This is a genomic window from Desulfonatronum zhilinae, assembly GCF_900182865.1.
Lineage (GTDB): Bacteria > Desulfobacterota > Desulfovibrionia > Desulfovibrionales > Desulfonatronaceae > Desulfonatronum > Desulfonatronum lacustre.
The window spans coordinates 57,672-114,385 of sequence record NZ_FXUJ01000012.1 but is presented as its reverse complement, the minus strand read 5'-3'; the positions used below and the strand labels follow the sequence as shown (position 1 = coordinate 114,385).

The 56,714-nt window shown below is 59.1% G+C and carries 54 protein-coding genes and 1 pseudogene (2 of these 55 cut by a window edge); 35 read left to right on the top strand and 20 right to left on the bottom strand.

Annotated features, from left to right (window positions below; all coding sequences use genetic code 11):
- On the bottom strand, positions 1-1,190 hold the 5' portion of the coding sequence (locus AC559A_RS11115) for a hypothetical protein (protein ID WP_498817977.1). It extends 328 nt beyond the left edge of the window; 1,190 of the gene's 1,518 nt are visible here — the first part of the coding sequence; its start codon is at positions 1,188-1,190; the stop codon falls past the left edge of the window.
- Positions 1,191-1,870: 680 nt separating this feature from the next.
- Between AC559A_RS11115 and AC559A_RS11110 the strand changes: the two genes are divergently transcribed.
- Positions 1,871-2,899: a glycosyltransferase family 4 protein gene (locus AC559A_RS11110; RefSeq protein WP_498817976.1), complete on the top strand. Its 1,029-nt coding sequence runs from the start codon at positions 1,871-1,873 to the stop codon at positions 2,897-2,899.
- A 197-nt stretch (positions 2,900-3,096) separates the two neighbouring features.
- Here AC559A_RS11110 and AC559A_RS11105 read toward each other — a convergent pair whose 3' ends face one another.
- Entirely contained in the window at positions 3,097-3,249 is a 153-nt protein-coding gene (locus AC559A_RS11105; RefSeq protein WP_498817975.1) for a hypothetical protein, read from the bottom strand.
- A gap of 447 nt (positions 3,250-3,696) precedes the next feature.
- On the opposite strand from AC559A_RS11105, the gene AC559A_RS11100 reads away from it, so the two are divergent.
- From AC559A_RS11100 to AC559A_RS11075, 6 genes are all read left to right on the top strand, one after another.
- Positions 3,697-4,371, top strand: coding sequence for a hypothetical protein (locus AC559A_RS11100; protein ID WP_498817974.1), 675 nt, complete (start codon positions 3,697-3,699; stop codon positions 4,369-4,371).
- Positions 4,372-4,391: 20 nt separating this feature from the next.
- Positions 4,392-6,056, top strand: coding sequence for a Na/Pi cotransporter family protein (locus AC559A_RS11095; RefSeq protein ID WP_498817973.1), 1,665 nt, complete (start codon positions 4,392-4,394; stop codon positions 6,054-6,056).
- 28 nt (positions 6,057-6,084) lie between these two features.
- A complete protein-coding gene (locus tag AC559A_RS11090; protein WP_498817972.1) occupies positions 6,085-6,402 on the top strand; it encodes a hypothetical protein in 318 nt (105 codons plus the stop codon).
- On the top strand, positions 6,399-7,859 hold the full coding sequence (locus tag AC559A_RS11085) for an RNA-binding domain-containing protein (RefSeq protein ID WP_498817971.1): 1,461 nt from the start codon (positions 6,399-6,401) through the stop codon (positions 7,857-7,859). Before AC559A_RS11090 ends, AC559A_RS11085 begins: the two co-directional genes overlap by 4 nt.
- A 69-nt stretch (positions 7,860-7,928) precedes the next feature.
- Complete coding sequence (locus AC559A_RS11080; RefSeq protein WP_498817970.1) at positions 7,929-8,135, top strand: hypothetical protein; 207 nt, start codon at positions 7,929-7,931, stop codon at positions 8,133-8,135.
- A 271-nt stretch (positions 8,136-8,406) separates the two neighbouring features.
- Entirely contained in the window at positions 8,407-11,115 is a 2,709-nt protein-coding gene (locus AC559A_RS11075; RefSeq protein ID WP_498817969.1) for a molybdopterin-dependent oxidoreductase, read from the top strand.
- Between the two features lie 55 nt (positions 11,116-11,170).
- Here the strand turns inward: AC559A_RS11075 and AC559A_RS11070 are convergent, their stop codons facing one another.
- From AC559A_RS11070 to AC559A_RS11055, 4 genes are all read right to left on the bottom strand, one after another.
- Complete coding sequence (locus AC559A_RS11070) at positions 11,171-11,986, bottom strand: carbohydrate ABC transporter permease (protein WP_028571057.1); 816 nt, start codon at positions 11,984-11,986, stop codon at positions 11,171-11,173.
- Complete coding sequence (locus AC559A_RS11065) at positions 11,983-12,858, bottom strand: carbohydrate ABC transporter permease (RefSeq protein ID WP_498817968.1); 876 nt, start codon at positions 12,856-12,858, stop codon at positions 11,983-11,985. Before AC559A_RS11065 ends, AC559A_RS11070 begins: the two co-directional genes overlap by 4 nt.
- A 96-nt stretch (positions 12,859-12,954) precedes the next feature.
- A complete protein-coding gene (locus AC559A_RS11060) occupies positions 12,955-14,235 on the bottom strand; it encodes an ABC transporter substrate-binding protein (RefSeq protein WP_498817967.1) in 1,281 nt (426 codons plus the stop codon).
- Positions 14,236-14,333: 98 nt separating this feature from the next.
- On the bottom strand, positions 14,334-15,410 hold the full coding sequence (locus AC559A_RS11055; RefSeq protein ID WP_498817966.1) for an ABC transporter ATP-binding protein: 1,077 nt from the start codon (positions 15,408-15,410) through the stop codon (positions 14,334-14,336).
- 309 nt (positions 15,411-15,719) lie between these two features.
- Between AC559A_RS11055 and AC559A_RS11050 the strand changes: the two genes are divergently transcribed.
- Positions 15,720-16,091, top strand: coding sequence for a TraR/DksA family transcriptional regulator (locus AC559A_RS11050; protein ID WP_028571053.1), 372 nt, complete (start codon positions 15,720-15,722; stop codon positions 16,089-16,091).
- Positions 16,092-16,208: 117 nt separating this feature from the next.
- On the opposite strand, the gene AC559A_RS11045 is transcribed toward AC559A_RS11050, so the two are convergent.
- Positions 16,209-18,071 (bottom strand): EAL domain-containing protein, encoded by a 1,863-nt coding sequence (locus AC559A_RS11045; RefSeq protein ID WP_498817965.1) that lies wholly within the window; start codon positions 18,069-18,071, stop codon positions 16,209-16,211.
- Between the two features lie 381 nt (positions 18,072-18,452).
- Between AC559A_RS11045 and AC559A_RS11040 the strand changes: the two genes are divergently transcribed.
- The 11 genes and pseudogenes from AC559A_RS11040 to AC559A_RS10990 all read left to right on the top strand — a co-directional run.
- Complete coding sequence (locus tag AC559A_RS11040; protein WP_498817964.1) at positions 18,453-19,280, top strand: acyl-CoA dehydratase activase; 828 nt, start codon at positions 18,453-18,455, stop codon at positions 19,278-19,280.
- Positions 19,277-20,272 carry a sugar ABC transporter substrate-binding protein gene (locus tag AC559A_RS11035; RefSeq protein WP_498817963.1) on the top strand — a complete coding sequence of 332 codons (996 nt, stop codon included), beginning with the start codon at positions 19,277-19,279 and terminating at the stop codon, positions 20,270-20,272. Before AC559A_RS11040 ends, AC559A_RS11035 begins: the two co-directional genes overlap by 4 nt.
- A gap of 142 nt (positions 20,273-20,414) precedes the next feature.
- Complete coding sequence (locus tag AC559A_RS11030; protein ID WP_498817962.1) at positions 20,415-21,194, top strand: ATP-binding cassette domain-containing protein; 780 nt, start codon at positions 20,415-20,417, stop codon at positions 21,192-21,194.
- Positions 21,191-22,147 carry an ABC transporter permease gene (locus tag AC559A_RS11025; protein WP_498817961.1) on the top strand — a complete coding sequence of 319 codons (957 nt, stop codon included), beginning with the start codon at positions 21,191-21,193 and terminating at the stop codon, positions 22,145-22,147. Before AC559A_RS11030 ends, AC559A_RS11025 begins: the two co-directional genes overlap by 4 nt.
- A 23-nt stretch (positions 22,148-22,170) precedes the next feature.
- On the top strand, positions 22,171-23,331 hold the full coding sequence (locus AC559A_RS11020) for a double-cubane-cluster-containing anaerobic reductase (protein ID WP_498817960.1): 1,161 nt from the start codon (positions 22,171-22,173) through the stop codon (positions 23,329-23,331).
- Positions 23,332-23,748: 417 nt separating this feature from the next.
- Positions 23,749-24,945: an ABC transporter substrate-binding protein gene (locus AC559A_RS11015; protein WP_498817959.1), complete on the top strand. Its 1,197-nt coding sequence runs from the start codon at positions 23,749-23,751 to the stop codon at positions 24,943-24,945.
- Positions 24,946-24,950: 5 nt separating this feature from the next.
- Entirely contained in the window at positions 24,951-25,781 is an 831-nt protein-coding gene (locus AC559A_RS11010; RefSeq protein WP_498817958.1) for an ABC transporter permease, read from the top strand.
- Between the two features lie 84 nt (positions 25,782-25,865).
- On the top strand, positions 25,866-26,531 hold the full coding sequence (locus tag AC559A_RS11005) for an ABC transporter ATP-binding protein (protein WP_498817957.1): 666 nt from the start codon (positions 25,866-25,868) through the stop codon (positions 26,529-26,531).
- Positions 26,531-28,147 carry a uroporphyrinogen decarboxylase family protein gene (locus tag AC559A_RS11000; RefSeq protein ID WP_498817956.1) on the top strand — a complete coding sequence of 539 codons (1,617 nt, stop codon included), beginning with the start codon at positions 26,531-26,533 and terminating at the stop codon, positions 28,145-28,147. Before AC559A_RS11005 ends, AC559A_RS11000 begins: the two co-directional genes overlap by 1 nt.
- Positions 28,148-28,157: 10 nt before the next feature.
- On the top strand, positions 28,158-28,733 hold the full coding sequence (locus tag AC559A_RS10995) for a hypothetical protein (protein WP_498817955.1): 576 nt from the start codon (positions 28,158-28,160) through the stop codon (positions 28,731-28,733).
- Positions 28,734-28,949: 216 nt separating this feature from the next.
- A pseudogene (locus AC559A_RS10990) lies at positions 28,950-29,159 on the top strand (vitamin-B12 independent methionine synthase); the annotation flags it as partial.
- A gap of 150 nt (positions 29,160-29,309) precedes the next feature.
- Here the strand turns inward: AC559A_RS10990 and AC559A_RS10985 are convergent.
- The 7 genes from AC559A_RS10985 to AC559A_RS10955 form a co-directional block, all read right to left on the bottom strand.
- The gene (locus AC559A_RS10985) at positions 29,310-29,711 is read right to left on the bottom strand and encodes a hypothetical protein (RefSeq protein ID WP_498817954.1); all 402 of its coding nucleotides are present in this window, start codon (positions 29,709-29,711) and stop codon (positions 29,310-29,312) included.
- Positions 29,712-29,816: 105 nt separating this feature from the next.
- Complete coding sequence (locus AC559A_RS10980; protein WP_498817953.1) at positions 29,817-31,358, bottom strand: class I SAM-dependent DNA methyltransferase; 1,542 nt, start codon at positions 31,356-31,358, stop codon at positions 29,817-29,819.
- Positions 31,359-31,782: 424 nt separating this feature from the next.
- Positions 31,783-33,111, bottom strand: a complete 1,329-nt coding sequence (locus tag AC559A_RS10975) for a restriction endonuclease subunit S (RefSeq protein ID WP_498817952.1) — start codon at positions 33,109-33,111, stop codon at positions 31,783-31,785.
- Positions 33,108-35,900: a type I restriction endonuclease subunit R gene (locus tag AC559A_RS10970; protein ID WP_498817951.1), complete on the bottom strand. Its 2,793-nt coding sequence runs from the start codon at positions 35,898-35,900 to the stop codon at positions 33,108-33,110. The genes AC559A_RS10975 and AC559A_RS10970 overlap by 4 nt, the downstream gene beginning before the upstream one ends.
- A gap of 34 nt (positions 35,901-35,934) precedes the next feature.
- A complete protein-coding gene (locus AC559A_RS10965; RefSeq protein ID WP_498817950.1) occupies positions 35,935-36,213 on the bottom strand; it encodes a hypothetical protein in 279 nt (92 codons plus the stop codon).
- A 122-nt stretch (positions 36,214-36,335) separates the two neighbouring features.
- Positions 36,336-36,590, bottom strand: a complete 255-nt coding sequence (locus tag AC559A_RS10960) for a type II toxin-antitoxin system RelE family toxin (protein WP_498817949.1) — start codon at positions 36,588-36,590, stop codon at positions 36,336-36,338.
- The gene (locus AC559A_RS10955; RefSeq protein WP_498817948.1) at positions 36,587-36,847 is read right to left on the bottom strand and encodes a type II toxin-antitoxin system Phd/YefM family antitoxin; all 261 of its coding nucleotides are present in this window, start codon (positions 36,845-36,847) and stop codon (positions 36,587-36,589) included. Before AC559A_RS10955 ends, AC559A_RS10960 begins: the two co-directional genes overlap by 4 nt.
- A 136-nt stretch (positions 36,848-36,983) precedes the next feature.
- On the opposite strand from AC559A_RS10955, the gene AC559A_RS10950 reads away from it, so the two are divergent.
- Entirely contained in the window at positions 36,984-38,096 is a 1,113-nt protein-coding gene (locus AC559A_RS10950; RefSeq protein ID WP_498817947.1) for a (Fe-S)-binding protein, read from the top strand.
- 241 nt (positions 38,097-38,337) lie between these two features.
- Here the strand turns inward: AC559A_RS10950 and AC559A_RS10945 are convergent, their stop codons facing one another.
- A complete protein-coding gene (locus tag AC559A_RS10945; protein WP_498817946.1) occupies positions 38,338-38,646 on the bottom strand; it encodes an IscA/HesB family protein in 309 nt (102 codons plus the stop codon).
- 367 nt (positions 38,647-39,013) lie between these two features.
- Between AC559A_RS10945 and AC559A_RS10940 the strand changes: the two genes are divergently transcribed.
- The 5 genes from AC559A_RS10940 to AC559A_RS10920 all read left to right on the top strand — a co-directional run bounded on the left by AC559A_RS10940 (position 39,014) and on the right by AC559A_RS10920 (position 41,618).
- Positions 39,014-39,586, top strand: coding sequence for a hypothetical protein (locus AC559A_RS10940; protein WP_498817945.1), 573 nt, complete (start codon positions 39,014-39,016; stop codon positions 39,584-39,586).
- Between the two features lie 176 nt (positions 39,587-39,762).
- Positions 39,763-40,203 (top strand): 2-hydroxyacyl-CoA dehydratase, encoded by a 441-nt coding sequence (locus tag AC559A_RS10935; protein WP_498817944.1) that lies wholly within the window; start codon positions 39,763-39,765, stop codon positions 40,201-40,203.
- A gap of 21 nt (positions 40,204-40,224) precedes the next feature.
- A complete protein-coding gene (locus AC559A_RS10930) occupies positions 40,225-40,695 on the top strand; it encodes an HAD family hydrolase (RefSeq protein ID WP_498817943.1) in 471 nt (156 codons plus the stop codon).
- Positions 40,696-40,932: 237 nt separating this feature from the next.
- The gene (locus tag AC559A_RS10925; RefSeq protein WP_498817942.1) at positions 40,933-41,325 is read left to right on the top strand and encodes a HEPN domain-containing protein; all 393 of its coding nucleotides are present in this window, start codon (positions 40,933-40,935) and stop codon (positions 41,323-41,325) included.
- On the top strand, positions 41,298-41,618 hold the full coding sequence (locus tag AC559A_RS10920; RefSeq protein WP_498817941.1) for a nucleotidyltransferase domain-containing protein: 321 nt from the start codon (positions 41,298-41,300) through the stop codon (positions 41,616-41,618). The genes AC559A_RS10925 and AC559A_RS10920 overlap by 28 nt, the downstream gene beginning before the upstream one ends.
- A 160-nt stretch (positions 41,619-41,778) precedes the next feature.
- Here the strand turns inward: AC559A_RS10920 and AC559A_RS10915 are convergent, their stop codons facing one another.
- From AC559A_RS10915 to AC559A_RS10905, 3 genes are read right to left on the bottom strand one after another with little or no spacing between them, the layout of a single operon-like run.
- Positions 41,779-42,885, bottom strand: coding sequence for an XdhC family aldehyde oxidoreductase maturation factor (locus AC559A_RS10915; RefSeq protein WP_498817940.1), 1,107 nt, complete (start codon positions 42,883-42,885; stop codon positions 41,779-41,781).
- 20 nt (positions 42,886-42,905) lie between these two features.
- Positions 42,906-43,280 (bottom strand): fluoride efflux transporter CrcB, encoded by a 375-nt coding sequence (gene crcB / locus AC559A_RS10910; RefSeq protein ID WP_498817939.1) that lies wholly within the window; start codon positions 43,278-43,280, stop codon positions 42,906-42,908.
- A 40-nt stretch (positions 43,281-43,320) separates the two neighbouring features.
- Positions 43,321-44,049, bottom strand: coding sequence for a Smr/MutS family protein (locus AC559A_RS10905; RefSeq protein ID WP_028571039.1), 729 nt, complete (start codon positions 44,047-44,049; stop codon positions 43,321-43,323).
- Positions 44,050-44,359: 310 nt separating this feature from the next.
- Here AC559A_RS10905 and rsmD point away from each other — a divergent pair, with 310 nt between their 5' ends.
- The 10 genes from rsmD to AC559A_RS10855 all read left to right on the top strand — a co-directional run bounded on the left by rsmD (position 44,360) and on the right by AC559A_RS10855 (position 55,728).
- Positions 44,360-44,953, top strand: coding sequence for a 16S rRNA (guanine(966)-N(2))-methyltransferase RsmD (gene rsmD / locus AC559A_RS10900; protein WP_035261163.1), 594 nt, complete (start codon positions 44,360-44,362; stop codon positions 44,951-44,953).
- A gap of 28 nt (positions 44,954-44,981) precedes the next feature.
- Complete coding sequence (gene coaD / locus AC559A_RS10895) at positions 44,982-45,491, top strand: pantetheine-phosphate adenylyltransferase (RefSeq protein ID WP_498817938.1); 510 nt, start codon at positions 44,982-44,984, stop codon at positions 45,489-45,491.
- 13 nt (positions 45,492-45,504) lie between these two features.
- On the top strand, positions 45,505-46,530 hold the full coding sequence (miaA, locus tag AC559A_RS10890) for a tRNA (adenosine(37)-N6)-dimethylallyltransferase MiaA (protein WP_498817937.1): 1,026 nt from the start codon (positions 45,505-45,507) through the stop codon (positions 46,528-46,530).
- Positions 46,531-46,547: 17 nt separating this feature from the next.
- Positions 46,548-47,447 carry a hypothetical protein gene (locus tag AC559A_RS10885; protein ID WP_156932822.1) on the top strand — a complete coding sequence of 300 codons (900 nt, stop codon included), beginning with the start codon at positions 46,548-46,550 and terminating at the stop codon, positions 47,445-47,447.
- A gap of 240 nt (positions 47,448-47,687) precedes the next feature.
- On the top strand, positions 47,688-47,801 hold the full coding sequence (locus tag AC559A_RS10880) for an RCKP-type rubredoxin-like domain-containing protein (RefSeq protein WP_028571035.1): 114 nt from the start codon (positions 47,688-47,690) through the stop codon (positions 47,799-47,801).
- Positions 47,802-47,805: 4 nt separating this feature from the next.
- Complete coding sequence (locus AC559A_RS10875) at positions 47,806-49,533, top strand: ASKHA domain-containing protein (protein ID WP_028571034.1); 1,728 nt, start codon at positions 47,806-47,808, stop codon at positions 49,531-49,533.
- Positions 49,526-50,956 (top strand): small ribosomal subunit Rsm22 family protein, encoded by a 1,431-nt coding sequence (locus AC559A_RS10870; RefSeq protein WP_028571033.1) that lies wholly within the window; start codon positions 49,526-49,528, stop codon positions 50,954-50,956. The genes AC559A_RS10875 and AC559A_RS10870 overlap by 8 nt, the downstream gene beginning before the upstream one ends.
- 30 nt (positions 50,957-50,986) lie before the next feature.
- The gene (locus AC559A_RS10865; protein WP_498817936.1) at positions 50,987-51,442 is read left to right on the top strand and encodes a response regulator; all 456 of its coding nucleotides are present in this window, start codon (positions 50,987-50,989) and stop codon (positions 51,440-51,442) included.
- Between the two features lie 20 nt (positions 51,443-51,462).
- On the top strand, positions 51,463-54,357 hold the full coding sequence (gene recQ / locus AC559A_RS10860) for a DNA helicase RecQ (RefSeq protein ID WP_498817935.1): 2,895 nt from the start codon (positions 51,463-51,465) through the stop codon (positions 54,355-54,357).
- Positions 54,358-54,780: 423 nt separating this feature from the next.
- A complete protein-coding gene (locus AC559A_RS10855; RefSeq protein WP_028571031.1) occupies positions 54,781-55,728 on the top strand; it encodes a sulfite exporter TauE/SafE family protein in 948 nt (315 codons plus the stop codon).
- A 525-nt stretch (positions 55,729-56,253) separates the two neighbouring features.
- Here AC559A_RS10855 and AC559A_RS10850 read toward each other — a convergent pair.
- Together AC559A_RS10850 and AC559A_RS10845 are read right to left on the bottom strand one after the other, a co-directional pair.
- Positions 56,254-56,679, bottom strand: a complete 426-nt coding sequence (locus tag AC559A_RS10850) for a fluoride efflux transporter FluC (RefSeq protein WP_435050747.1) — start codon at positions 56,677-56,679, stop codon at positions 56,254-56,256.
- Positions 56,663-56,714: the 3' end of an FIST signal transduction protein gene (locus tag AC559A_RS10845; protein ID WP_498817934.1), read on the bottom strand. 1,079 nt of this gene lie beyond the right edge of the window; 52 of the gene's 1,131 nt are visible here — the last part of the coding sequence; the start codon falls outside the window, past its right edge; its stop codon occupies positions 56,663-56,665. Before AC559A_RS10845 ends, AC559A_RS10850 begins: the two co-directional genes overlap by 17 nt.

The window sequence follows — 56,714 nt, the reverse complement described above, 5'->3', positions numbered from 1 at the left end:
ATCCACGTCCACCCTTCCTTGAAGTCGGATTCCGAATAAATCTGTGCGGGGCCTTCAGGCAGACCGCGCCCCGAATCATCGGAAAAGCGATATTTTTTCCCCAGATGCTGGAATATTTGCCTGACCATGGGCCGGTGCCTGTCCGGAACGTGGAGGAGGGCCTGGTCGTCTCCGCACAGATAGTTGACGAACACGACGCTGGCGATGCGCCCCGGATCATGCCCGTCCTTTTCCCGCCAACTCCGGGAGGCCGGGCTTGCCGCCAAAAGCAGTGCACTTTCCTTGAATCCTTGCTGAAGGAGGTTGCGCTGGGAATGGATGTGATTCGTGACCGCCAGGGCGCACATCGCGCGAAGACCAAGTGTTCGGGCGCTCTCGCTGAGAAAGGCGTATGCGTCCTCGTTCACGCCGGGGCTCTTGAACCGGGTATCCAGGAGGAGATAGGTCAGTTCCCTCACACTCGCTCCCGGCGTGTCGGCCACCAGGGCGCAATGCCCCATGAGTTCTCCACTTGCCGTTTCAGCCACCACGGAGACCATCTCCCTCTGCTCGAGCATCTCGCGAACCCGGGCGGGATAATAGATGGCTTCATTGAAGAAAACCGCGCCATGCGCCCGCAATGCCAACCGGGCGATGCCTTCGGCATCCTCGGGCTTGGCCAGGCGAACGGCGTGGCTGGTCAGAGTCCGTTGCCTGGGCGGACCTGTGGAAGGCTTCCGCAACAGTGCCCTCTTTTCCTGTCCCTTGTTCTGTCCACCTTCCTGGGCGGCCCCATGCTTGACGAGGCGGATCTCCCGCTCTCCACCCTCCAGTAGAGAAAACGTCACCTCGTCAACCATTTGCCGGGCAAGAAAAGAGTGCAACCCGGTGTCGTCCCCTGCGACCGCGAACCGTTGCGGATCGAAGGTCGGGAGCGCCTCGTCCTCCAGGGGGAGACCCTTGGAGCGGACAACCATCTCAAGGCCGATCGTGGTGCGGGACAATCCGAGCCGCAACACGTCGTCCTCCTGCCCAAAACCCAGCGAAATGGCGTAGGAAGCGGCTTCTTCAAAGGCGAGACAAAGACGTTCGGCATCCTTCGCGGAAAAACCAGCCAGCGTGGCATATTCCCGAATCGCTGCCCCGAAAACAGGGATCAAGGTCGCTTTGGAAGGGAAGGTAATCGAAACGACATCGGAGTGCTGCTGCATGATATCCTCTAGATTTTTTGTAACTACTCAGCACATTTTGTATCCGCCCTTGCTCCGGCAATCGGAGTCGGGGTCGCTATCGGAATCGGAATCGGAACAGGAAAAATTTTGAACGCTTCCCAGCGTTTTCGATCCCGATCCCGATTCCGATACCGACACCGGCAACGGCACTACTCGGTGCTGAGTAGTTACTAGATTTTTTTTACTAATTCACCGCTCATGATGCGCGAAATACGACCTTACCCCAAACCACCCGCCTTCAAGTCTTCCATGAGGTAGGCGAACGTCGCCCCCGCCGAGGCTTTGATGACGTCAGCAAGGCCGCTGTGAAAGGCCTGCGACCGAGGCTGAATATAGTATAGGTGGGATGCCGTCCATATGACGATTTGCACCGCATGGCCCCTCATGCCGGGTTCGACAGAATCGCCACAAAACCACCATCTTTCTGTAACATTGACCGGGTACGTTTGCCGGTATTGCTTTTCCGAACAGTGTCTTTCCGGTCATTGATTCACAGCCCCCGGCAACGTCCCACCCTCGTCATTTTCCTGACCGCGGGGCGGACTTGGGCAGCCCGGACATGATCATTTGATCAGAAAGCGTGGCCCGGTTTCCCCGGTTCAGACAACCGCGCCCGGCGGTGGACACCTGATCCGTCGAGCCGGAAACGAAATGAGCACATGGAAGGAGTCATGCGCATCGCCCTGATCACCGACGTCTGGACCCCGCTGATCAACGGCGTGGTCACCACCCTGGAGAACACGGTCCGCATCCTCCGGGAAAAAGGCCATGAAGTCCTGGTCCTCAGCCCGGATCAGTTTCCGGGCCTCCCCTGCCCCACGTATCCGGAAATCCGCCTGGCCCTGTTTCCCTGGCGCAAGGTAGCCCGCATCCTGGACGACTATCGCCCGGACGCGGTGCACATCGCCAACGAGGGCCCCCTGGGCTGGGCCGGTCGATTCTTCTGCTGGAAGCGCGGCAAGGGGTTCACGACAGCCTACCACACCCGCCTGCCGGAATACATCCGGCTGCGGTTCCCCGTTCCCCTTCAGGCCTCCTACGCCTTTTTCCGCTGGTTCCACAAACCCTCCAAGGCCGTGATGACCGCCTCGCCGGAGTTGATGGACGAACTGCACTCCCGCGGCTTCTCCAACCTGAAGCTGTGGTCCCGGGGCGTGGATACCGGGCTCTTTCGTCCGCGAAGCAAGGACTATCTGGACGCTCCGCGTCCGATCTCCATGTTCATGGGCCGGGTGGCGGTGGAGAAGAATATCGAGGATTTTCTGCGCCTGGACATTCCCGGCACCAAGTACGTGGTCGGCGACGGCCCGGCTTTCGCGAAGCTCAAAGCGGCCTATCCAGACGTCCGGTTCGTCGGAGCCAAACGCGGCGAGGAACTGGCCGCCCACCTGGCCGCCGCGGACGTCTTCGTCTTCCCCAGCACAACGGACACCTTCGGCCTGGTCCTCCTGGAGGCCATGGCCTGCGGCGTCCCCGTGGCCGCCTACCCGGTAACCGGACCCCAAAGCGTGGTCGTCCATGGCCAAACCGGATGGCTGTCCGAGGATCTGCAAGAAGCCGTGCATCAGGCCCTGCCCCTCTCTCCTCAAGCCTGCCGAATCCATGCCGAAACCTACTCCTGGGAACGTTGCACCGAGCAGTTTTTGGGTAATCTCCATTTGTTGAACACGAAACGCAAGGACGGCTGAACCATCAGGGTGCTCAAAGGCGCCCACTCCCGCGGCCCCATCGCGGACATAGTCCTGGCCTCCAGCCTGTAGCGGCCCGTGGCGACGCCTCCAAACGTCGAAAGCCGACCGCGTCTTCCTGGACGGGGTCGGCTTTCTTTTGGCTGGTTGGAATTTGCCTGGTTGGAAGCGGAGGGGGGTCGTCTTCTCGGTTGCTGTTAACCCCGCGGGGCTTTGCGACCATCGCGCTGTCTAATGGTCCTCATGAACTCCGAATAATCCTTGATCTGCGCTTCATGCTGTCTGCGAATGGTGTTCAGTTCCAGTTGCCGTTTGCGATACTCGTCCTGCGCCTTTTCCAGATTCACCATGGCTTCCTCCTGATTTGCCTGCTTGATTGTTCGGCCCGGGCCGCGAACATCAAATGATCCTCGCGACGGTCCTCGTTCCCGGGATGGACGGAAGCATTCCTACCGCGGCTCGCACGGCGATGCATCACGATTTCGTGACGAGTTGACGACATTTTCACGACAGGCATTGCCCATCCAGAGAAAAATATCCGTCAATTACGCTTTTCGCCCCCCGGACGCTTAGGACTGCGTCGCGTCCTACGTCGACCTCTGGTCGGAAATCAAAACCAACCTCAAAAACCCCTCGCCCCGTCAGGGCTGACCCCTCCTTTTCCGGTTCACCGGCATTGCCAAGGTTCTCCATTGGCACTACTTGGACACCCTGCGAGCAGGTTTTCTCACGCTCCCGGCAGGTTCATGGCCCATTGCCTTTTTCCTTGATCACCTCTTCATCAAGAGATCGACCCCATGTCCTCCACCACTTTTCCCGACCGACGCGGCTTCCTGGTTCGCCTGGCTGGACTGATCATCCTGCTGTTCGTTGTGAACAGCGCCGCCGGCCTCTTCAGCCTGCGCTTGGCAAGCCAACGGTACGCCAGGGACATGCAGACCCTGAACCAGCTCATGGAAACATCGGACAACGCGAGACAGGCCCAGGTGCACTTCAAGAACCAGGTGCAAGAGTGGAAAAACGTTCTGCTGCGCGGCGCGGACCCGGACGATCTGGCCTTCTATGCCGCGGCCATGCGGCGGGAAGCGTCCGGGATGCGGGAGAGATTGAGCGTTGCGCGCGAGGGCATGGCGGAACTGCGGTTACCCGAGGCCGGGTTGGTTGCTCCTCTTTTGGCGGAGCACGATCTGATCCTGAAGGCCTATGAAGAACGGCTGAATCTGTGGGGGGAGGATCTGGCCAGTCAGGCCGGAGACGTGGATCACGAATTGCGCGGAATCGACCGGGAACTGAACGTGAACCTGGACGGTTTGGTGAACGAGCTGCTCATCCGCGCCGCCGCGCTGCGTCTGGAGCTGTCCCGTGAGTTCATGGCCCGGGACGCGACAACCACTCGTGTCCTGGTCATCGGGGCCGGGGCGACCACCATTCTCCTGCTGATCATGCTCGGCCTGGCCGTTCGCCGCGGCTGAACCGGGGACCGCATCCCGAGATGCTGATCGAAATTCTGGGAACGATAACGGCCGGGCTGGGGCTGTTTTTCATCGGCGTCAAGCTGGTGGGGGACCATCTCAAGCAACTCAGCGGTCGCAAGTTCCGGAAGATCGTGACCAAGGTCGTGAACAACCCGGTACGAGGCGCTTTGCTGGGCATTCTGGCCGGGGCCGCCACCCAAAGCACCAACGCCGTGGCCTACATCGCCACGAGCATGACCACGGCCGGACTCATGTCCTTACGCGGCGCGATGCCCGTGGTCATCTGGGCCAACCTGGGAACTTCGGCCCTGGTGCTCGCGGCCACGGTGGATATCCGCGTTCTGGTCCTGTACCTGCTGGGCATGGTCGGCGCGGCGTTCTACTTCAATCTGGACAGATCAAGTCGATTCCGGCATCTCATCGGCGCGCTGCTGGGCGTGGCCCTGCTGTTTCTGGGGTTGCAGTTCATCAAGCAAGGCGCGGCCCCGCTCCGGGAAATGCAGGCGGTGCGGGACCTACTGGAACTGGGGGCGGACTCCTACCTCATGGTTTTCGGCATCGGCGCGGCATTGACCCTGGTCGCCCAGTCCTCGGCCACGGTTTCCATCGTGGCCGTGGCCATGACCAGCGTCGGACTGCTGACCATGCCCCAGACCATGATGGTCATCTATGGAGCGGGCCTCGGGTCCGCGGGCAGTTTGTGGTTTCTTTCCGCCAATCTCACCGGCACCTCCCGCCGGATCATCCTGCAGCAGGTCCTCCTCAAGATTGGCTCCACGGCGATCATGCTCATCCTGTTTGGGCTGGAACAGTGGCGGCACATCCCCCTGGTCCAGGCGCTGACCGCCTGGATCACTCCGTCCATCAGCCTGCAAGCGGCCTGGGTCTATCTTCTGCAACAGCTGCTGGGCTGCATCCTAGCCTCCATGCTCCTGGGGCCGGTCCTCAGATTGCTGGGCAGATTGGCCCCGGCCACCCAGGAAGAGGAACTGGCCAGACCGGTCTACCTGTACGATCAGGCCCTGGGAGACGCGGAAACCGCCCTGGACTTGGTCAGCAGGGAGCAAAACCGCCTCTTCAGCTGCCTGCCCGACTATATCGTCACGGCGGACCAGGCCGTTGAAACCGCCCGAAAAGACATCCAGGCGCTTTACAACGGCAATGCCGGCGTATTGCGCGAGATCGAGCTGTTTCTCTCCGAGTTGATCGATCGCACCCAGGACCGCCAAACCATGCACCGCATCCTGAACCATCAGGCCCGAAACAGGGTGCTCGGCGACCTCCGGGAGAGCCTCTTCGCCTTGCGACGGATGCTGGGGCCCGCGGATGCATTGCGCGACCGAACCCACCTGGAGCGATCCCTGACCGAAGGGATGCACGCCATCCTGCGCACCATGGCCGAAACGCTGAGTGCATCGGATAAAATCGATCTCGACGAAGATGACGCGGCCATGCTGGCGGCCATGACCTCGGACCGTTCCGCACTCATGGAGCGTTTGCGGCACGGTCTCTTGCGCCATACAGAGGAACTGTCGTATGCCGTGCAGGAATCCTTGTTCGCGGCCACCAGTCTGTTCGAGCGAACCATCTGGCTGCTGGGCCGCTATCTCGCCCTGGTCGCGCCCGTCGCCGCTTCCGACGTCACATCCGACGCCACCCAGGCCCAGGACCATCGATCGTAGCCGAAAGACTACAAACCGGAGCACCATCTTGGCCCAGCTGGAACATATCGAAGCCATTGAAAAAAGGCTATGGAGCGCGGCGGACATGCTGCGGGCGAATTCAAATTACGCCAGCAACGAGTATTTTCTGCCCGTGATGGGGTTGGCTGACCGGGCCGAGATCGCGGCCAATGACTGGAGCCTGACTCCAGGCCGCTACGTGGGTGTGGCCCCGGAAATGGAGGAGGACGGCTTTGACTTCGAGGAAGCCTTGCGGGAAATCCATGTGGAGCTGGAGGACCTGAACACCGAAGCCGTGCGCCTCGCAGCAACGATCAAGAAGAACTTCGAGGAGCTGGGGATATGAGTATTGCCGAGCTGCTCAAGGCTGACGAGGGCAAAACCCTGGAGTTCAAGCAGGATCTTTCTTCCCCAAAAAACCTGCTCAAGACCCTGGTAGCCTTTGCCAATACCGCGGGCGGCAAGATCGTCATCGGCGTGACGGATATGACCCGCGAGGTGGTGGGTGTGGACAACCCACTGGATGTGGAGGAGCGGCTCTGCAATCTGATCGCGGACTCCATCAGCCCCCGCCTGGTGCCCAATATCGAGATGACCACGATTGAGGGCAAGACCCTGCTCGTGGTCGAGGTTTTTCTCAGCAACTCCCGCCCGCACTATCTTCGCTCCGTTGGACCGGAAACCGGAGTCTACGTCCGGCTTGGCTCCAGCAACCGCCAGGCTGACCGCGAGTTGATCGCCGAGCTGCGCCGCTCAGTGGAGGGCGTTTCCTTCGACGCCCTGCCCATGCCGGAGTTGACGCCTGCCGACCTGGATCTCGAAGCACTGCGAGCAGCCTTTGGCCCGATTCGGAAGCTGGATGACCAGGCCCTGCTGACGCTGAAACTCCTGGCCCGCCATCAAAACCGGCTGGTACCCACCAAAGGGGGAATTCTGCTTTTTGGCCGACAGCGGACACAGCATTTCTCCGATGCCTGGATTCAATGTGGCCGTTTCTATGGCACAGAAAAAATTGATATTTACGACCATATTGAGATCGACCTCTCCCTGCCCAGGGCCGTTGACGAGGTCATGCTGTTTCTCAAAAAACACGCCTACCGCGGGGCTGATCTCTCCGAGGTGCGCCGCAAGGACGTCTGGAGCATTCCCCTGGGGATTTTGCGCGAAGTGATCATCAACGCCCTTGTCCACAGCGACTACTCGCAACGGGGCGCTCCCATCCGGGTGGTCTTTCTGGATAATCGCATCGAAGTGGAAAGCATGGGCATCCTCCTGCCCGGCCTGACCATCGAGGAGATGAAGCAAGGCACCTCCCGGATTCGTAATCCGGTCATTGCCCGCGTTTTCAAGGAACTCCAACTGATCGAACAATGGGGCACCGGGGTGCGCCGCATATTTTCAGAAGCCCGGGAAATGGGGCTGACGGAACCCAAGATTGAAGAAATCGCCATGCGCCTGCGCTTCACCGTCTATCTGGCAGAACCGCATCGCATACATGCAAAGGCGGATGAACACGTCGAGGCACAAGTCAGGAACAAGTCGGGGCTAGAGTCGGGGCCAGGGTCGGGGCTAGAGTCGCTGGCAAAAAGGGTGCTGATGTGTTTGAACGACTCGACCATGTCAAAGTCACAGTTGGCGAAATCCCTCGGCCATTCGAGCATATCAGGAAAACTGAACCTCCGGGTGAATGAGCTGCTCAACAAAGGTTTCATCGAGCGCACCATTCCAGACAAACCCAGTAGCCGCCTGCAAAAATACCGACTGACCGAAAAGGGGATCAGGGCTTTGGAGATGGAAACGTAATGCAAGTCTCGGAAAAGCAGCGCCGACGTCCATTCGTCTTTCCGGCTACGACTAAAGAACAGGATCAGCGTGATCGAGGATTGGGAAAGCCGTGAAGCCACCAGGGACAATATCCGTCTGACGATCCGGGATTTTCTGTGGAGCGACACAACCGGCCTGCCTGCTGACCACTATTCCGAGGACGACGTGCTTGTCCGGGCCGAGGAGGTCTACCGCCACGTTTTCCGGGTTTATCCGACCCTGCCTTCGCCCTTCTACGAAGCGCAAGCGGCCTGAATGACGTCCTGTCCTTCTCCCCAACATCAATCTCCGCGACAAAACCAACCGCAACGCCGACCACGCCCAGGCTTCACAAACACCCTGAATCGCTTCCACGGAGTGCCTGGCCTGTAAGGACTTCATGCTCCGCTGCCAGGGAGGCTGTCTGGCATTGCAAAACCGGCTTCAAGCCATGCGCGGTCCCGATCGATCGCGGTCATGACTCCGGCGAGTGCCGCGCGAACTCTCGCGGGGAATGCGGGATTCCTTTAATGAACCGAGCAAAACTATGACTATGAAAACAATCATCCCAACGACGTGCACCCGTGATTGCCCCAGCACCTGCGGGCTTTTGGCAACCGTGGAGAACGGACGCCTGGTCCGGTTGAGCGGGAACCCCGAGCATCCGCTGACCAGGGGGGCGGCCTGCGGGAAGACGGCGAGGTACGTGCGGCGGGTCTACAGTCCGGAACGGGTCACGGCTCCGATGGTCCGACGTGATGGCCGCTGGGAGATCGTGAGCTGGGACGCTGCCTTGGACCTTGTAGCCGAGCGGATCAAAACCGTGATCGCCGAATCCGGGCCGGAAGCCATCCTCTCCTACCAAGGGTACGGAGAACGCACGGCCCTGAAGCTGCTCAACCGTTATTTCTTCAGCCTGCTGGGCGGCGTGACCACCCCGCGCGGCTCTCTCTGCGGCGGGACGGGTCAGGCGGCCCAGAACCTCAGTGTCGGCGACCGGGTCTCCCATGACCCGCTGGATCACGCCAACAGTCGGTCCATGATTCTCTGGGGCCGCAATCCGGTTTCCACCAACGCCGGCTTGATCCCGATCATCCGGGATCTGCGCCGACGAGGCGGGCCGATTCTGCTGGTCGACCCGGCCCGGACCCGTTCCGCGGCCCTGGCGGATCACCATATCGCGGTGCGGCCGGGCCGCGACGTCTTCCTGGCCCTGGCCGCGGCCAAGCTGATCCTGGCCGCCGGGGCCGAGGACAAAACATTCCTGGAGCAGTGCAGCCAGGGAGGCGAGGCGTTTTTGGAGCTCGTGGGCGGTTTCAGCCTGGACGAACTGTGCCGAAAAGCCGGAGTTGGTCAGGATCAGGTCCGGCTGATCGCCGACACCCTGATCACGTCCAAGCCCACGTCCATTCTCCTGGGCTGGGGCCTGCACCGGCACGCCTTGGCCCATCAGTCCATCCAGGCCATCGACGCCCTGGGAGCGCTCAGCGGCAACCTGGGCGTTCCCGGAGGAGGCGTCAGTCAGGGGTTCGAGGAGTACGGGCCCTATGACCAGCGATTGTGGGGAAATGGACTGCATCCGCCCCGGCGGACCCTGCTCATGCCCAGAATCGGAGAGGAGATTCTGAACGCGACGAATCCCGAAATCCGGATGATTTTCGTCACCGCTTCCAACCCCGCGTGCATGGCGCCCAACAGCGACAAGCTCAGCCGGGCCTTTCGCCAAACGGAGTTCGTGGTCTACAGCGGTCACTTCCTGGACGACACAGCGGACCACGCCCATGTCTTTCTCCCCGCGACCACGTTTCTGGAAGAACAGGACGTCATGGCCAGCTACGGCCACAACTACGTCGGCGCGGTGAACAAGGTCATCGAACCGGTGGGCGAGTGCCGGTCGGAATTCCGGATGTTTCAGGAACTGGCCCGACGGTTTCCCTTTGCCGAGGCCTATTGTCGCAATCTGGAAGACTGGTTGGAAGACCTTTGCGCACCACTCCGGGATCAGGGTGGGGACTTGCAGGCGCTGCGAAGTCGCCCCTTCCGGGTCAACGCGCCCATGGTTCCCTACGCGGACCGCCGCTTTCCGACTCCGTCCGGAAAGTTCCACTTCCTGGAGCATTTGGACGATCCCGACCCGTCTCCGGAGACTCCGGAATTCCCCTACACCCTGTTGACCGTCGCTCCCCATGACGCCATCTGCTCCGAACGAACCCTGGCCGACCATGAACCGCTGCCCGTGGTCGTTCTGTCCACGCGCCAGGCCGCGAGGCTGGGGCTTGAACAAGGTCGGCTGGTCAAGGTCTTCAGTGCGCACGGGGCGGTCAAGGCCCGTCTGAGCGTGGCCCCCGGGATGCGTGAGGACATTCTCGTGGCCGAGCGGGGAGGGTGGGCCAAGGGTGGGCACGGCCTGAACCGATTGACACGGGATATGGCCAGCCGGGTCGGCGACGGCTGCCCCTATTACGAGACACGTGTCGCCATAGCTCCGTGGCCCGCCGAAGACGTCCAGGATGTCCGTATCCTCGTGATTGAGCACAGTCGCCTGGCACCGGGGGGCAACTTCGTCAAGGCGTTGCTGCGCCAGGGCGCACGGGTGACCACTCTGCGTCCCATGGACGGCGACGATCTGCCGAAAGGGCCGGGGGACTTCAGCGGGCTCGTGGTCCTGGGCGGACCGCAACACGCCTTTGACGACGCCTCGTCCCCGCACTTTCCCCGGCTCATGGACCTGATGCGCACCTTTGAGGCAAAGCAACGGCCCGTGGTCGGCATCTGTCTGGGCGCGCAACTGCTGGCCCGGGCCCACGGCGGAACCACCAACACCCTTTCCGGGCTGGAGTTCGGATTCGTTCAGCACCACCCGACCCCGGCGGCCGAGGACGATCCGGTCATCAGCGCGGCCCTGCCCCTGCCTCCCTTGATGGAGTTCCACGAGGACTCGTTCACCTTGCCCCCCGGCGCGACCCTGCTTGTCCAGGGGGAGACGTGTCCCAACCAGTGCTTCCGGGTCGGCCGCGCCTCGTACGGCTTTCAATTCCACCTGGAGGCGGATTCAACGATTCTCGCCGATTGGCTGACATTGTTTCGCCAGGGAGGCATTCCCGCCTACCGCACCTACCAGGACCAGTTCCCTGATGCGTATTACACGGACCTGTCCAGACGCCTCCCCCTGCTCCTCGCCGACGCGACAACTTTTTGCGACAAGGCCGCCCAGGCATGGCTCAGGCTCCGCGGAGAGGGTCGGGAGCCCCGGTGAGAACCTTATGGTCCAACTCAAAAACGGGTGAATGCCAGCCCTGAGACCAGGGCGATCACTTGATGCCCGAGCGCATGAAGCTCTGCACGAACTGGCGCTGGAACAGCAGGAAGGCGATGAGCAGCGGGGCAACGGCGATCAATGTTCCGGCGGTGATGATCGCGAAGTTCACGCCGGATTCGGGTGCGCCGAAAATGGCCAGCCCCACGGTCAGGGGTCTGGTGTTCACGGAGTTGGTAATCACCAGGGGCCAGAGAAAGTTGTTCCAGTGGTGACTCACCGAGACGAGGCCGTAGGCGATGTAGGTGGGCTTGCCCAGGGGGACGTAGACTTTCCAGAGCACCCGCAGCCAACCCGCGCCCTCCACCCGGGCCGCTTCCTCCAGCTCTCTGGGGATCTGCTTGAAGGTCTGACGCAGCAGGAAGGTGCCGAAGGCCGAGGCCATGTAGGGCAGGGAAATGGCCGTGGTGGTGTCCACCAGATTCAGGCGGCTCATCAGTTCGTAATTCTTTACGATCAATTGGTCCGGCATGATCATCAGCTGCACCAGGACCAGCATGAAGGCGATGTCCCGTCCGGGAAACGAAAACCGGGCAAAGGCAAAGGCGGCCAGGGTGCACAAGACGAACTGCCCGGCCAGGGTCATGCTCACGTAGGCGAAGGAATTCAGGAAGTAGCGGGCAAAGGGAGCGGTGTTCCAGGCCGTGCGGAAATTGTCCAGGGTCAACGGCGCGAACAGATCGAAATTGGCGATGTACGCCGGAGGGTGAAAAGCGGCCCAGGCCGCGTACAGCAGCGGCCCGGCCCAGATCAGGGCCAGGAGCCAGGCTCCGAAACTTTCCAGGTAGTGGGAAATTTTAGCGGAAATCATTGGTAGTGGGTCCGCCGTTCAAGGTACACGAACTGGCTGAGGGCCAAAACGGCCAGGACGGCCAGCAGAGCCATGGTCAGGGTGGAGGCGTAGGCGGTATCCCAGAAGGAAAAGGCCACTTCATAGATGTAGTACAGTAGCAGCGAGGATGCGTTGTTCGGGCCGCCCTTGGTCATGATGAACAGGTGGTCCACCAGCTTGAAGGCGTTGATTACAGCATTAAAGAGAATGAACACCGTGGTGGGCATCAGCAGCGGCCAGGTCACCCGGCGGAAGAAGTACCACCTGCCGGCCCCCTCGATCCGCCCGGCGTCTTGCAGTTCCGGAGAGATGGACTGGAGCGCGGCCAGATAGAAGATCATGAAAAAGCCGGCCTCCTTCCAGATGGTCATCACGATCAAACAGCTCATCACGGTGGACGGTTCGCCCAGCCAGTTGCGGCTGGGAAAACCGAGCAGCCCGGTCAAGCCGTCCAGCAGACCGATCTGCGGGGTGTAAAAAAAGAGCCAGATGTTGGCCACGGCGATCATGGGCAGCACGGTGGGCGTAAAGTACGCGGTGCGCACGATGCCGCGGCCGGACAGCTTGCCGTTGACCCAGACGGCCATCAGCAGGGCCAGGCCGATGCTCAGCGGAATGGTTCCCGCGGCGAAGATGAAGTTGTTGCCCAGGACCTTCCAAAAAACCGGGTCGTCAAACATTACCCGGTAATTTTCCAATCCCACGAACCTGGCCGGACGGGCACCACGCGGCGTAGAGAAAAAGCTGGCCTTCAGGGTGGCCAGGATGGGGTAGTGGGTGAAGAGAAAAAACATCACCGCGGCCGGAAAAAAAAGCAGCCATCCGTACACTTGATTGGAAACGCGAACCACCGTCACTCCTCGCGCCGCAAAGAAGAGGGGGAAACCGTTGCGATGGAATCGCCCCGATCCGAACTGCCGGACCGGGGCGGACCATCAAAATGCAATCTATTTGTACGCGCGCAGCACACGCTCAGCCGCGGCTTGGGCGCCTTGCAGGGCCTGGGCCGGCTGGGCCTGCCCGGTAAGCACCGACTGAATGGCGTCGTCCAGAAACTTCTTCACCCGGGCCGTCTCATAGGTGGAGAATTCCGCCGTGGCGTACTCCAACTGATCCCGGGCCACGGCCGCCGCGGCAAAGCCTTCAACGTATTCTGACAACGCGGAAGTGGCGTAAGCGTCCAGACGAACACCCACGTACCCGGTGGCGATGGACCAGTCCGCGGCCCGCTCCGGGGAGGTCATCCAGCGGATAAATTGCAAAGCCGCCTTCTGCTCCTCGGCGCTGGCCTTCTTGAACACGTAGAAATTGCCGCCGCCCGTGGGACTGCCGCGGCGCTGCTTGGCCGGCAGCATGGCCACGCCGAAGTCGAACGTGGCCTCGTTACGCACCGGAGTCAGGTTGCCGGTGGTGTGCCACATCATGGCCGTGCTGCCTTCCAGGAACTTCTGGCGCAGGGTTCCCCAGTCGATCACGCCCTTGGGCATCACGTCGTGGGTATGAGACAGGTCGCGCCAGTATTCCAGGCTCTCAACCACCGCGGGATGATCAAAGTAGACCTCGGTGCCGTCACCGGACATCAGCACCTGGTTGTTCTGCATGGCAAAGGCCTGAAACATCCAATAGGGATATCCCGAGGACGGGACGTGCACGCCCCACTGGGTCACGTTGCCCGAAGCGTCGCGTTTGGTCAGCTTTTTCGACGCCTGGACCATTTCGTCCCAGGTGGTCGGCGGGCTCTCCGGGTCCAGTCCGGCATCCCGGAACGCGTCCTTGTTGTAGTACATCACAATGGTCGAGCGCTGGAACGGAATGCCGTACACCTTCCCGTCCACCGTGCTGTTCTGCATCAGCGCGGGATAAAAGCTTCGCAGCCACTCGCGCTCCTCGTCGGTGGCGACCAGATCGTCAAAAGGCACGATCACGTCCTGATCCATCAGATCGAAGACATCAATGGAAAACAGCACGGAAAGCTGCACCGGCTCTCCGGCGTTCAGCGCGGCAAGGGCCTTGGTCCGCGTGTCGTCGTAGTTCCCGGCGTACACGGCCTGGACCGTGATCCCCGGATTGTCCTTCTGGAAATCAACGATCATCTCGTCGATGATCTTGGTGATCGGGCCACCCACGGCCACGGGGTAGTACATGGTCAGATTGACGTTCCGAGCCAGGGCCGACGTGCTCGTCATGAGCAGCAGGCAGAAAACCACGGCGGTCGCGATAAGGCGCATGCAAATTCTCCTTGTTTCTGGTTTCAGGGTCAAAGGCGGAAGATATGCCCAAGAATATTTCGACCTTCAGGCCGCCTACCGGGCTTTTGGCTCACCGCTCAGTCGGTGCTTTCCGGCAGTACAAGCCGATGCTCCAGTCCTTCGAGACGCCCGCCGCTTTCCGCGTTGAAAAGATGGCTGCTTTCCCGGTCCCAGATCATGTGGATCGCATCTCCGGTCTGGTAGTCGTGCTTGCCGTACAAACGCATGACCACCTCCTGCCCGCTCACCCGAGCGGCGACCAGGGTGTCCGCGCCATGATACTCCGTTCGGGTGACCAGGCCGGGTATTCCATCCTCAGCCGGGCGGACGTCCTCCGGGCGAACCCCAAGCAACAACGGCTCGCACCCGCCCTGGACAATCAGCCTCTGGCTTCCCGCAAGTGCGCAGCCCTGGCCGAAGGGTTCCAGGGCCAGCATGTTCATCGGCGGTGAGCCGATGAACTGGGCCGCAAACAAGCTGGAAGGCCGGGCATAGAGTTCCGCGGGTGAGGAAATCTGAGCCACGCGGCCATGGTCCAGGAGCACGATGCGATCGGCCATGGTCATGGCCTCCACCTGGTCATGGGTCACATAAACCATGGTCAGGCGCAGCTCGCGTTGCAGTTCCAGGATCTCCCGGCGCATTTCATGGCGCAGCTTGGCGTCCAGATTAGAAAGGGGCTCGTCCATCAGGCAGATCGGCTTCTGGGAGACGATGGCCCGTCCCAGGGCCACCCGCTGGCGCTGGCCTCCGGAAAGCTGGGCCGGCTTGCGGTCCAGCAGGGTTTCAAGTCCCAGCATGACCGCGGCATGGTTCAGCCGTTTCTGGATCTCGGCCTTGCTCCGCCTCCGGATGCGCAGCCCAAAGACGATATTCTCCGCGACGCTCAGGTGTGGAAACAGGGCGTAGGATTGAAAGACCATGGAAATGCCGCGGCGATCCGGAGACAGCCTGGTCACGTCCTGCTCGCCGATCCGCACCATCCCGGAACTGGCATCGTCCAGGCCGGCGATGATCCGCAGCAAGGTCGACTTCCCGCACCCGGACGGGCCGAGAATCACCACCAACTCCCCGGATTCAACGGTAAAAGTGATATCTTCCAGAGCCACCGCGCTCTTGAAAACCTTGCCGACCTGATTCAATTCAATACGCATCGATGCAACTTCGTTTGGTTAAAAGCCTGCCTTCCGTCACCATGCGGCGGCAAACTACAAAATTATAGCCGAAAACGTCAATCCGTTCGCGACATTTCCGTTACAGCTTTGTGGCAATCAGGGTGCGGCTTCTTCCCGGTCAGGCTCCAACCATGCATCTCTCCCACTGTCGGCGGACGACCCTGGGCGACGTGCAAAACTTCAGAGTGCCCCCCTTCCGCATTGACGAGAAAACGTCGCATTCCCGACATGCTTTCGTCACGCGCCCCTGGTAGGGATGTTCTGAAAAAAAACCAGGAGGGAACGCTTATGACCCACGATCAACTGTTTGTGTTTCGGAACCTGTTGCACGGCTTGATGGATCAGATTCGGGACAAAGGCACGGCCACGGCCGAGGCGATCAGCGAAATCTATCAGGCTTGCCCGGATCTGAACGACCGGGCCTCCTTGGAGTCGGATCGACACATGCTGATCCTGATCGGTCAGCGCGAAAGGAACCTGGCGCGGCAAATCCTGGCCGCGTTGTCCCGCATTGACGACGGCTCTTACGGCGTCTGCCAGGAATGCGGCGAGCAAATCCCCCTCAAGCGCCTGGAAATCCACCCCACTTCCACCCTGTGCGTGTGTTGCCAGCAGGAACGGGAACGGGAGTCCGCCATGGGCGCGCTGGCCTGGGCCTGAGAGCACGCCGCGATTGATTCCCAACACGAGCCCGAAACGCGCCCAGCGGCGTGCTTCGGGCTCGAAGCTTTCTCCAAAAAGCCGACATCCCGGAGAGCTGAACGCCGAGCATTCAGCTCAGTCCGCGGCCAGGCAGTTGAGTTTGCGGGAGGTGGGGATTTTCGCGTGTTTGGCGAAGATTGGAACGAGGTCCGCGGCGGGCAGGGGGCGGCAGAAAAAATAGCCTTGAATGAAATCGCAGCCCTGTTCGCGGAGAAACTCCTGCTGTTCTGCCGTTTCCACGCCTTCGGCCACGACGTTGAGCTTGAGGCTGCGGGCCAGGGCGATGACCGCGGTGGCGATGGTCGCGCCGTCGTCCTGTTGGCCGATGCTCTGGATAAAACACTTGTCGATCTTCAGGGTGTCGATGGGCAGGTTGAGCAGATAGCTCAGGGATGAATACCCCGTGCCGAAGTCGTCGATGGCCACGAGAACGCCCATTTGGCCGAGCACGTTCAATGCGCTCTGGGCCTGCTTGATGTTCTCCATGAGCACGTTTTCCGTCAGCTCCAATTCCAGGCAACGCGGGGAAAGGCCGGTTTTGCGCAGGATGCGCTCCACGGTATCCGGAAAATCGGGCTGGTCCAATTGCCATCCGGCCAGATTCACGGCCATGCAGACTCGCACCCCCAGTTCGTCCCGCCATTGCTTGTTCTGACGGCAGGCCTCATGAAGCACGAACTCGCCAATGGAGGCCATCAGCCCCAGCTCCTCGGCCAGAGGGATGAAGCTCAAAGGAGGGACGAACCCCAGCTCCGGATGCTGCCAACGCAGCAGGGCCTCCACACCCACGACCCTGCCGGTACTCAGTTCCACCTGGGGCTGGTAGTGCAGCAGGAGCTGCTCCGCTTCCACGGCCTTGCGCAAGTGGTTTTCCAGGCTCAGCCGGGCGTTGACCTGAAGGTTCATTTCCGACTTGAAAAACTGGTAGTTGTTCTTGCCCCTTTCCTTGGCATGGTACATGGCCGCGTCGGAGTTTTTCTGCAATTCCTCCGGGTTCGCGGCGTCCTGGGGATAAAAGGCCACGCCGATGCTCGTGGTCACCACCACCTCGTTGCCTTCAAGAACAAAGGGCTGACCCATGGCGTAGAGTATTTTCTGGGCGACCACCGCCGCGTCTTGAGGCGTTTCGACGTCATCCAGAATAATCGTGAACTCGTCCCCGCCCAGTCGGGATACCGTGTCCTTTTTCCGCACGGTGTCCAATAAACGGCCCGCCACGCTTTTCAAAAGCCGATCCCCCACGGAGTGACCCAGGGTGTCGTTGATCAATTTGAAACGATCCAGGTCGAGAAACATCAGGGCCACGGAGTGGCCGTTGCGCTGGGACCGGGTACAGGCTTGGCCCAGTCGATCCTTGAACAGAAGCCTGTTGGGAAGGTCCGTCAGGGCGTCGTAGTGGGCGAGGTAGAACAGGTGGGCCTGCTTACGCTCGGTGATGGCCCCGAGGAGGTCATGCCCGTTGCCGATACCGGCGTACTTTCCCTGCTCCGTCAGGATGAAGCCGTCGTACATGTGCTGCATCCCGGCGTCGATGATGATCCGGGCCAGATCGTCCAGGGATACGTTCTTGTCCACGACCACCGGATTGGAGGCCATGAACATGCTGATGGGTTTGCGGCCATGCAGTTCCCGAGTGAACGGTTGGCTGAACATCTCATGAAGCTTGAAGCGATTGATCAGCCCCACCGGCCTGCCCTCCTGGACCACGGGCAACACCATCAGATCCGGGTGATTGCGGAAGGTATCGTAAACATTGAGCAGAGGCATGGCGGGGGCGACGTACGGAGCCGGACGCATCAGGACGCAGGCCCTGGGAGAGGACGTGTCCGGACGGCCGTTGGAGCATGCCGGATAGTTCAGTGTTACGGGGTGAATGTTGGGCGAAGGCGGAGAAGAAACATCGTTTTTCGGCATCAGATAATCGACTTGAGCGGTCATGGCTGTCGTCATGTCTGTCCTTGTGCCCCCTGCTGTTTTTCTCGTGGTTTATCGGAAAGAGCAAATTGCTCCGGGACGCCGTTGTTCGAGATACCCATATCACCCCAACGTGAATCGCGTGGTTACAGTTGTGTTACAGTTCAACGTCGGTTCTATGTTAAATGGCACTGACAGGAGTTTCTTTAAATCGCCGCAACGCATTAATAAACGTCCATGCCGAAAATCAATCGAAAAAAGCTATCTAATCAGGAATCATGCATCATTATTTACAATTAGACATAAAACCCAAAATTGCGATAAGGATTTCAAAGATGATTCCCCGTTGATTGGAAGAGATTTTGGGCCGGGGCAAACCAACCTTTGATCAAGTATTTTTCACTTATGTTACACGCCGAATATACCGAAGGAGCCGCAGGTATCGACATTGGCTCCCGGTCCATCGAACTGGTCGTCCTCAGCCCGACCGGGGAAATCACGCACCAAGCCAAAGTCCCCACCACCTTCGCCCCTTTGCGGCAATGCCGCGAGATCCTCACGGGAGTGCGAGTACGCCGGATCACGGCCACCGGGTACGGCCGCAAGCTGTTCGTGGAAAACGGCATCCTGAATCCGTGCGTCGCAATTACCGAAATCCAGGCATACGCCCTGGGAGCAGCCAAACTGTATCCCGAAGCACGCACCGTCCTGGACATCGGCGGTCAGGACACCAAGGTCATCTCTTTAGGGTCTGAAGGCCGGGTGCTGAAGTTCGAGATGAACGACCGCTGCGCCGCGGGTACGGGCAAGTTTTTGGAGATCATGGCCACTTCGCTGCAAGTTCCCATCGAGGAGTTCGGCGACTTCGCCTTGGCCGCAGACAAACAGGTGCAAATCAGCAGCATGTGCGCTGTTTTCGCCGAATCCGAGGCCACCTCCCTCATGGGCCGTGGTGAACAACCGCAAAATATCGCCATGGGCCTCCACTTGGCCATCGTGGAACGAACCATGGCCATGCTCAGCAGGGTCGGCCTGGAGCAGCCACTCTGCTTTGCGGGCGGCGTGGCCCACAATCGATGCGTGATCACGTTATTGGAGGAACGGCTCAAGGAACGAATCATCGTCCCGACGGAACCGGACATGGTCGGTGCGCTTGGAGCCGCACGGTACGGCCTGAGGAAAGGAATCGGCCAGCAAGGAATGTTTGACGTAACCAAGGAGAGAAACAAATGAGACGCATGAATGGCTTGACGGTTGTTTTGATGTTGGCGCTGACCCTGTTCGTCGCGAGCCCCGTCGCAGCGCAAAAAACACCCAGCGGCAAAGGCGTCACGATCTGGTTTGACACCGGCGGCAGCGTAGGCGGGCCGTACAATACCATTGTTCAGAACGGCGCCCAGGCCGCGGCCGACGATCTGGGCGTCACGCTGCGCCTGCTCTATTCCGACTGGAGCCCGGAAAAAGTGATCTCCAACTTCAAGCAGGCCATGGCCGCCAAGCCCGACGGCATCGTGGTCATGGGCTTCCCAGGAGACGACGCTTATGCACCCTTCATCAACGAGGCGGTGGCAGAGGGAATCATCGTGACCAGTGTTGACACAAAACTTCCCGCAATGGCGTCCTCCCACAAGGCCAAGGGCTTCGGCTACGTCGGCACGGACAACTACGCCCAGGGCAAGGCCCTTGCCGAGGAGGCTCTGAAGCGCGCCCAACTTGTACCAGGTGACCAGGTATTCGTCTGGGGCCTCAAGCGGTTGCAGGATCGTGGTCGGCGGGCCCAGGCCATCCTGGACGTCATGGAGGCCGCGGGCATGAAGGTCGATTACTATGAAATCTCCCCGGAAGTGGACAAGGACACCTCCATGGGCGTGCCCCTGGTGACCGGCTACCTCTCCAGCAATCCAAACTGCAAAATGATGATCGTGGACCACGGCGCGCTGACTTCCCAGATGGAAAACTTCCTGCGCGCCGCCGCCGTGGAACCGGGCAAGATCTTCGTGGCCGGCTTCTCCCTCTCCCCAGCCACGGCCTCGGCCATCGAGAACGGCTACGTCAGCCTCGTCTCCGAGGCCCAGCCCTACCTCATGGGCTACCTCGGAGTGCTCCAGATCGTCCTGACTAAAAAATACGGCTTCACCGGCCTGGAAGTCGACACCGGCGGCGGAATGATCGACGCGGAAAACATCGCCCAGATCGCGCCCTTGGCGAAGAAGGGTCTGCGCTAACCGGTCGAGAACCGTTCCGCATGAGTTCTCTTCAAGGAATATCCGGTCCCCGAGTTCTTCGGGGACCGGTTCTCAACCCGCGAAACGGATTCCGGATCCCTCTCAACCTGAATCCCCGCAACACGACTCCCAGGGAATCGAGATGAGCCTGATCGTCGAAATGGCCAACATCTCCAAGTCCTATGGCGAAATCAAAGCCCTGGACAACGTGAGCTTTGCCCTCGGCTCCAACGAGGTGGTCGGCCTGTTGGGTGACAACGGCGCGGGCAAGTCCACCTTGATCAAGATCCTGGCCGGCGTGACCCGGGCGGATGCCGGGACCATGCACATCAACGGGCAAGCCATCGACCCTCGCGGGCACACCGTGGCCAAGGCTCGCAAGCTGGGCATCGAGACTGTTTTTCAAGATAAATCCCTGGGAGAGAAGCAACCTCTGTGGAGCAATTTCTTCGTGGGCAGACACCTGACCAATCGCTGGGGCTTCATCGACGTGGCGGCCGAGATGCGCGTGACCCGGAAAATTCTTGGGAACATTCTCGGACTCCAGGCCAGCAATCTTCGGCCCGAGACCATAGCCGGAACCCTTTCCGGCGGGGAGCGGCAAGGTGTGGCCATCGGCCGAGCCATGCACTTCAATTCCCGGATCGTCGTGCTGGATGAGCCGACCACGGCCCTGTCCCTGCGCGAGGTCGACAACGTTTTGTCCTTTGTCCGGCACATCAAGCGGCAAGGAAAGGCCTGCGTCTACATATCGCACAACATCAACCACGTGCATGCCGTGGCGGACAGGTTCGTGATCGTAGACAAAGGGAAGATCGCTCTGGACCTTCCCAAGGACGGGACGACCCTGGAAGAGCTGATCAAGGTCATGATCCGCATTGCCGATGGCGAGGTCCCGACTCGGCCAGGTGGCCATTCATGAAAATTTGCAACGTCAACTGCACCATTTTTCTGATCCTGGGTATCGTCTTGAGCGTCTTCATCCTGCTCAGCCCGGAGACTTTTCTCTCCTCCCGCATCTACCTCTCCTACATGTCCATCATCCCCTTTCCGGCCATCGTGGCCCTCGGGGCGACCTTCGTGATCATCAGCGGGGAAATCGACCTGAGCTTCCCCTCCACCATGGCCCTGGCAGGATTCGTCTTTTCCATGATCTTTGCCGGCGGAGGGCATCCCCTCCTGGGCCTCGTCGCGGCCATGGCCGTCGGAGCCCTGATCGGACTGATCAACGGTCTGATCGTCGTCAAAATCGGGGTGCCCTCGATCATCGCCACCATCGGCACCCAGTTCTTCTGGAGCGGTTTCACCATGGTCGTCAGCTCCGGCCTGGCCATCAATATTGTGGCCATTCGGGACACCGTGACCCATACCTTCTTCGTGGGCCGCCTGTTCTGGGGCATCCCGGGCCAGGCGCTTTGGTGCCTGGGACTGGTCGCCATTTTGTGGCTGATCCTGAACCGCCATGTCTTCGGCGAGAACATCAAGTTCACCGGGGACAGCGCCCAAACGGCCCGAGCCATGGGCATCAATGTGGGGGCGACGAAAATCGGAGCGTTCATGCTCCTGGGGGCTTTGACCGCCCTGAGCGGGGCCATGGTCTGCATGGAAATGGCCAACTGGTGGCCTACCCAGGGCGAAGGCTATCTGCTGCCGGTCTTTGCCGCGGTCTTTGTGGGCGGAACGTCCGTGTTCGGCGGTACGGGGACCATCGTGGGGACGCTCATCGGGGCGGTGATCATCGGGATGCTCGAGGCGGGCATCATCAGCGCGGGCTTCTCCGGATTCTGGACCCGGATGGCCTACGGGGTGATCGTCGTGGGTTCGGTTTCCATCTATGCATGGATGGATCGCAGCCGGGCCAAATTGCAGCCATAATCTTCAGCCAAGGAAATGTTTCCATGACAACGCCAAAACCCCAATGCTTCACCAGGTTCGAGAACTGGGCGGAAAAGAGCCTGCTGGACCTGGATACGGCCCGCCGGGAAGGTACGAAAATCGCCGGGGTGTTCTGCACCTACGCGCCGTTGGAATTGGTCCGGGCCGCCGGGGCCGTGCCCGTTTCCCTGTGCGGGAAGAAGCAGGACCCCATCGGGGCTGCTGAAAAGCACCTTCCAGCCAACCTCTGTCCCCTGATCAAATCCAGTTACGGCTATGCCGTCACGGACACCTGCCCCTTCTTCGCGGCCAGTGATTTCATCCTCGGGGAGACCACCTGCGACGGCAAGAAGAAGATGTTCGAGCTGCTCCAAGACATCAAGCCGCTGCATTTGCTTCACCTGCCCTATCTGCAGGACGACGCCACGGCCCTGGCCTTCTGGATGGACCAGATCCAGCGCATGCAAGCCTTTCTCGAACAGACCACCGGGCAACGGGTCACCCGGGACCGGATCCAGCGAGAAATCCGTGACGCCAACCGGGTTCGACGGCTCCTGAAACAGATAGCCTACCTAGCCAGTGACCATCCGATTCCGATTTCCGGCCTGGACGCCATGCGTGTTTTTGAAAGTTCGTCGTTTGTCGTGAATCTGCCCGAGTTCGCCGGACTGCTGGAAACTCTGGCTCAGGAACTGACCGAGATGAAGGCCCGGGGTCTGTCCGTCCGCGGCCCCGACGCGCCGCGCATTCTGCTCACCGGATGCCCGGTGGGCAAAGGATCGGACAAGGTCTTGAAGCTGATCGAGGACAGCGGGGCCGTGGTGGTCTGTCTGGAAAACTGCACCGGCTTCAAGAATTTCGACCTCCTGGTGGACGAGACCGGCGACCCCGTCGAAGCCCTGGCCCGTCGCTACCTGCGCACCCCCTGCTCCTGCATGACCCCCAACCAGGGTCGGTTCGACCTGATCTCCAGACTGACCAGGGACTTCAAGGTCCAAGGCATCGTCGACCAGACCTGGCAATGCTGCCACACCTACAACGTCGAGGCCCACGGAATAAAGACCTTGGCGGAACAAGCCCTGAACATCCCGTTCCTGCACATCGAAACCGATTACTCGGAGTCGGACACGGAACAGCTCAGGACACGCGTCGAAGCGTTTTTGGAAGTGATAGCCATGAACTGACAGGTCACTCCTGAATAACCCAACAACATAAGGAGGTAACAATAAAACGAACTTCTCGGACTTGCCGTTGAAACAGATAACATTACGGATCAAGGCGTTTCTGGAACTGATATGAGAAAATTGCAAAACGCCCGAAAATTGAAGAACAAGCTGTGATCAAAGAAACATGTCTTTATATTGAGAAGCGAGGAATACTGTCTTTATATTTATTGTTGATTAATTTACTTTTTTCATGAAAGTTTCGATATATTATTATTTTTGTAATTGCTTCTAGTATTTATTTTTATACATCGTGCCAAATCATATAAAATATTATTAATTCAATGTGTTGCGACCTATTTCGTTGCTCTACCAATTTCTATCGATGAGATAGAATGAAAATACAATTGTCATCAACATAAACAAATGGAGGTATTTATGTCTAAGTCTAATGATAACACATTCCAAGCAATAAACAGAAGAGATTTTGTCAAAAGGAGTGGCTATGCCATTGGCGCAGCGAGCCTGTGCTCATCAGGTCTTTATTCGCTGATCAAACCTGACGCTGCTCATGCACGTACCGATAGTATTCGCTTGGCCTATATTCTTTCTGATCACCATGCACCATTTATGCTGCTCTGTTCAGACTGGCAAAGATTTAAAGATCGTTACAACATCTATCTTGAACCGATTGCACACAACAGGATATACAATTTCTACTACGAAGGAGAAAGAGAGGCGACCATCAACGTCATTGCCGCCAGGCAAGGACCGGACCTTCTACGATTGATGGAACAGGGAAGCGTTGATCTGTCGATAACGGGTGTACAGGCCATTTACATGTCAGTTGATCGATGTTTCGGGTCCAAGCTGGTTTCACCTTATCAAAGCGAAGGCAATGCCTTCGTTATAAGAAAAGGAATCGACATTAGAAGTTGGGATCAATTTGTCCAAACGATCAAAGGCACAAAAAATCAATTTACCATCGGCGTTCCAGGGCCGGTAACGTCACCGGCGATTATCTTCAAAGATGGACTAATGGATGCTGGCATCACTTTCACAGAAGACTCATTTGATAGAAAAGCCGACGTCGTCCTGATGAACATGAAAGGACATGGCAATGTCGTGCCTGGGATGGTTAATGGTATTACGGAAGCATTAGTTGGCGCACAGCCTTTTCCTGCGACCGCGGTCGTTCAAGGACAAGGTCATTTGATACTGAATTTACAGGATCTTCCAGGCAGAAAATGGCGCGAACATGCTTGTTGCGCTTTGGAGGCGGGACCGTCCATCATGCAAAACAACCCCTCTCAACTAGTCAAATTGCTTGAACTGCTGGTCCTATCCGCATATGAGGCCGAAAACGACACTGATGCAACCGCCATCGCTGCCTCATCGTGGCTTTCGGTTGACCTTGAAGTAGAAAAATTTGCTCTGCCGACCATGGGCTTTTCCACGGAACCCACAGCGCAATGGCTAAATACTGCTTATTCCTATGCCAAACCGATGGGTGAGCTCGGCGTACTGGTAAATAACCTCAAGGGTAAACATGGCCAGGAGATCGGCGATTTGGCCTTTGACTTTTCCTATCTGGAACTGGCAAAAAACAATCTCAGAATTAAAGGGTATATTTAGAGGCAATGAGACATACGGCACTGCTGCAAAAATTCTTTTACCTTTTCGCTTTTCCTTTGCTGCTGGCTGCTATCTGGCAGTTGATCGCCATAATAAGCGATAAACCCAACTCTTTCCCCCGTCTTGAGGCGATTTTCAGCATCTTGGCCAAACCAGGTGAAAAAGTATTGATTACCGGAAGTCTCCTGGAAAGTACCATTGTCAGTCTTTTACGGGTTGGGTTGGGCTTTCTGTCCGCAGCAGCCATTGCAGTGCCATTGGGCATCCTTATGGGCCATTTCAGGTTTGTCCAACAACTGCTTCATTCCACAGTCGAGTTGTTGAGGCCTGTTCCACCCTTGGCCTGGGTTCCGTTGATTCTCGCTTGGTTCGGCATCAGGGGCATAATTGATGTCTTTCCACAACTCTCATTTTCGGTCGTTATACATAGCATTCAGTTTTCCACGCTTATCATCATATTCATTGGTTCTTTTTTTCCCGTTCTTTTGAATACCATTCAAGGAGTTCGCGCCATACCGGCAGAGTACTTGGAATCTGCCAGAACTATGGGCTCAAGCGGCATGAACCTGCTGATCAAAGTGCTTATCCCTGCCAGCCTGCCGACAATCCTCACAGGTATTCGTATTGGACTAGGCGTAGGTTGGATGTGTCTTGTCGCGGCAGAGATGATGCCCGGCAGCAATTCCGGACTCGGATATATGATCTGGTATGCTTATGAGATGTTCAGGACCGATATTGTTATCGCCGGCATCATTGTCATTGGTGTGATCGGCCTGCTTCTTGACAGCGGCATTGCTAGACTCGAACGCAAAATTGCCAGTACTATTCAAAAGTGAACAATTGCTATGTTAAAGCTCGAAGGAGTTACAAAGAGATTTCATACCTCACGTGGATTAGTACCCGTAGTGGATAATCTTTCCTTGGAAATAGCAAAAAACGAACTAGTATGTTTAGTAGGAAGATCCGGGTGCGGGAAAACCACAACACTCCGAATGGTGGCTGGTCTTGAACAGCCCAGTGAAGGAATCATTCTTGTAGACTCAAAACAGGTCAAGGGGCCGGGTGCAGACCGAGCGGTTGTTTTTCAACGTTACACCCTTTATCCTTGGCGTACAGCCTTGGAGAATGTGTGTTTCGGCCTCGAGATTCAAAAAGTAAGACGTAAAGAACGGCTGCGACAGGGCCTGCATTACCTGAATCGTGTCGGTCTTGCCGACCACACCGACAGTTACCCTTTTCAGCTATCAGGAGGAATGCAGCAGCGGGTTGCAGTAGCCAGAGCGCTTGCATGCGATCCGAAAGTTCTGTTGATGGACGAACCATTCGGGGCGATGGACGCCAGGACTAGAGACGACCTGCAAAACGAACTGGTCAACATCTGGGAACGGGATCGCAAGACAATCCTTTTCATCACCCATAGCATCACTGAAGCGCTGATACTTGCAGACCGCATTGTCATGATGGACAGAAATCCTGGAAGAATAAAAACTATTTTCGAGGTGGTTCTGTCCAGACCTCGTAACCGATATAGTGAAAGCTTCCGAAAACTGCACAATGATATCCATGTGGTACTGGGAGATGACTGATGCGTCACAGCCTTACGCGCCTGGTGTTTCCGATCAACGCTCTGCCCGCGGCCCATCTGATCAAGGAAGGGATTGAGGGCGTGGTGCGTCAGCCGCGTCTGAAGCTTGAGGCAACAGAACGTTACTATCGACTGGTTGACGCCGACCTGATTTTCTACTTCAGCGATATCGCCATTCAGGCTGAAGCGCTGGGCGCCGGGGTGAAATATTCCCCTGGTGGAATGCCGGCAGTGAATGTTCCAGCGAAAACAATCCGTTCACCAGACGATGAGTTTGTCGAACGAATGAAGGGCAACGCCTTTGTCATGCGTCAACTCAGTCGCAGCTTTCCCGAAAAATTACGGGCTGCCCTGATCTATGGGCCATTTACCGTTGCCGGGCAAGTGGTCGGGGAAGAACGTCTCCTGCGCGACCTGGTCAAGGACCCTCAAGGGGTAGAGCAACTCTTGCGTCGATGTTGCCGGTCCGCCTGTGATTATTTCGAGTTGCTGCTCGCAGCCGGGGCCAACCTGCTCTGGGTTTCCGATCCTCTCGCCGCCCTGATTCCTGCTCAGGACTTTGAGCGCTTTGCCGGAAAATATTTGCGTGAACTCTTTGAGCGCTATCGCGACATGCCGTCCATTTTGCATGTCTGCGGCGACACCACCCCCATCATTAGAGACATAGCCGCGACCGGCGTCAGCGGCATCAGTTTTGACAATTGTATGAATTTGCTCGCTGTTGAAGACGATGTGCCGCCTGAAACGACGATTATCGGGAATATCGATCCAGTCAATATTGTCGCCCAGGCCGATGCGGCACAGATAACCAATTCCGTTATCGACCTGGTTTCCGTGATGGGAGTCCACGACAACTTTTCACTCAGCACCGGCTGCGCCGTTCCGCCCTCAGCCCCTCCGGAAAATGTCAAGGTTTTCGTGGAAACCGGACGTAGGGCTTTCAGTGATATTTTCCCCCACCAAAAACTGTTGCGTGAAATGAGCAGGGCTGTATACGAAGGCCGGGAAAAATTGGTGCAGGAACTGATTGGTGAAGCCGTCTTGGCAAAAATCCCTCGACTGACGACTATTCGCAGCGGCCTGACCAGAGCGATCCGCAAAGGCAGCGCCTGTTACGAGGTTGGACGTTGTCATCTTCCAGCCCTTTTGATCAAAGTCGACGCATTTTACCGTGGACTTGAGAAGCTGGAACCTGACGCCTCCCAGGGATCGTCCGATCAACTGAAGCCGCTGGTAATCCTGGGCACGGTTCAAGACGATGTGCACGACATTGGAAAGAATTTGGTGCGTATCTTTCTTGAGTCGCACGGCTTTGCGGTGCTCGATCTTGGGGTGAATGTTCCTGTGAAAGCATTCCTGGATGCCTTTGAGCAAAACCCTCAGGCCCTGCTTGGGCTTTCCGCTTTCAACACAAACTCTCACTTTCACCTCGCCCAGATCATTCGTTCTTTCAGAAACAAGGGCTATAATCCCCCTTTTATGGTCGGAGGCGCGGCGGTAAATGCAGAAGTGGCGCGTACAGTGGGGGCGGACGGTTTTGCCAAGGATGCAGTGCGGGCCGTGGAGTTGGCGGGGCGTCTCGCTGTTTCCGCGGCAGGACGGTCAGAGCAGGCATGACAAGGCGCACATGTTCAGGATCAGTGTCACCGACAGTCTGATACGTTATCTGCAACTCAACGGAAATGTTCAGGGGATTGAACGTTTACCGGCCCTGCTCGCTGTAGCTCAGCAACATGTTGAAGCGACAAGCTGGAGAAAAAAAGTCGCCATTGATGATTTTTTTTCGCAATTTTCACCTTGGGCCGAAACCAGCGTCGCCCTTTGCAGCTTGCTGAAACCCTGTAGCACCGTGTGGTTGATGGCCGCCAGCATCGGTCCAGGCATCGAGCGGCTGTCACGCCGCGGTTTTGCGCAAAAAGAACACTTTTCAGCCTACATGCTCGACCGGCTTGGCAGTTATCTGGTCGAGCTGCAGCTGCGTGAAATCGATAGAGGGATTGGACGTCAGGAAGCGGCTGCAGGAAACAGATGCACCCGGCGCTACAGCCCTGGATACAAAGACTTTCCACTCCATGCCCAAACCATTTTTTTCCGCCTGCTCAAGAATAAATTCGCCGGGTTGCGTTTAAGTCCGGCAGGCGTCTTGATTCCAGAAAAGACGATTACCGCGGTGAAGGGGGTGACATGTCCCTCGGTTTGCTGAGCCCGATCTGCTTGGTGGCGGCCTTCGCCGGTCTTGTTCAGATGACTTGGGGGGCGGACTGAGTTCGACAAGGTGGCCGACGAGGAGGTGCGCCGCACCGTGCGCATCCAGGATGACATGGGCCTGGACGTGGTCGTGGACGGCGAGCACCGCCGGGACAATTTCTATTCCTTCATCACGAAAAATGTCGAGGGGGACTAGGCTGATGAGCCTGGTCCCCGGACAGTAGATGCGGAGTCCCCGACAGAGATCGTGGCCAGGGCCGAGCAGGCCCTGCGCTACTATCGTCCGGAGCAGATCTTCCTTAACACGGACTGCGGCTTTTGCTGCTTTGCCAACCGTTGCGTCAACGTGGAAGAGGTGGCCACGGCCAAGCTGCACAGCATTGTCCTGGCCGCCCGAATGCTTCGGGAACGGTATGGATGAACATATCGAAGAATCAGTATGACGCTCCTTCCTCCACCATCTCCCTGGGTCCGGTTCCAAAGAGCCGGACACCATGGAGAGCCCACTCCGTCGTGAACTCCCGGCATCCACTCTGAGCCGACTCCCCGTCTCCCAACGCCGCTCCCGGCACTACGCCAAACCTCTCAGCTTTGCGGCAAGGTACGGCGCGAGGGCCGTTATCGCGAGGACGACAGGCCAGATGTTGCCACCTTTGAATGTGTAGGCCTCAAGCAACACGGGCCACGACTTGCCCTGCCATATCCCGAACGAGAATTCAAAGACGAGCGTTAGTGCGAGCCAGCCAAACCCAACGAGCCAGAACTGCACAGGCCGGGAAATTTGCAGCCAGGGAAGCGATATGTACGCCACGCCGATGATGAGGGCCGAAAGCAGCAACCCACTCAGAACGAGCGCTGCCGGGGTTCCGAGCCCCGGAATGAGCACGGACTCACGCAGGATTCCATTCGCGACGGCCAGAACGAGGATGCCGGTCCAAATTGTTAATGCCTTTAAAGCGACTATCGTCAGCATCGATTGGTCCTTTAGCGCTTAACTTTGCTATTTTTTGGGATTTCACAAAAAAAATGCCCAAAAATTTCAGGCATTAACTACCAATCTCATTGATGTTGCGGTCCTTTACGCGCCCGGCTGCCCGTCCTGGCCATTGCCGTTGATGGTTTCCATGATCTCCTTGAAACTCAGCAGTCCGGCTTCGATGTTTTCGATGATCTCGCTGGCCAGGATGTCCGGGTCGGACAGGTTGTCCAGGTCCGCGAGGCTTTTGTCCTTGAGCCAGAAGATGTCCAGGTTGGTTTTGTCGCGTGCAATGATCTCCTGATAGGTGAAGCTGCGCCAACGCCCGTCCGGGTTGTCCTCGGACCAGGTTTCCCGGCGGTCCTGACGGTTGGCCGGGTTGTAGCACTGCACGAAATCCTGCAGGTCCGCGGCCTGCATGGTATTCTTCTTCAGGGTGTGATGAATGTTGGTCCGGTAGTCGTAGACCCAGACTTCCTTGGTCCAGGGGTCGCGTGAGGCCGGCTTGTTGTCGAAAAAGAGGACGTTGGCCTTGACCCCCTGGGCGTAGAAAATCCCCGTGGGCAGGCGCAGGATGGTGTGCAGGTCCGTGGTTTTCATCAGCTCCTTGCGTACAATTTCCCCGGCCCCGCCTTCAAAAAGCACGTTGTCCGGCAGGACCACGGCGGCCTTTCCGTCGATCTTCAGCAGGGTGCGGATGTGCTGGAGGAAATTGAGCTGCTTGTTGCTGGTGGTGGCCCAGAAGTCCTGGCGGTTGTAGCTCAGGTCCTGCTTTTCCTGTTCACCGGCATCATTGGTGATGGTCATGCTGCTTTTCTTGCCAAAGGGCGGATTGGCCAGCACGTAGTCCGCCCGGACGCCCGCGTCGGCGATCAGGGCGTCGGTGGGGGAGATGAAGGACTCGCCGTCGATTTCCCCGATGTTGTGCAAAAACATGTTCATCAGGCAGAGCCGACGGGTTCCGGCCACGATCTCGTTGCCGGAGAAGGTCTGGTTTTTCAGGAACGCCTTCTGGTCCCGGTCCAGCTCGTAATGCCCGGTAATGTAGTCGTAGGCGGCCAGGAAGAACCCGCCCGTGCCGCAGGCCGGATCATGGACGGTCTTGCCGGGCCGCGGAGCCACGCATTGGACCATGGCCTTGATCAGGGCCCGGGGGGTGAAATACTGGCCCGCGCCGCTCTTGGTGTCCGCTGCGTTCTTTTCCAGCAAGCCCTCGTAGATGTCGCCCTTGATATCGGCCCCGACCATGGTCCACTGCTCCTGGCCGATCATGTCGATGATCTTCAGCAGCTTGGCCGGGTCCTGGATCTTGTTCTGGGACTTGGTGAAAATCTGGCCCAGCATCCCTTTTTCCGTGGCCAGGGAGCGCAGCATCCGCGAGTAATACGCCTCCAGCTCCGCGCCCCGCTTCCGGCGCAGGGTCGGCCAGTCGCACCGCTCCCCGTCCGGCAGCTCGCGGCCCTCGGTGTCCTTGATCCTCGGAACACGGATATCCTTGTTGTAGGGGGGCCGGCTCATCTCGTCGGCCATTTTCAAAAAAAGCAGATAGGTGATCTGCTCCAGGTAATCTCCGTAGCCCACGCCGTCATCGCGCAGCACATGGGCAAAGTTCCAGACCTTGGAAATCAGGCTTGATTCGTTCATGGGGTGTTTCTGTTCAGAATGCTGATGATCAGCCGGTTAATGGTTTTTAGTCGTCAAAAAGGGGATGGTTCAAAACAGGTTGACACATTGGCATCGTGTTCCAAATTTGTATGCAAATAACCGCGCCTTGTAGGGGCAGGCCTTGCGCCTGCCCTTCGCCCATATCAACATGGCGGCACGGTTGATCGTGGGTTCGTCGTGCTTCCTCGTTGCCTCGCCCACCCAGGGCGGCCGCGAGGGCCGCCCCTACGATATTCCGTGTTCCGGCCATAACCTACAGTATTCCCCCCATCGTGTAGGGGCACGGCGCGCCGTGCCCCTACACGATGCACATTTTCACGGCAACAAAAAATGTAACCTCTTTTGCCCATCAAAATGAACCATACCACAAAAAATCCTTTCCACCCGGACTCTCTCCGCCCGCTTATGTCGAACGCTTTTTTCTGGTTCTCGCCCTGTTTCCACCACCCGCCTTGTCCTTGCGAATCCGCTCCAGCAACGTCTGAGCCGGCTCCCAATCCGCCTCCCGACGACACGCCGCAACCTCGTCCTCACTCAGCAGCTTCCCTTCAAAGGCCTTTTTCAAAATGCTCTGACGCAGGGCTTCGGCCTTTTCCAGGCTCTGATCAATGATTTCAGTCATTTTGTCGCAGACGGAGAGACGGGATTCAATCTCCATAATAATCTGAAATTGTTCCTCAATGCTATTTGGCAAATTTATGAGAATTTCACGGAAAACATTGGCAGGGATTTGTGGCTGAGCAGTTCCAGATTGCTTCTTTTTTAATTGGTAAAAAAATGCTGGTGAGTTTATAAATTGCATTAAATAATGTGGGCTTAACTCTTTCGGATCATTCACACGCAAGATTAACATACCTGAATTAATACGGATATTTTCATACTTTATATTATCGTCATAAAGAGCAACGTTTCCAAGGGTTCCTCTTGTAGTAATTACTACGTCATTCCTTTTTAATTTACCACTTCCCAACTGTTGATCCTTATCTTTTGTTATAAAAATATTCTCATCAAAAATAAATTTGCCTTTTCTCACGTTTTTTGTAGACAAGAACAAGCAATATCCTGAATTTAAAAAATTGTGTTTTTTGGGATAATTTTTTCCTCTATCCCCATCTATTGTTAATAGTATATTCCCTAATTTTATATAATTCCATTCCGATATACTTACGGATTTTTTTTCCCTCCACCTATTGGTCAACTCCCCCTCAAACGCCTTCTTCAGCACAGCCTGCCGAAAAATTTCCAGCTTGGCCTTGGCGTTTTTGAAGTTGGCAATGCCGTTGTCCAGTTCACTGAGAAGCTTTTCTATTTTTGCGACGATGGCGCGTTGTTCGGAGAGGGGGGCGATGAGTATTTTTAAAGTATTTGCGTTATTGATTGTGACTTGTGGTTGTGCAGAACCTGTAATAATTTTTGATTTATTTGCGCTTTTCAGTGCGTAAAATAGAAATTTTCTTTCGACTTTCACCTTCTCCGGTATTTCGACAATAAGAGAGTTATTTGTAACAAAACATTTTTTTGGTGAAATATTAATTGTTCCGCTTGCAGCCCCTCTGCATGAAATCAATATCTGTTCATCTTCGTATTTATACTCAGTATAATATCCAATTATTCCATTAGCCCCAAACACAGGGAAGCCTCTATCCAACAATACTTTTGTCGGTAATCCCTTGCCATATTTTATAGGGAAAACACTACCCAACTCCACCTCAACCCAATCATCACGCATCATGCCGCCAACGCCTCATTCAGTTCATCAAGCAGTTCATCGGCCTTATCGCCAAACAGTCGCCACATCCGGCCCCGGCCACCCTGGGCGTCGAAGGGGGTGTAGTCCAGGTCGTCCACGGTCACATGGAAGCTGGCGGTCACATGGTCCTTGAGCAGACGCAGCCACTGCATCTGTTCCTCGGTGAACTTCTCCCCGGCTCCGCCATGCTTCTTGAAGATCCAGTCCTTGAAATTCCTGTCCACGATGTGGCTGTAGGGCGTAAGCCGCTCATCAATGCCCACGACCTTGCGGATCAGGGACACCAGGGCCGCCAGCTCGCTCTTGGGGCTGTCTCCCTGGACATTCTCCAACTGGGCATAGGCCTCCCAGACGTAATGCGGGGCAAGCAGCGGCTTGTCCTGCTTCAGCTTGTCCAGCACGTCCTTGATCGTGGCCAAGGTCAGCTCCCTGCGGCGGTAGGGCTGGGCGTAGAAGATGCTCAGGGCGATGATCTCGTCCCTGTTGGCCTGAATGTAGGCGGCAAAGTCCTGGACCACTTCCCGGGCCTTGTCCGTGGAAAAGCTGTCCCATTCCGCTTTCTTGAGCTTGTCCAGATTGACCGTGTCGATGATCTGCTCATGCACCTTGCGCACATGCTCAATGTACTCGTTCAGCTCGCCGGTAAAAGGGGCCGCGGCCCGGCAACGCAGGGCGTCCAGCTCCTTGAGCACGGCCTTTTCGATTTCGGCTGGCGGCTCGCCGGCCATGTCCTGCCTGATGCGCGTCTGTACGCCCTCGATGGTATCCGGGTTGTAGACGTGCAGCAGGTCCTTGGCCGTTTGATTGATGCTTTTGCCGTCGGTCAGCTTCGCAAACTGATCCCGTTCCTTTGGCGTGAGCTGTTTTTCGAGGCGGATCAGGCGGTTGGCCAGGGAGCTGAACAGGTCTTCATCCTGTGCGCCCATGGTCACTGCATTGAGTAGGTCTTTCAGCGGCACGGCCGGTTTGCGTTCCAGGGGGCGGGAATCGGTCTTCTTGGATTTGGTCGCGCCCACGGCATCCACGATCACGAAATGGGTCTTGGTGTACCGGGCCGTGCGGGTGACCCGTTTCAGGTCGTCGAAGGTCAGCGTGCGCGTGCCCCGGCCCTTCATCTGTTCATAATAGTTGGAACTTTTGACGTCGCGTAGGAACAGCAGCACTTCCAGCGGCTTGACGTCCGTGCCCGTGGCGATCATGTCCACGGTCACGGCGATCCGCGGCGCCCAGGAGTTGCGGAAGCGGGTCAGGACGGACTTGGGGTCTTCGTCGGCCTTGTAAGTGATCTTTTTGCAGAAGTCGTTGCCCTCGCCGAACTCTTCCCGGATGATCTGGATAATGTCGTCCGCATGGCTGTCGGTCTTGGCAAAGACCAGGGTCTTGGGCACCTCGAACACGCCCTGCTCGTCGTACCGGTCCGGAAACATCCGTGGCAAGGCCTGCTTGAAGGCCCGGACAATGCTCCGGATCTGGCTTGGGTTGACCACCTCCCTGTCCAGGCTCCCCGGCGTGTACACAAGATCCTCGTCCAGCTGCTCCCAGCGTTTTTTGCGGGTCAGCTTCTCCCGCTTGTCCACGTACTCCCTGGCCCTGATTGTGGCCCCGGCCCGGGTGATTTCCGTCTCAATGGTAAACACGTCGTACGGGACGTTCACCCCGTCGGCCACGGAATCTTCGTAGCTATATTCGCTGACCACGTTTTCGTTGAAAAATCCGAAGGTGCGCTTGTCCGGCGTGGCGGTCAGGCCCACCAGGAAGGCGTCGAAGTATTCCAGAACCTGTTTCCACAGGTTGTAGATGGAGCGGTGGCACTCGTCGATGATGACGAAGTCGAACTGCTCGATGGGATTTTGCGCCGAGTACGTCACGGGCAGGGGCTCTTTCTTGCGCCACTGCCAGGCGGATTCGTTGGGATTGTTCAGCTCCGCGGATTCGTCCAGCTCCTCGCCCTTGAGGATGGCGTAGAGGCGCTGGATGGTGGAGATGCAGACCTGGGTGTCCGAGGCGATATGGCTGGAGGTCAGCCGCTGGACGTTGTAGAGTTCGGTGAATTTCCGGTTATCGTCAGGCGGCTGGTATTTCAAGAATTCCTGCTCCGCCTGCTCGCCCAGGTTCCGGGTGTCCACCAGAAACAGGATGCGGCGGGCCTTGGCGAATTTGAGCAGCCGATAGCCGACATTGCAGGCGGTAAAGGTCTTCCCCGCGCCGGTGGCCATTTGCGCCAAGGCCCTGGGCCGATTCTCCCGGAAGGAGGCTTCCAGGTTTCTGATGGCCACGATCTGGGCGTCACGCAGTCCGTCCTCATCCAGTTCCGGCATGCGTGCCAGCCTGGCCCGCAGCGTATCCGGCTGCTCCTTCCACTCGGCCAGGGTCTCGGGCCGGAAAAAGTGAAACACCGGTCGGGAACGGGGCTTGGGGTCGCGGTAATCCGTGAACCGGGTCAGCGTGCCCGTGCTTTCGTAGACGAACGGCAGGGGCTCCTGGTTCAGATTGTATTTCAATTTAGCCCTGGCATAGGATTCCGACTGATCCTCATGCACGGTCAGCCGCTCCCCCTCTTCCTCCCGCTTGGCCTCGATCACGCCCACCGGCTTGCGGTCCACGAACAACACGTAATCCGCCGGCCCGGCGTCGGTCTGAAGCTCCCGGACCGCCACGCCCCGGCCCGCGGACAAATCCACCCTGCTCTTGGACTGCACCACCCATCCGGCGGCAATCAACATCCCGTCGATGGCGTCGCGGGCTTTTTGTTCGGGATTCTGGTTGGGCATGGGGTGGGGGGGCGTATTTATGGGAGGAAATCGGTCACTTTGGGAATTGCTCAAGCCTCATGTCCATGATCTTTCTTGCCGCTTCGTCCAAATGCATGTCGTAGAGCATCAACGCGGCGTCCTCGTCAATGGTGATGCCGAAGGCAGCTTCAATATCGTTGAAGGGGGGAGTGTCCTCGATGATGTCAGGCGGGGAGTACGTCGACCACATGCAGCACATCTGCCTGGAGTCGGGGTTGTTTCGATATTTCCGCCGGTGCTTCTGGTATATCCGGTCCAACGTCTCGGAGATGGTTTGGGAGTCGTCCTTCATTTCCGGCCTCTCAGCCCAGGTAGTCCGGGCACCTCGATTCTTCCATTCATCGGTCAAATCCTGCCATGCCGTAATGCCCCGCAGGCGCTTGTCGATCCATTCCTAAAACCGCTCCACCCCGGCTATTCCCCGTAATGCGTCCTGGCCCGGAGAACAAGCACAACCAACTCGTCGTCATGTATCGAATAGACGACCCGGTCCTTGAAACCCAGGCGAACCGAGTAGTACCCTTTCAGGTTTCCCACGAGAGCCTTGCCCGAGTATGGATCAACCGCGAGGCGATGCCGGAGAATGTCTTTCAATTTGTCCCGGAGCTTTGGCGAAAGTTTCTCGATGTCCTTGGCGGCCTTTCGCGTGAACCGAATCCGATAGGTCACTGCTCTTCCCCAAAGACCTCTTCAAAAGAAAGCGTATCGCCTGACTCCGCTTCCAGGCGGGCGATCTGGAAATCTTCGCGGAACCCCGGCGAGGACAAAAGCTCCAGGGTTTCCTGGATGCTCTCGTACTCATCCTGGGACATGAGCACCGCATCGCCGTTTCTGTGCCGGATGTGATAGATTTCATGACGTTCGTTGGCGGATTTGAGCAGATCGAAAAAACTTTTCCTGGCAGCCGTGGCAGTCATGGTCGCCATGATGAATCCTCCTTGCGTACAGATTCTGGTACGTTCTTAACGTAAGCTTCTCCTTGGTCGAGTGTCAAACGGCGACATGTTGATCAGGATGTGCTCATTTATTCATTTGGCTCGTCACTCACCTGAGGAATTTTGGATGCTTGAAAATACCTTGAAAATGAAACCGCCTGAAGCCGCGAGACATATCAACGAAGCCTGTACCCGGTGCGGGACCTGTGTCCGCCGGTGCGCCTTTCTAACCAGGTACGGTATGCCCGGGGATATCGCCCGTCGGGTGCTGGCCGGGGAACGCACCGTCGATCCGTTCGAGTGCAGTCTGTGCAACCTTTGCTCCGCGGTCTGCCCGGAAGAGCTTGCTCCGGGGCACCTGTTTCTGGCCCAGCGCCGCTTGGCCGTGGATCAGGGACTGGTGGACTTCAAGCCCTATGCGCCACTGCTCGGCTACGAAAAGCGCGGCCACTCCAGCCTCTTTGCCTGGTATCCGCCCTCGCCCGCCAAAACAATATTCTTTCCGGGCTGCACCCTTCCCGGCACCCGTCCCCGAGTCACATGGCGTTTCTTCGAGACCTTGCGCGAACTTGAGCCGAAGATGGCCATGGTTCTGGACTGCTGCCACAAGCCGTCCCACGATCTGGGGCGGCAATCCTATTTTTTCGAGCAATTCCGGAGCATCCGGGATCGCCTCCAGGCTTTTGGCGTGGAGCGGATCATCGTGGCCTGCCCCAACTGCCACAAGGTCTTCAAAAAGTACGGAGAGGGGCTGACGGTCACAACCGTGTACGAAGTCATGGCCCAAAAACAAGCCCGAATGACGAAAGAGAGCGCAACGGTGTCACTCTCCACAACAGCTCAAGTCACGGTTCACGACCCCTGCCCTCTGAGGGATCAGCCCGGAGTCCACCAAGCCGTGCGCTCGCTTCTGGCGGCCCGGGGCTTTGATATTCGGGAAATGGAGGACAGCGGTACACGGACGTTGTGCTGCGGGGAAGGTGGAGCCGTGGGGTTCAGAAATCCCGCTCTGGCTGCGGCCTGGGTCGAGAAGCGACGCACCCAGGCTCAAGGTGACCGGATCATTACCTACTGCGCCGGTTGCGTCGGCTTCCTGAACCGCGCCGCGCCCACGAGCCACCTGGGAGACGTGCTGTTCGAGCCGGAAAAGGCCATGCGGGGCCGAAGCCAAGCGGCCAAGGCCCCACTGACCTATTGGAATAGGTTGTGGTTAAAACGGAAACTCATTCGCAGCGTCTAGCTGAGTGTTGAAAAAACCTTATCCGGCAGTTCGTTCAAAAACCCCAAGTGCACGGAGCAAATAAAGTTATCCGGACACGTCCTGTGTCCGGCCACTTCGGGCTATGGCTGCGCCACATTTTCGATTTGCCGTCCTGGCAATCGAATCAAGGTCGAAGCGTATTTATTCATACGTGAGAGTTTGAACTTATTTTTCGGCGACGCAGCAATTGGGAGTTTTTCAACGGACTGCGAGCGGTCCATCAACAAGACGAACAACTTCCCCCGCACCCACCGCCTCCGCCGCCTACCTGGACCTCGGAGGAGACGGCGAATCCGTACGGCGTCATGTCGATCTTGATAGTCCCGGCTTTTTGGCTCAATTCCTTGTCAACGAGAAAGGTATAGCCGCTGAGTTCCTGCACCAGGTCCGTCTCCTGCTCCGTGTCCAAAGCCAGAGAGAGCCGCTCTCCACCGCATCCAGCGGCCAGATAAACCCGAATCGGGGATTGCGCATTGCCTTGAAAGTGGTTGTCCAGTTGCTCCTTCACGGAAGGGGTGATTTCAATCATGTTTATGTTCCTCTTGGGTTAAGTTGTTTGCTTTTGGAGCGACGTACAATACATCGGGTAAAATCAAGAACCTGAAAAGTCAAATAGCCTTCCTGTATAGAATTGCCGCAGGAGTATTTGCTGTTTCAATTGATTAGGGCGACCTGGTGACATCGGCAAATTCGACATACAGGCCCCCATGATCTTGGAAGATATTGGAAGGCGAACCCCTGTCGGCCCGTGCATCGAAAAAGGCTATCGTCTGAAGAACCATTCATTTGCTTTTCAGATTAGACACCAAGCTCGAAGATGCGCTAAAAGAATGCGGTTCCGTGAACACATGACTGTTTGCGCCAAAACACCGACACCGAATGCACGGAGGTTTTCCATGGCCGTGATTATCCTCGACCCTGCCCAGTTTTCCAAGAAAACAGCCAAAATGCTCAAATCCGGAGGCAAAGCCGGGGGCGCTGCCAGACAGGCCCAGACAATTATCCAGGACCTGGCCGACAGCGGTCGATTGGACCCCAATGTTGCCCGGAAGTTGACCCCAAACGGCGAGGCCAGAATGGAAAACTGCTGGAAATTCAAACTCGCCGGCTGGCATCGGCTGGTCCTGGCCAAGCACGAAGGAGATTTCGTCTTTTTGTTCCTGGGAACCCACGATGAAACCGACACCTGGATCAAAAACAACTCCGGGCTCAAGCTGGATGTCTCCGGAGGCAAAATCATTCCCGGAGCTGCATCAGGCCCGAGCGGACACCTGAACGGCCACCCGGTCGACCACCAAAGCGCGTCCGAAGCGTCCGAAACATTCAAAGCATTGGCCTCGTCATGCGCGGACGACGACTACTATGAGCGCCCTCTCCATGAATTCATCGACCAGAACACGCTCCGGGATATTTTTCGCGGACTGTGCGATGCTCAAGGACTGAAGGTCGGAAACGAACCGATCGGCTAATGTGGCAGGCCTGAGTGGCCGCCGCACCATTAGGACGGAATGCAAGGCTGGATTGCGTGGGGGATTGTTTGTGTGGTCGATCACCGGGCCGAAGCCGGTCCGGCCGGTTGTTCTCGACGCGATTTCGCGGCGGGGCCAACCGCTTGGACGCAGCCAGCCCAAGCTCACCGGCAGCTTTGAAGCGTAGCGTAATAGCCGTCCGGCTGCGCTTTGTCAGGATCACCTTGAAGCTGATCGAGGACAGCGGGGCCGTGGTGGTCTGTCTGGAAAACTGCACCGGCTTCAAGAATTTCGACCTCCTGGTGGACGAGACCGGCGACCCCGTCGAAGCCCTGGCCCGCAGCTACCTGCGCCCCCCCTGCTCCTGCATGACCCCCAACCAGGGTCGGTTCAACCTGATCTCCAGACTTAGCCGGGATTTCAAGGTCCAAGGCATCGTCGACCAGACCTGGCAATGCTGCCACACCTACAACGTCGAAGCCCACGGGATAAAAACCCTGGCTGAACAGACGTTGAACATTCCGTTTCTGCACATTGAAACCGACTACTCGGAGTCGGACACGGAACAACTCCGGACGCACATCGAGGCGTTTCTGGAAGTAGTGGAAATGAGCTGACCGAACACGAAGGAAAAACGCATGTTGCACATCGACGTTCCAGGCTGGAAAACGCTGCGTCTGGCCCACCTCTTCCTGGACTACAACGGTACCCTGGCCCTGGACGGACGTCTTCTGCCCGGCGTCGCACAGCGCCTGGAGGAGTTGTCCCGGCACCTGGACATCCACGTCCTCACCGCGGACACCTTCGGCAGCGTCCGGGAAGCACTGGGAACGCTCCCCTGCGACCTTTTGATCATCCCATCCCAAAACCAAGCCCAAGCCAAGGCCGACCATCTGCGGGCTTTCGATCCCACCCTGTCCGCGGCCATAGGCAACGGCCGCAACGACGCCTTGATGCTCCAGGAAGCGGCCCTGGGCATCGCCCTGCTCCAGGAGGAAGGCGCGGCTTCACAAACCTTGGCCGCCTCGGACGTGGTCTGTCGCTCCATCCTGGACGCCCTGGACCTCCTGCGCCACCCCCTCCGCCTGGCGGCCACGCTTCGCGGGTAGTGCTCGCGATCCTTCGATAGCAAGAAGCCGGAGGTTGTCACGGCCCCCCATCGTCTGTTTGCCTCATTCCTGATCACAGGGTACGAGAAAACTCCGTTACCCTGTTACCCTGTTACCCTGTCGCCCTTCTCGCACCACAGGAGCCCCCGCCATGCCCTACGCTTCAAGCCACATTCGAGCACCCTGCACCCTGACTCCGAAATTCACGACCGCAATGAGATGCGTGCGAGGTGCCTGATGGAGGTAAAAGAAAAAGTCGAGTACTGGGTCAGTTCCGCCGGGCACGATTGGGATGTAGCTGAGTCTCTTTACAAGAGCGGCAAATATGACTGGTCTCTCTTCATCGCTCACCTTGTTCTCGAGAAGCTTTTCAAGGCTCTGTTAGTCAAGCACAAGAAGACGTTTCCGCCACGCATTCATGATCTGGTCAGACTGGCGACCCTGGCAGGTGGAGACTTTGACGAGGAAACCCTTGATTTCCTGGATGGGGTCAACACGTTCAACATTTCAACCAGATATCCTGATGAAAAATTCAAATTTTATCAGATTTGCACGAAAGAGTTTGCCGCGACAAACCTTGAACGTATCAAGGAGGTCCAAGAATGCCTGCTGAAAAAGATATATACGTAAACAAGGCGAAAATGTTTCTCGACTCCTTGCGCCAGGACGGCATCGATGTCGCGGACGCCTACCTTTTCGGTTCCGCGGCGGAAGGCAGGGCCAGCGACGACAGCGACATTGATGTCGCTGTTGTTTCCAAAGATTTCCAAGGTATTCCATATTTTGACATGCAAAGAATCGGCAAGCATCGTAGACGGGTTGACCTGCGTTTGGAAATCCATCCGTTCTCTTTGCATGACGTCCAGACTGACCCTTCTCAATTTTATCTGAAAATAAAGCAGGCTGGAATTCGGATATCCTGACCAATGGCCACGCGATGAGAAAAATCATGAGCAACCACACCAAATATGGCGAACAGATACAGAGTGCCCTGACAGCTCGGCAGATCGCCGCTGTTTTGGACGTAGCGCTGCTTCTGGAGAAGACGGACGTTCCGGAATAGGACGCCCGTTGGGAACCGGCCTATTTTGATTCGTAAACCTTGGGCACGGACCTTGCAATCGCGCGGATTTTCACCAGTTCCGCAACGATGCTCAGGGCGATCTCGGCGGGGGTTTGGGCGTTGATGTCCAGGCCGATGGGGCAGTGGACGCCGGAGAGATCGTCCTGACGGAAGCCTTGCCCGCGCAGGGCCGCGTAGATGGCGTCCCGCTTGCGGCGACTGCCGATCATACCGATGTAGGCGGCCTGGGTGCCAAGGGCCTGGGCCAGGACGTCCATGTCGTGCGTATGGCCCCTGGTGACGATGACCACGTAGCTGTTCCCGTCGATTCGGTACCCATCCTGGGTCAGAGCATGACCCATGTTCTCCGGGACGTGGACGGCGTCGGCCAGCGGGAAACGCTCCGGGTTGGCGAAGTCGGGCCGGTCGTCATGGACTTCCACGCGAAAATCCACCCGGTGGGCCAGGATCGCCACTTCTCTGGCGACATGGCCCGCGCCGAACAGATGCACCGTCTCCTTGGCCCGAATCGGCTCGATCACCACTCGTGAGTCTCCGGCCATGCACAGAATCGGGCGACATTCGAGCCGGACCTTTTCCAGAAGGCTTGTCGGAAGGCTTGCCAGTCGCTCCGGATTGTCCGGCTGCTCCGGGTAAAAGCGCAAGCCCGAGGCTGAGCGCTGGACCAGATACGACTCGGAGAGCAGCCCGGCCTGACCACCGGGAGACTCCCGGAGCACGGTGGCCAGAAGCCAATCACCACCCTGTTCGCGCTGGCGGCCCAGAAGTCGGAACAGCTCCATGGTTCGGGAAACCGGCCGCAACGGCTCCACCAGCACGTCCAGTTCCCCGCCGCAGATCATGTCCATATCGCCGGCGTCCGTGCCGGTCAGGGTAACGTGCTGGAGTCGGCTGAAACCGGAACGCAAGACCTCCAGCCCGGTCTGGATAACCTCGGCCTCCAGGCGTCCGCCCCCGATCGTTCCGAGGATGGAACCGTCCCGACGCACGACCATCCGGGTTCCGGGAGTCCGCGGCGCGGAGCCGGTTTGGCCGACAATGGTGGCCAGAGCCGCCGACTCTCCAGCCTCCAGCAAGGTCAGGATTTCATCTTCAAGTCGGATCATTGGATTCTCTCATCATCGCCTTACCACATCCGGCCCAGCAGAAAACCGCAATAGAGGGCCGCGAGACTGATCAGGTTCTGGGCGATCAGGTTCAGGATCGGTTTCAGGCGTTTTCCTTCCTGAAACAGCAGATGGGTTTCAAAAATATATGTGGAAAAGGTGGTGAACGATCCCAGAAAGCCGACCAGGATGATCACTCGGGCTTGCGGCGGGATGGCCCCGACCTCGTGACTCAGCACCCAGGCCAGCCCGAAGAGGAAGCTTCCCAGGACGTTCACCGTGGTGGTGCCCCAGGGATATTCCCGGCCCAGAAGCGCATACACGGCAGAGGAGAGCCAGTACCGCGACATGGCGCCCAATGCGCCGGCCAGGCCGAGAAAAAGGATTTCCTGCATTCGGAAGGATCGAGGTTTTACGGCGTTCAAAAAGCCGCGATTACTCCATGGAAGCCGGAAGGTCCCAGCGAACCTTGCCTCCGGTTTTCTTGCGCTTGCGCAGCAGGACATAGAGCGCCCCGGTTCCGCCGTGCTGGGGCAGGGCCGTGCAGAAGGCCAGGACGACCCGGCGCAACGGCTCGCGGGTCAGCCAGAGGGGCAGCTCCTCGCGGATCAGGGCCAGGCCCCCGGGAGAGTTCTTGCCGCGCCCGGGAATCAGCAACACGCAGCGTCGCCCCAGGTAATACTGGCCGCGCAGGAAGTCGAGGGCGGCGTCCCTGGCCTGCAGCGCGTTCAATCCGTGCATGTCCAGATGGGCTTCCACGCTGAACTGCCCGGCCTTGAGCTTGCCCAGCACTTTTTTGTCCAGGTCCTGGATATAGCCGTGCATGTATTCCTCGGAATACGACAGCTCGAACTCCACCGTTCCCTGCACCAAATTGCGCAGATAATCCGCCACCCAAAGGTCGTCGTTCTCGGCCAAATTTTGCTTGCGTTCGGTGGTCACGGATTGTGAAAGCCGGGATTCGCCGGGCACTTCCCGGCCTTTGGTCCCGCCGGAGATGGGCGTGACTTCGGACATGGCCCGGACGAACAGGTCCGCGTCGTCATTGGGCGGATTCTCCGGTTCTTCTTTTGGTCGCGGCTTGGGAACGATGCGTTTGACGCGCTCCTTCTTGGGGAACTTCTTCTTCAGCGCGGAGAGGTCTTCGAGGGAGGTGAACTTCATGGCCTGGACGGGGCTGCTTGATTCGGTTTCGTGGAGTGGGTAGGAAGGCAGGTCGCCCTTGCAACGCCGATAAACGGGCTCTAAGCGAGACAGTATCCTGACGAATATGCAAAGGCAAGGCAAAGGCGAGACCGAGGCAGGGCATTTTTGTTCTCGAAGCACGGGCACTCTGGATCGGTATCGAAATCGAAATCGATTGCGATGATTGCTGGCCCAGCCTTGGGGGGGGCTCAGAACGCCCTGCAATATATACCATTGAAATAATAAATATTTTTCAGAGAACAAAATTGTCCTGGAGACGGAGACAGCCGTGGTCAAAATCATCGCCGGACACTGGAAGGGCCGCCGGATCAAGACGACCGAGGGCGAAGGCTATCGTCCGGCCATGGGCAGGGTTCGCGAGGCCCTGTTTTCCATGCTCGCTTCGCGCGGCGTGCATTGGGACGCGGTCCGGGTGCTGGACGTGTTCGCCGGCAGCGGAAGCCTGGGCTGGGAGGCGTTGAGCCGGGGAGCACCGGAAGTGTGCTTTCTGGAAAACGACCCCAAGGCCCTGCGTCTGCTGCGGGACCAGGCTCCGACCTTCGAGCGTCCCGGACAACGCGTCCGGATTCTGGCCGGAGACGCCTTGCGCACCCTGGCCGGAGCTCCCAGGCAGGCCAGACCGGGAGGATACGGGGTCTTGTTTTTTGATCCGCCGTATGGCCGCGACCTCCTGGCCCCGGCCCTGGCCCTGGCCCGCAACCACGGCTGGATCGCCCCGGACGCCCTGATCTGCGCCGAGGTGGAGGAAGCCTGGACGCCCGCCGCCTTGACCCTTCCCGAACTTGAACTGGAAACGGACCGCACGTACGGTCAAACCCGCATCTGCATCTGGACGACCCGACCGCCCTCGCCTACCTCCTGAACCGTGAACCGTGAACCGTGAACCCAAAATGGACAAAAATTTCTGCAAAAAACGCATCGCCGTCTACCCCGGCACCTTCGACCCCCTGACCAACGGCCATGTCAGCCTGATCCGGCGCGGCTTGGAAGTCTTTGACCAGATCATCGTGGCCGTGGCCTGGGATACGCCCAAGACCCCGCTGTTCTCCCTGGAAGAGCGCCTGGAAATGATCGACGAAGTTTTCGCCCCGGAGCCGCGGGTTATCGGCGAGGGGTTCCAGGGGCTGCTGGTGGACTATGTCCGAGAGCGCGGCGGCAGCGTAATTCTGCGCGGGTTGCGGGCGACGTCGGACTTTGAGTATGAATTTCAGATGGCCCTGATGAATCGCCGCCTGAATCGCGGCTTGCAGACCATGTTTCTGATGACCGATTATAAGTGGTTGTACATCAGTTCGACGATCATCAAGGAAGCGGCCAAGCTGCACGGAGACGTCCAGGGCCTGGTGCCGGAACCCGTGCTGCGCCGACTGTATCAAAAGTATGGGACGAGCAAGGACTGAGCGGGAACAGCCCTTGACCTCACGCCCGAAAGTCCATGGTCCAGACGGCCGGACCACACCCATCGTCTGCCTGGTGGGGGCTACCGGGACCGGCAAGACGGCCGCGGCCCTGGCATTGGCCCGGCATTTTCCGGTGACCGTGATCAACGCGGATTCGCGTCAGGTCTACCGGGACGTGCCGATCATCACCGCCCAGCCGGACGCCGCTGAGCAAGCCCAATGCCCGCATCTGCTGTACGGTTTCCTGGGCATGGATGAAACCGTTTCCGCGGGCAGGTTCATGGACGAGGCTCGAAAAGCGGTGGCGTCTTGCCAAGAAAATGGTCGGGAGAATGATCGGGCGAGTGGCCGCATGCCCGTTCTGGTGGGCGGCACGGGCCTGTATCTGCGCGCCCTGGCCGGCGGATTGGCGAATATTCCGGACGTGCCCGCCCAGGTGCGCGAAGCGGTGCTCCAGGAATGCGCGGATCACGGTCCCGAAGCCCTGCACGCCCGATTGAGCGACGTGGACCCGGATTACGCGACCCGGATTCACCCCCGGGACCGGCAGCGGGTCTGCCGGGCCCTGGAAGTCTTCCAGTCCTCCGGGCGTCCCTTGTCCTGGTGGCATACCCATGCCCGCTCGGCCCAGGGTCTGGAGCTGTTCATCATCGGCCTGCGCCTGCCCCGGCCGGAACTCCACGATCGCCTGGCCCGCCGCATCGACGTAATGCTGGAACTGGGAGCGATCCGGGAAATCCAGCGAGCCTGGGAAGGCTGTCCAAACCCTGAAGCCCCGGGATTTTCCGGCATCGGTTGCCGCGAACTGCTGGCCCACCTGCGCGGAGAGACCAGCCTCGAAGAAGCCAAGGACCTGTGGCTGTTCCGGACCAGGGCCTACGCCAAGCGCCAGGAAACGTGGTTCAACAACATCCCCGAGGTCCACTGGATCTCGGCCGGAGACCAGGCCGCGGTCGTCCGCCTCGTGGAAACCCTTGCCGCGGGTCCGCGGGTCGGGTCCGGACTTCGGACTGACCCGAACACATATCGATCCATATGAAGAAAGGAGACGACGTTTTGCGAAGCAACAGCCCAAAAACATGGTTCCTCTCCACGCTGATGGCCGTTCTTTTTTCAAGCCTGCCCACGTTTCTACTGGCCGGGCAGGATGTCCGCATCTTCGTGGAGGCCGATGAAGCCGGTGTTTCGGAGCCCCGCCCTTCGGCCCTGCGCCGGGCTCTCGCTCAAGGGGTGACCCAGGAGGCGGAGATTCTGATGCGGGAGGAGCTGAGCGGGGGACGACGGGCCGCGTTGGAACGGATTCTGGAGTCCCGGGCCGAGGAGTACGTCCTGGGCTGGGAAGAAATCGAATATCTGCCCACGGAATGGGGCGCGGTCCTGCACCTGAATGTCCGGGTCAACCGGGAGGCGTTGCAAAATTTTCTGCGGTCTTTGGGTACATATTATACACGGGGCCACCGAATCGGCTACCGACTCGACCCCCAGGGCCTGGCATCGGAGCAGCTGGAAGTGGTCCGGAGCTTGGAGCTGCTCTCCGGCGTGCACGACGACGGCTCGGACTCTCTGATTTTGCGCCTCGCGTTTTTGAGCGAAGGTGGGTGGCAAGGCGTGCTGGATTACGAGGGAATGGTCTGGACCGCTGCGGGACGGGATCTGCCGGAAACCTGGGCCGCTCTGTGGGGCAATTACTTCCGGTTGGACCGGGTTCGCGGAGGCTTCGAAGGCGCGATGACCCTGGTCACCCAGGGATGGCGCTCCGCCGGGGATATTCAGGCCTTTGACAGACATCTGCGGGGCCTGGATGTCTCCACGGACACCATCGACCTGCTGGGCGTCTCGGTGCAATCGGGCCAATACCAGGCCAATTGGCGGATCGTGACCATGGACCGGGAAGCCCTGGAACGCCATGTCCGCCAGTACGTCCAGGAGCGATCGGTCACGTTCGGCCTGGAGTAGGAGCGCATACCTTCCACACATTCAACAGCCAGGGTGTAACTCTGGGTCGAAATCGAAATCGAGATCGAGATCGGTATCGGCGTAAATTATTGACGCACCTGCTTTTCTCGATTTCGATTTCGATTTCGATACCGATTTCGATCCGGTCTCAATGCGTGACTGACCTGAGGACATCCTTTTTGAAGGCAAAGTGGACGTAAACATTCACCCTCAACAACCCAAACGACAAGGAGCCCCCCCGTGGCGGAATTCATTTGTTCCAAGTGCGGTGAAAAGAAGGAAGGCCGATGCAAACCCCAGAAGTGTCCCAAGTGCGGCGAGAAAGGGACCATGGCCAAGCAGGAGCAGAAGTAGTCCGGTGACCAGCGAATCCGGCGCGGCCGACGTGCTTGTCGTCGAGGACGCTCTCCGGTTCACCCGACTGGTCCGGATAACTCCGGAACGGACCCTGGCCCAAGTCTTGTTTCTGGAGGGACTTTGGCCGACGAAGCCGTTTTGCAGCGGTCTGGGGCGATGCGGTCATTGTCTGGTGTATGTGGCTGGCGATTCCGAGCCAACGACGGACGAACGGAAGACCCTGGCCCCGGAGATCCTGGAGCAAGGCGGGCGATTGGCCTGCCGCCGCCAGGCCGAAGGCGGACTGAGGGTCCGGCTGCCGTTTGCGTTTCCCGGAACTGCCGCCGAATTTGCCGGTGCTTTCGAAACGAAGGGAATCGCCCTGGAGCGGGCCGTCAGCGGGTCATTGGCCCTGGCCGTGGACCTGGGGACCACCAGCCTGCACTGGCAATTCCTGGACGACAAGGGCGTCCTGGCCCAGGGGCGGGAACTCAATCCGCAGTTGGCCGCTGGCAGCGAGGTGATGTCCCGGCTGGGGTTCGCCCTGGCCGCTCCGGACAACGCCCGGATGCTCCGGGACGTGGTGTCGCGACGGCTGCGCGAACTGACCATGGCCCTGCCTGCTCCGGTGGAGCGGATCTGCGTGGCCGGGAACACGGTGATGACTGCCCTGCTGCTGGAATGGCCGCTGAAGGGGCTGGCTGCGGCCCCGTATCAGAAGCCCCACGAAGGCGGATTCTGGACCAGGCTGCCTTTTCAGGAAGCGCTGCCGGAAACAACGAACCCGGAAACAGCGAACCCAGAAACAGCGAGCGAAGGCGCTCCAGAAGATACCGGGAGCCCCGACGGCGGGCGAACCTACATCCCGCCGCAACCAGCGCCGTTTATCGGCGGCGACCTCAGCGCCGGACTCGCGGCCCTGCATTTCACCGCCGCCCCCCCGCCGACCTATCCGTTCCTCCTGGCGGACCTGGGAACCAACGGCGAGTTCATTCTGGCCCTGGGGCCAAAGCGGTATTTAGCGGCCAGCGTGCCCATGGGGCCGGCTTTGGAAGGCATCGGCATGTCCTGTGGTTCCGCGGCCCTGCCCGGGGTCTGGGTGGACGTGGCCGTGACGCCGTTTGGACTGCGGCCCCGGCCCCTTGAAGACCCGGACAGGGAAGACTCAGGTGCGGGAAACAGAAGCGAGGCCCAAAGAAAATCGGATCGACAGCGAATTTCCGGGACCGGGTACCTGGCCCTGCTGGCCGGGCTGCTGCGCCTGGGGCTCCTGGACCGCACCGGGGGCTTCGCGGCCGGGGACAGCCCTCTGGCCCGGCGGGTCGGATTGGGCTTGGCGGACCGGGACGGTGAACGGCGCTTTTTGCTCGGTCCGGACGTCTACCTGACCGGACGCGACGTGGAAGAGGTGCTCAAGGTCAAAGCGGCCTTCAATCTGGCCTTTTCCCGGCTGCTGGCCGAGGGCGGCATTCAACCGGAGGCGCTGCGGGCCGTATATCTGGCCGGGGCCCTGGGCGAGCATGCGGATCTTTCCGCCCTGGAGGAACTGGGTTTCGTCCCGCCCGGCTACCGACGCCGGATCCATCCCGTGGGCAACAGTTCCCTGGCCGGGGCCGCCCTGCTGGTGAACAACCCCGAGGCCAGGGACTGGATCGAAAGGACCGCGCCGATGATCACGACCCTGAATATCGGCCAGGAACCGGATTTTTTTTCACACTACACGCAAAGGTTGGTCTTTCGCCATGTCTGACGCCCCATCTCGCCCTGTCGGCACCCCCGGTTTCTCCGGCGCGCCGTTTCCCGATCTTTCCGTTGCTGCCCAGCGGGCCCTGACGGACTACGCCGACCTGCTGCGGGAGGTCATGCCGATGAAGGCCGCCCATCGGCGCAGGCTGGCGGACAACATTCAGGAACTGTCCTCGTTTCTCATCGAAGACCGCGCCGAATTTCTGGGGCGGGACTACCTGCACGCTCCGGCGGCCCTGGGGGCCTATCTGTGGTACTTCCTGCCCTGGAACCTGGTGCGCCTGAGCCGACTGCTGGGCGGACTGGACCTGGACCTGCCCGACGGCGCGACCATCGTGGACCTGGGCTCCGGACCGCTGACCGTGGTCCAGGCTTTGGCCTTGGCCAGGCCGGACCTGTTGACCAGGGAGCTGCACTTCCACTGCCTGGACGCCACGCCCAAGCCGATGCGCGAAGGCCGGAAACTGTACCACGGCCTGGTGAACAGCCTGGAAAACACGTTGGCCCAGGGCCAAAGCCGGTGGAAAATCCATCTCGTTCACGCCCCGTGGCACGTGGGCCTCAAAGACCTGCCCCGGGCCGACCTGCTCACCGCGGCCAATTTCCTGAACGAACTGCCCTGGCATCGCCGGGATCCTCTCGGCGAACAAGTCGCGGATTTTTTCCGGACCGTGGCCGCGCATCAGCGGCACGGCGGCCGGTGCCTGTTCGTGGAGCCCGGAAACCGCCTCGGCGGGAAGCTGGTCAGCCTGGTCCGGGAAAGCTCCGTGGCCGAGGGCTGGCGCGTGCTCGGCCCCTGCACCCATCACCAGGCCTGTCCGATGCTCGAATACCGGGAAACATCCTGGTGCCATTTCACCCTGTCCACCCGCGGCTGTCCGCCCTGGCTCGCGGAATTGTCCCGGGAAGCCGAATTGACCAAACGGGACGTGAGCCTGAGCTACGCGTATTTGGCCGGGCCCGATGTGGCCGATCCCGCCCCGGCCCCCAAAGCCCCGGACGCCGGGGCGGGATCGGCCAGAGTCATCAGCGCCGAATTTTCCGTTCCGACACGGGACCACGGACAAATGATCGGACGCTACGGCTGCGCGGCCCAGGGCAAACTGTTGATCCTCTCCGCGCCGGGCGCACCCGGTACGCGCTCCGGCGATCTCGTCCCCGTCCGCCTTGCTGAACCGTCCTGGCGCGACCCCAAAAGCCATGCCGTGGTGGCCGAGTTGTCTTCGACCGCGGGCAAAACAAAGTCCGGAACGGACAAGCCGAAACCGAAGCAAGGAACCATGCCCAAGGCGACCGTTTCCGACAAACCGAAGCAAGCCTCTTCCAAAGAATCGACGGGCATGGATCGAAAAAGAGACTCGCGACCGCGACCCGCCGGGCCTTCGGCGAAAGTCTCGAAAAAACGTCCCAAATCGAAACCGGATTAGTCCGTGTCACCATCAAAACAAGGACAGTCTATGCGCACGCTGATTGTTGAGGACAGCCGAAGCATGCGGGAACATCTTCGGGAGATCGTGGCACCCTACGGCCGGGTCGTTCAGGTGCCCGACGGAAGACAGGCCGTGAACGCCTTTATTCGGTCCCTGGAGGACAAAAAGCTGTTCGACCTGATCCTGATGGACATCGAGATGCCGGTTCTGGACGGGCACCAGGCCTTGAGCATGATCCGCCGCCTGGAAGAGCAGCGCCTGGGCGGCATCCGGACCAAGGCCGTGATGGTTTCGAGCCTTGCGGACTATGACAACATCCTCAAGGCCCAGTTCGAGGAACGGGCCGACGCCTATCTGACCAAACCCTTTGAGCCGGAAATGCTCCTGGAAATCCTGCGCAATCACGGCCTGATCGACAAAGGGCCTTTTCCGGAGGAAGACGCTGAAACCTCTCCTAAAACCTCTCCTGACACGTCCCCCTGATCCGCCAAGCCCCTCGCCCCATGCATCCAATTCCCATCTTCACCATCGGCTACGGCTCGCGGACCATTGAGGAACTACTGGATCTGCTCCGGGCGCACGACATCGACTATCTCCTGGATGTCCGCTCCAAACCGTACTCCAAGCGGCGTCCGGAATACGCCAAGAAAGCCCTGGAAGAGCGGCTGAAAGCGAACGGTCCGCGCTACGTGTTCATGGGCGACGACCTGGGAGGCTTGCCGGACGATTCCGAAGAATGCGCGGCACCTGGGCCGGGCAAGGACAATCCGCGGCAGTCCCCGACTCACTCCCCGGCCTTCCACCGGGGGCTGGCCCGGCTGCGCAAGGCCTTTGCCCAGCAGGCCCGCGTGGCCCTGCTCTGTTGCGAGGCCAGGCCGGAGCACTGTCACCGGGCCCTGTTGATCGGAACGAGTCTGGCGGCGGAAGGCGTGCCCGTGGTCCATATCGACGAACACGGCGCGCTGATCTCCCAGGCAGCGGTGCCGGCACGGCGGGATGCTTCGGGGTTGAGCGAGCAGCCCGGCCATGAAGACGCGATGGACGGAGTGAGCGTGACGGACGGAGCGGACGAGCCCGATCCAACGGATCGCTTCGCCCCGCCGGAAGACGACGCCCCGCCGCTCACGGACGCGGACATGCCGGGGAACCAGGATCAAGACCTGGAGGAAGCAGCACGGCCCGAGTCCGTTTCGCCGCCCCTTCCGCTCCTGGACCTGAGCCGGTTCGCTTCCGCCGACCCGGCGACCATCCTCAAGCAGGTCTTTGGCTACGACGCCTTTCGGCCATTACAGGCCGAGGTCATTGCCGATGTGCTGGCCAGGCGGGACACGTTGGCGATCATGCCCACGGGCAGCGGCAAGTCCTTGTGCTACCAACTTCCGGCCCTGATGTTTCCGGGGCTGACCGTGGTGGTCTCCCCGCTCATCGCCCTGATGGAAGACCAGGTGATGCAGGCCCGGGAACTGGGGCTGCCCGCCGTGTTTCTGAACAGCACCCTTCCGGGGCACGAGTATCAGGCGGTGCTGACGGATATCCGGGCCGGGCGGGTCAAACTGCTCTACGCGGCTCCGGAAACCCTGCTTCTGCCCGGAATTCTGGAACTCCTGAAAAGCGTGGCCGTGGACTGCCTGACCATTGACGAAGCCCACTGCATTTCCGAATGGGGCCATGATTTCCGTCCGGAGTACCGCCGGTTGCTGGAAGTCCGCCGCCTGCTGCCCGCCGCGGTCTGCCTGGCGGTCACGGCCACGGCCACGGAGCTGGTCCGCCGGGACATCAAGGCCGCCCTGGGCATTGGCGACGCCCAGACGCACCTGGCCGGCTTCAACCGGGAAAATCTTTTTCTGGAGGTTGCCCCCAAGGCACGGGCCGCGGACCAACTTATGGAATTTGTTCAGGCCCGTGCGGACCAGGCCGGAATCATCTACTGCGCCACCCGCAAGCAAGTGGACGTACTGTCCGAAATGCTGCGCTCCAGGGGCCACGATGCCCTGCCCTACCACGCCGGCCTGGACGCCCCCACCCGGATGCGTCACCAGCGCCGGTTCATCCGCGACGATGTCCGGATCATGGTGGCCACCATCGCCTTCGGCATGGGCATCAACAAGTCCGACATCCGCTACGTGGTGCACTACGACCTGCCCAAAAACCTGGAGAGCTACTACCAGCAGGTGGGCCGGGCCGGACGGGACGGGCTGCGGGCGGACTGTCTGCTGCTGTTCACCTACGGCGACGTGCAGACCACGGCCTCCTTCATCAGGAAAATGGACCCGGCCCAACAAAAACCGGCCCGGATGCAGCTGGAAGCCATGCTCGGCTACGCCGAATCCACGGTCTGCCGCCGGATTCCCCTGCTGAGCTACTTCAACGAGTCGTATCCGGAAGAAAACTGCGGGATGTGCGACAACTGCCTCACCCCGCGCCGGGAGCCCGAGGACATGACCGTGGCCGCCCAGAAATTCCTGTCCTGCGTCAAGCGCACCGGCGAGATGTTCGGGATGACCCACGTCATCGACGTGCTGCGCGGCTCCCGCTCGGAAAAGGTGCTCAGCCGGGGCCACGACGCCCTGTCCACCTACAACATCGGCCTGGAGTACTCCAAGAAGCAGTGGCAGCATCTGGCCCGCCAGTTCATCCAGCAGGGCCTGCTGATCCAGGACATGGAACACGGCGGCCTGCGCCTCGGGCCGGAGGCCTACGAAGTCTTCCGGGGCCGCAAGGTCCTGGGCGTGCTTCCCGAGCCGGACCACGCCGCCGCGCCGTCCTCCGGCCCGACGGGCCGGGACCATGATCCGGATCTGTTCGCGCTGCTGCGCGCCAAGCGCAAGGCCCTGGCCGAGGCGGCCAATGTCCCGCCCTACGTGATTTTCTCGGATCGCACCCTGGTGGAAATGTCCGCGCTGTTTCCCCAGTCCCCCGGCGCCCTGGCCATGGTCCACGGGATCGGCGAGGCCAAGCTGGCCCGCTATGCCGAGGAATTCCTGCCCATAATCCGCGAATACTGCACAGAACGGGGCATCGCCGAGCAATTCCCCTCGAACCAACTCCCCGCCCCCCGTAAGCAAATGGAAGGCCTGGGCGCCCGGACCCTGGAAGTCCTCGCGCTGCACGAGCAGGGCCGGACCTTCGCCCAACTCTGCGAAACATTCTCGGTCAAACCGGGCACGATCATCAACCACCTCTGGCAAGCCCTCCAGGCCGGCCGCCCCGTTCGCGGCGACACCCTGGCCGACCAAATTTCCCTGCCCCCGGACACCCTGGACCGGGCTCTCAATGCCTTCGCCGAACACGGCCCGGACCGCCTCCGCCCGGTGTTCGACGCCCTGGAAGGGACCGTCGGGTACGACGACCTGCATCTGGTCCGGCTGCATGTGGTCCTGAGCGGGCAAGAGAGATGACGCGGCACCTTACAACGCCAGCCGACCGGCATCGCTGTTTGAATCCCGCAAGCAGGGCAATTTTGTTCTCGAACCACGGGCACTCTGGATCGGTATCGAAACCGAAATCGTGATCGAAATCGATTTTTGGTAACATTCCGATTTCGATTTCGATGTCGATGTCGATGATTGCTGGCCTTCCCTTGGGGGGGGGGCTTGAACACCCTACAATCTACGACTCTGAAATTATAGATATTTTTCAGAAATCAAAATAGCCCTGAATCCCGCAAGCCCGGCCCGTTGACACGACAATCTTCCGGGTGTAGCCCTGAACTGACACGCAATAAATATTTTTCATGTTAATCGCCCGGATCAAGAATGCCGGAAGCTTCCCGAAGCTCCGGAGGCAGAACTGCCCGTCGTCCTCAAGCCAGGAGGTTCCCCATGCTTTTCCCCGTCTCCGGAGTCGAAGTGGCCCCGTGGATTCCCTTTGCGGCCGGTTTTGCCGTGGCCTTCATCTGCTCCATGGGCGGCGTATCCGGGGCCAACCTGTTGCTGCCCTTTCAGATGAGCGTGCTGGGCTTCGTCACCCCGGCGGTCAGCGCCACCAATCACCTGTTCAACATCGTGGCCATTCCCAGCGGAGTCTACCGCTTCATCCGGGAAGGCCGGATGGTCTGGCCACTGGCCTGGGTGGTCATCGCCGGAACCGTGCCCGGCGTTTTGCTGGGCGTCATCCTGCGGGTCAAATACCTTCCCGACCCGACCCACTTCAAGGCGTTTGCCGGACTGGTGCTGCTGTATATCGGCTTCATCATGGTCCGCTCACAGATCAAGGGGCCTGCTCCCGGATCGGACAAGGCTTCATCGGAAAAACGATTTCAAGAATTGGTGGCCGGGTTTCGGAAAAAGGAAGCCAGGTCCGGAGAGCCCCTTCCAAGAGTCAAAGTTGACCAGATCGGGCTGAAGACCATCGATTACTCCTTTTACGGTGAGAACATCAGCGCCCCGACCATGGGCATCTTCTGGCTCAGCGCCATTGTCGGCGTTGTCGGCGGGATGTACGGCATCGGCGGCGGGGCCATCATCGCCCCCTTCTTCGTGGCCGTGTTCCAGCTGCCGGTGTACACCATCGCCGGAGCCTGCCTGATGAGCACGTTCATCACGTCCGTGGTAGCGGCCGTCTTCTACCAGGCCATCGCCCCGCTCTACCCGCACATGGCCGTGGCCCCGGACTGGACCCTGGGCATTCTGATGGGCGTGGGCGGGATGATCGGCATGTACGCCGGAGCCCGAATGCAGAAATTCGTCCCGGCCCAGGCCATCAAGTGGCTCCTGGCCTTCATTCTGGTCTTTACCGGCGGACGTTACGTGATCGGATTTCTGTTCTGATTTTCGACAGCGTAACTCCTCACCTGCGTTCGGGCTTGTCTCGATTTTTCAGCCTCGCCTGTCTGACTGAGCCAGAATTCGTTCATCGAACCATTGCCGGACGCCTGAAGTGCCAAATGTTGTTTATTCGGGCAATGGTTCGATGTTACGAAGCCGGCGGTTCTCCGCGCTGTTCTGGTCCACCCCCTGCGGACCGGCGAGAAGCACCCAAGGAGCCTTGATTTCCGCGGTCACGAACATCCCGCCGCGGAGAGTCCGTTGCCCAAGCGCGAAAGGTCCGCTCCAGCTCCGCCAGTTGAACGGAGTCGAGAATCTTGACGTTCGGTGGGACGGAAAACGAAGCGCCCGACGAACGCCGGGTCGAGGAGTCTTCACTGAGGATGGTGTGCATTTTGGCGTGAAGGGATCAGTTGAAGAGTTTACGGGATGGTTCAAATCTGTTGGCGTGAAGAATGAACCATCCGCTTCGTACAGGACGCAAGGTCACCAAGAAGAGAGCGAAATTATGACACCCCGCGAGCCGTTTCATCGTTCCCCTCCCCACCACCCGACCCGAAACCCCGCGGCCAGGGCCGCGAAGCCCAGCAGGTTTTGCCCGATGATTTTCAGGGCGAGGATCAGCCATAGACCCTGCTGGAGCAATACCTCGGCCTCGAAGACGTAGGTGGAAAAGGTGGTGAAGGAGCCGACGAAGCCGGTCAGCAGGACGAGGCCCAGGGGTTTGGGGATCAGGGCGCGTTGCTCGGAAAGCGCCCAGATCAGGCCGAAAAGGAAGCAGCCCAGGACGTTGGCCAGGGAGGTGCCCCAGGGAAAGGGGCCCGGCAGCAGGGAGGCCGCCGAAGATATCCCGTACCGGGCCAAAGCCCCGGCCGCTCCGAACAGCCCGATGAGCAGGGCCGTGGCCATAGGGGACAAGGGTGGGGATGGGAGGCGCTCAGGCACGCTGGTCATCAAAAATTCCGACCACCGACGTCTTGTTGTAAAAT

Excerpts from the sequence above, each read along its gene's own strand:
- AC559A_RS10980 (WP_498817953.1), bottom strand. The coding sequence starts at position 31,358 with ATGAACGAATCAAGCCTGATTTCCAAGGTCTGGAACTTTGCCCATGTG.
- AC559A_RS11055 (WP_498817966.1), bottom strand. The coding sequence starts at position 15,410 with ATGCGTATTGAATTGAATCAGGTCGGCAAGGTTTTCAAGAGCGCGGTG.
- AC559A_RS10965 (WP_498817950.1), bottom strand. The coding sequence starts at position 36,213 with ATGAAGGACGACTCCCAAACCATCTCCGAGACGTTGGACCGGATATAC.
- AC559A_RS11035 (WP_498817963.1), top strand. The coding sequence starts at position 19,277 with ATGAGACGCATGAATGGCTTGACGGTTGTTTTGATGTTGGCGCTGACC.
- AC559A_RS11100 (WP_498817974.1), top strand. The coding sequence starts at position 3,697 with ATGTCCTCCACCACTTTTCCCGACCGACGCGGCTTCCTGGTTCGCCTG.
- AC559A_RS11000 (WP_498817956.1), top strand. The coding sequence starts at position 26,531 with ATGCGTCACAGCCTTACGCGCCTGGTGTTTCCGATCAACGCTCTGCCC.
- AC559A_RS10955 (WP_498817948.1), bottom strand. The coding sequence starts at position 36,847 with ATGGCGACCATGACTGCCACGGCTGCCAGGAAAAGTTTTTTCGATCTG.
- AC559A_RS10850 (WP_435050747.1), bottom strand. The coding sequence starts at position 56,679 with ATGACCAGCGTGCCTGAGCGCCTCCCATCCCCACCCTTGTCCCCTATG.
- AC559A_RS11040 (WP_498817964.1), top strand. The coding sequence starts at position 18,453 with ATGTTACACGCCGAATATACCGAAGGAGCCGCAGGTATCGACATTGGC.
- AC559A_RS10995 (WP_498817955.1), top strand. The coding sequence starts at position 28,158 with ATGTTCAGGATCAGTGTCACCGACAGTCTGATACGTTATCTGCAACTC.
- AC559A_RS10855 (WP_028571031.1), top strand. The coding sequence starts at position 54,781 with ATGCTTTTCCCCGTCTCCGGAGTCGAAGTGGCCCCGTGGATTCCCTTT.
- AC559A_RS10945 (WP_498817946.1), bottom strand. The coding sequence starts at position 38,646 with ATGATTGAAATCACCCCTTCCGTGAAGGAGCAACTGGACAACCACTTT.
- AC559A_RS10915 (WP_498817940.1), bottom strand. The coding sequence starts at position 42,885 with ATGATCCGACTTGAAGATGAAATCCTGACCTTGCTGGAGGCTGGAGAG.
- AC559A_RS11085 (WP_498817971.1), top strand. The coding sequence starts at position 6,399 with ATGAGTATTGCCGAGCTGCTCAAGGCTGACGAGGGCAAAACCCTGGAG.
- AC559A_RS10940 (WP_498817945.1), top strand. The coding sequence starts at position 39,014 with ATGGCCGTGATTATCCTCGACCCTGCCCAGTTTTCCAAGAAAACAGCC.
- AC559A_RS11105 (WP_498817975.1), bottom strand. The coding sequence starts at position 3,249 with ATGGTGAATCTGGAAAAGGCGCAGGACGAGTATCGCAAACGGCAACTG.
- AC559A_RS11095 (WP_498817973.1), top strand. The coding sequence starts at position 4,392 with ATGCTGATCGAAATTCTGGGAACGATAACGGCCGGGCTGGGGCTGTTT.
- AC559A_RS10905 (WP_028571039.1), bottom strand. The coding sequence starts at position 44,049 with ATGAAGTTCACCTCCCTCGAAGACCTCTCCGCGCTGAAGAAGAAGTTC.
- AC559A_RS11010 (WP_498817958.1), top strand. The coding sequence starts at position 24,951 with ATGAGACATACGGCACTGCTGCAAAAATTCTTTTACCTTTTCGCTTTT.
- AC559A_RS10925 (WP_498817942.1), top strand. The coding sequence starts at position 40,933 with ATGGAGGTAAAAGAAAAAGTCGAGTACTGGGTCAGTTCCGCCGGGCAC.
- AC559A_RS11075 (WP_498817969.1), top strand. The coding sequence starts at position 8,407 with ATGACTATGAAAACAATCATCCCAACGACGTGCACCCGTGATTGCCCC.
- AC559A_RS10870 (WP_028571033.1), top strand. The coding sequence starts at position 49,526 with ATGTCTGACGCCCCATCTCGCCCTGTCGGCACCCCCGGTTTCTCCGGC.
- AC559A_RS10985 (WP_498817954.1), bottom strand. The coding sequence starts at position 29,711 with ATGCTGACGATAGTCGCTTTAAAGGCATTAACAATTTGGACCGGCATC.
- AC559A_RS10930 (WP_498817943.1), top strand. The coding sequence starts at position 40,225 with ATGTTGCACATCGACGTTCCAGGCTGGAAAACGCTGCGTCTGGCCCAC.
- AC559A_RS10865 (WP_498817936.1), top strand. The coding sequence starts at position 50,987 with ATGCGCACGCTGATTGTTGAGGACAGCCGAAGCATGCGGGAACATCTT.
- coaD (WP_498817938.1), top strand. The coding sequence starts at position 44,982 with ATGGACAAAAATTTCTGCAAAAAACGCATCGCCGTCTACCCCGGCACC.
- AC559A_RS11060 (WP_498817967.1), bottom strand. The coding sequence starts at position 14,235 with ATGCGCCTTATCGCGACCGCCGTGGTTTTCTGCCTGCTGCTCATGACG.
- AC559A_RS11045 (WP_498817965.1), bottom strand. The coding sequence starts at position 18,071 with ATGACCGCTCAAGTCGATTATCTGATGCCGAAAAACGATGTTTCTTCT.
- AC559A_RS11025 (WP_498817961.1), top strand. The coding sequence starts at position 21,191 with ATGAAAATTTGCAACGTCAACTGCACCATTTTTCTGATCCTGGGTATC.
- AC559A_RS10920 (WP_498817941.1), top strand. The coding sequence starts at position 41,298 with ATGCCTGCTGAAAAAGATATATACGTAAACAAGGCGAAAATGTTTCTC.
- AC559A_RS11110 (WP_498817976.1), top strand. The coding sequence starts at position 1,871 with ATGGAAGGAGTCATGCGCATCGCCCTGATCACCGACGTCTGGACCCCG.
- AC559A_RS11020 (WP_498817960.1), top strand. The coding sequence starts at position 22,171 with ATGACAACGCCAAAACCCCAATGCTTCACCAGGTTCGAGAACTGGGCG.
- crcB (WP_498817939.1), bottom strand. The coding sequence starts at position 43,280 with ATGCAGGAAATCCTTTTTCTCGGCCTGGCCGGCGCATTGGGCGCCATG.
- AC559A_RS11015 (WP_498817959.1), top strand. The coding sequence starts at position 23,749 with ATGTCTAAGTCTAATGATAACACATTCCAAGCAATAAACAGAAGAGAT.
- recQ (WP_498817935.1), top strand. The coding sequence starts at position 51,463 with ATGCATCCAATTCCCATCTTCACCATCGGCTACGGCTCGCGGACCATT.
- AC559A_RS10950 (WP_498817947.1), top strand. The coding sequence starts at position 36,984 with ATGCTTGAAAATACCTTGAAAATGAAACCGCCTGAAGCCGCGAGACAT.
- AC559A_RS11070 (WP_028571057.1), bottom strand. The coding sequence starts at position 11,986 with ATGATTTCCGCTAAAATTTCCCACTACCTGGAAAGTTTCGGAGCCTGG.
- AC559A_RS11030 (WP_498817962.1), top strand. The coding sequence starts at position 20,415 with ATGAGCCTGATCGTCGAAATGGCCAACATCTCCAAGTCCTATGGCGAA.
- AC559A_RS10970 (WP_498817951.1), bottom strand. The coding sequence starts at position 35,900 with ATGCCCAACCAGAATCCCGAACAAAAAGCCCGCGACGCCATCGACGGG.
- AC559A_RS10975 (WP_498817952.1), bottom strand. The coding sequence starts at position 33,111 with ATGATGCGTGATGATTGGGTTGAGGTGGAGTTGGGTAGTGTTTTCCCT.
- AC559A_RS11050 (WP_028571053.1), top strand. The coding sequence starts at position 15,720 with ATGACCCACGATCAACTGTTTGTGTTTCGGAACCTGTTGCACGGCTTG.